The following is a 56900-nucleotide window of genomic DNA, read 5'->3' as shown; positions in this document are numbered from 1 at the left end:
CGTGGGCAGGCCGAGCGGCTTGAGGACGATCTCGGCGAGTGCCTTGCGGTCCAGGGCGTGCGCCACCGCGTGCCGGACGCGTTCGTCGGCGAGGGGGCCGCCGGCGCCGTTCAGGGCGAGCTGGGTGAAGGCGGGCTCCAGCGACTTGCGCACCTGGACGCCGCGCAGCGCCTCCTGCTGCTCCAGGTAGGTGGTGAGCGTGCCGCGCCCCTTCTTCAGGGCGCGGCGTTCGCGGTCGGCGGCCTTCTCGTCGGAGCCGTGCACGAGCGCCCAGGAGCGCAGTGCCTTGGCGGCGGTGCGCCCGCCGGCCGGGCCCTGGAAGGGGGAGCTGCCCTGGGCGCCGCCGGCGAGGGTGATGCGGTCGGCGTCGGCGGGGTCGACGTCGGCCACGTCCACGGTGCCGTCGGCGAGCGCGGCGGCCCGCTTGCCGGGCGCCACCTCGTGCAGCACGATCTGGTTCAGCTTGGCCGGGTGGCCCCACCAGCGCGGGCTGCGCGCGAGGACGACGTCCTTCTTCTTGGTGTCGATCTTCTGCACGGTGAACGGGCCGGCGCTGACCTTGAGCTTCTTGCGCGCCCCGTCGTTGAAGTCGTTCGCGGTGCCGGTGACGTCCTTGGGGTAGAGCGGGGAGAAGAGCGAGCGCCAGTCCGCGTAGGGGCGGGCGAAGGTGACGCGGACCTCCAGGTTGCCGGCGCCGCGCTCGACCTTCTCGATGCGGTCGTAGCCGGCGTTGCGCGCGGTCCAGTAGGCGGAGTCCTTGCCGGACAGGGCGTGCCACTGGGCGGCGAAGTCGGCGGCGCCGATCTCGCGGCCGTCGCTCCAGACGGCCTGCTGGTCGAGCCGGTAGACGACGACCTGCTTGGGCTCGGTCTCGACCACGCGGGCGGAGTCGAGGTAGTCGGCGTCGCGCTGGGGGCGGCCGTTCGCGTCGAGGCGGAACATGGCGGGCAGGACGGCCTGGGCGATCCGGGTGGTGCCGGCGTCGGCGTCCGCCTGGTAGGTGTTGAGCGTCTCCGGCATCGCGTCCACGGCCCAGCGCAGGGTGCCTCCGTCGGCGACCTGGGCGCGGGCGGCGGGCGCGATGTCCTGTCCGGCCAGGGGCTTGCTGCCTTCGTCGTCTGAGCCGCAGCCGGCCAGCAGGGGCACCGCGAGGGCGCCCGCGGTCAGGAAGGCGACCGAGCGCATGACCGCGCGGGGTCCGACACCGTCGTACGACATCTGTGCTACCTCCGGGGAGCCGCTCCCGCCGGGGGGCGATGGGGAGTCATGTACTGCTTGTTCACATTTGGCGGTATTTTGGAGCTGATCAGATCTATGGCCCACTGAAGAGGAAAGGGTTCGTCTGCCGGAGGCGACACGGCGGCGGGAGCCCGGAAGGTCACCCGTGCGGAGCAATGCGCCCCCGGCGCACACAGAGCGCGTGCGGGAGCGTGCGCCAGGGAGGCGCGATCCGCCGATCGCTGCACATCCCTTCCCACCGACAGGTGTGACGCGCGACACTCGCAGGCGCATGAACGTCGCCGTCCAGGGCCGCACGGCCCGTGGAAGTGAGGTCACGTCATGTCCGTGCCCGACGACCTGACGTCCGTACAGCACACCCTCGACGAACTGCTGCGCTCGGTGGCCCGGCTGGAACACCAGCTCGGCGGCGCACTGGAGATACGCCGCGTGCGCACCGACGCCGACCACCTGCGCGAGAGCGTCGCCCTGCTGCGCGAGGCCACGCAGAGTCCGGCCGCGCCCCAGCGCCCCGCCCTCGTCACCATCTCCGACACGCCCTACGACATCTCCCTGTGGACGGACTCGGACGACGAGGGACTCGGCGCCCGCGACCGCCACGCCCCCTGACCCGACCGGAGTCCTCACGTGGCCACTGGTACGGAACCCCCCGGCACGGCCCCCCTCCCCGCGCGCGGCGGCGTCCGCTCCCCGGGCCGTGCCGCGATCGCCGCCGGACACCTGCGCACCGACCGCTGGTGGCTGGCACCGGCGGTCACCGCCGCCGGGCTGCTCGCCTTCGTCGTCTACTCGACGTGGCGCGCCTTCGCGAACGCGGACTACTACGCCGCCCCGTACGTCTCGCCGTTCTACTCGCCGTGCCTGGCGCAGAACTGCCGGACGATGCACATGGGACCCAACGCCGACGTCTTCGGCAGCTGGTGGGCGGTCTCCCCGGCGATCATCATCCTGATCTTCCCGCTGGGCTTCCGCCTGACCTGCTACTACTACCGCAAGGCGTACTACCGCAGCTTCTGGGCCTCTCCGCCGGCCTGCGCGGTCGCCGAGCCGCACGGCCGCTACTCGGGCGAGACCCGCTTCCCGCTGGTCCTGCAGAACATCCACCGGTACTTCTTCTACGCCGCACTGCTCGTCGCGGGCGTGCTGACCTACGACACGGTGCTGTCCTTCCGCGACCCGCACCACCACTGGGGTCACATGGGCCTGGGCACCCTGGTCTTCCTGGCCAACATCGGGCTGATCTGGGCGTACACCCTCTCCTGCCACTCCTGCCGGCACATCGTCGGCGGCAAGCTCAGACACTTCTCGAAGCATCCGGTGCGCTACCGGATGTGGCAGTTCGTGGGACGGCTGAACGCCCGGCACATGCAACTGGCCTGGGCCTCCCTGGTGAGCGTGGCGCTCGCCGACTTCTACGTGTACCTGGTGGCGTCCGGCGTCTTCGACGATCCGCGCTTCTTCTAGCGGGACGCGGCTTCCCGTGGGCCGCGTCCGTCCTGGTGGGCTCTAGTGAGTGGGGAACTGGCTGATGTCCGTGGTCGACCGGCAGGAGTGGGACGTCGTCGTGGTCGGCGCCGGGGGCGCCGGGCTGCGCGCCGCCGTCGAGGCGCGCGAGCGCGGGGCGCGCACGGCGGTGATCTGCAAGTCGCTGTTCGGCAAGGCGCACACCGTGATGGCCGAGGGCGGCATCGCGGCGGCCATGGGCAACGCCAACCCGCACGACAGCTGGCAGGTCCACTTCCGCGACACGCTGCGCGGCGGGAAGTTCCTCAACCAGTGGCGGATGGCCGAGCTGCACGCCCGGGAGGCGCCCGAGCGGGTGTGGGAGCTGGAGACCTGGGGCGCGCTGTTCGACCGTACGAAGGACGGCCGTATCTCGCAGCGCAACTTCGGCGGCCACGAGTACCCGCGCCTCGCCCACGTCGGCGACCGCACCGGACTCGAACTGATCCGCACCCTCCAGCAGAAGATCGTCTCGCTCCAGCAGGAGGACCACCGGGAGACCGGGGACTACGAGTCCAGGCTGAAGGTCTTCCAGGAGTGCACGGTGACCCGGATCCTCAAGGACGGCGACCGGGTCTGCGGGGTCTTCGCCTACGACCGCGAGACCGGCCGCTTCTTCGTGCTCCAGGCCCCCGCCGTCGTCCTCGCCACCGGCGGCATCGGCAAGTCGTTCAAGGTCACCTCGAACTCGTGGGAGTACACCGGCGACGGGCACGCGCTGGCGCTGCTCGCCGGAGCGCCCCTGCTGAACATGGAGTTCGTGCAGTTCCACCCCACCGGAATGGTCTGGCCGCCGTCGGTGAAGGGCATCCTCGTGACCGAGTCGGTGCGCGGCGACGGCGGGGTGCTGCGCAACGCCGAGGGCAGGCGGTTCATGTTCGACTACGTCCCCGACGTCTTCAAGGACAGCTACGCCGAGGACGAGGCCGAGGCCGACCGCTGGTACGAGGACCCGGACAACAACCGGCGCCCGCCGGACCTGCTCCCCCGCGACGAGGTCGCCCGCGCCATCAACGCCGAGGTCAAGGCGGGCCGGGGCTCCCCGCACGGCGGCGTCTACCTGGACGTCTCCACGCGCATGCCCGCCGACGTCATCCGGCGCCGGCTGCCGTCGATGTACCACCAGTTCAAGGAACTGGCCGACGTGGACATCACGGCGGAGTCGATGGAGGTGGGGCCGACCTGCCACTACGTGATGGGAGGCATCGCCGTCGAATCCGACACGGCTGCGGCGCGCGGCGTGCCGGGCCTGTACGCGGCCGGGGAGGTGGCCGGCGGCATGCACGGCTCCAACCGGCTCGGCGGCAACTCCCTCTCCGACCTGCTGGTCTTCGGCCGCCGGGCGGGCTGGCACGCGGCCGAGTACGCGCAGGGCCTGGCGTACGCCCGGCCACCCGTGGACGACAGCCAGGTCGACGCGGCGGCGGCGGAGGCGCTGCGGCCGTTCTCCGCGCAGGCGCAGCGGCCGCCCGCGACGGAGAGCGGCCCGGCGGGGCAGGCCTCGCAGGAGGGGCAGGCCGGGCCGGAGGGGCAGGCCGGCCCACCGGAGAAGCAGGACGGGCCGCCGGAGAACCCGTACACCCTCCACCAGGAACTCCAGCAGACCATGAACGACCTGGTCGGCATCATCCGCCGCCAGGGCGAGATGGAGCAGGCCCTGGCCAAGCTCGCCGAGCTGCGGGTCCGGGCCCACCGGGCCGGGGTCGAGGGGCACCGGCAGTTCAATCCGGGCTGGCACCTCGCCCTCGACCTGCGGAACATGCTGCTGGTGAGCGAGTGCGTGGCCCGGGCCGCCCTGATCCGTACCGAGTCACGCGGCGGACACACCCGCGAGGACCATCCGCAGATGGACCGCGCCTGGCGCCGGATCAACCTGCTGTGCCGGCTCGCCGACCCGACGGGAGACCTCGCGGCCACGGACCCGGCCCGCGACCGGATCGTCCTCACCCGCGAGACCACCGACCCCGTCCGCCCCGACCTGCTCGCCCTCTTCCCCGAGGAGGAGCTGGGCAAGTACCTCGCCGAGGAGGAGCGATACGAATGAGCGGCTACCAGGCCCGCTTCAAGGTGTGGCGGGGCGACGCGGAGGGCGGCGGCCTGAAGGACTTCCAGGTCGAGGTCAACGACGGTGAGGTGGTCCTCGACATCATCCACCGCATCCAGGCCACCCAGGCACCCGACCTCGCCGTGCGCTGGAACTGCAAGGCGGGCAAGTGCGGTTCCTGCTCGGCGGAGATCAACGGGCGCCCGCGCCTGATGTGCATGACCCGCATGTCGGTCTTCACCCCCGAGGAGACCGTCACCGTCACTCCGCTGCGCGCCTTCCCCGTCGTGCGGGACCTGGTCACGGACGTCGGCTTCAACTACGCCAAGGCGCGCGAGATCCCCTCGTTCGTACCGCCGGCCGGCCTGCGTGCCGGCGAGTACCGGATGACGCAGGAGGACGTGGACCGCCCGCAGGAGTTCCGCAAGTGCATCGAGTGCTTCCTGTGCCAGGACGTGTGCCACGTCGTCCGTGACCACGAGGACAACAAGCCCGCGTACGCCGGGCCGCGCTTCCTGATGCGGATCGCCGAGCTGGACATGCACCCCCTGGACGCGGCGGCCGAGACGGGCGTGGACCGCGCGCGCACGGCCCAGGACGACCACGGCCTCGGCTACTGCAACATCACCAAGTGCTGCACGGAGGTGTGCCCGGAGAACATCCGCATCACCGACAACGCCCTGATCCCCCTGAAGGAGCGCGCGGTGGACCGCAAGTACGACCCGCTGGTGTGGCTGGGCTCGAAGATCAGGCGGCGCTCCCCGTGAGGACCCCGGCTCACACCCGGCCGTCCCCGCTCACGCCCAGCCGTCCCCGGTCGCACCCAGCCGTCCCCGGTCACGCCCAGCCGTCCCGGTACGCGCTCCAGTCCGCCTCGGTCGCGGCGAAGTCGACGTACAGCGCGACGCCGAAGCGCACCCGGTCCGCGTCCGTGCGGGACAGGCCCAGGCGGACGCCCCGGACGGCGGCGGGCACGGTCTCGGCGTGCGCCCAGTGGCCGAACCGGTTCTCGTGGTAGAAGGGCAGGCCCATCAGCAGGTCGGTGGTGGGCGGGGTGACCTCGAGGGCGAGTGAGGTCTGCTGGGCGACGTAGCCGCCGTACAGGCTCTGCGAGGGCTGCATGGTGTCGTACGACATCACGGCGATCTGGTCGACCCGGCGCGCGACCTCGCCGAAGTACGCCTGCGACCACCACTTGGGGTGGTTGGTGAGGGTGCCCCAGAGGGAGTGGAAGGCGGGGAGCGGGTCGATCTGGTGTGCGGCCACGGACAGGGCGGCGCCGTGCGCGCGGGTGACGGCGCGCAGATCGTCGAGGAGGCCGAGGTAGTTCCGGTCGCCCGAGTGCAGCGGCTCCAGGTCGAAGTGGGCCCCCTCGAAGCCCGCCGCCAGGACCGCGCGGGTGGACGCGACCACGGCCGCGCGCGTCCCCGCCCGCTCCAGCCGCAGCCCGTCGGGGCTCTCGGTGGCCAGCACGTCCCCCAGCCAGGCCTGCACCCGCACCCCGGGCAGTTCCCGGTGCACGGCCGCCACCAGCCATCCGGCGTTGCTGTACGCCGACGCCGGCAGCGTGCCGTCGTGCTCCAGCGGTCCCGCGTGCACGTACAGGTCCCGGATCCCGGTCCCGCGCAGCCGCACGGCGAGCGCCGCGACATCGCCGTCCTTCTTCCGGCCGTCCACCCAGGCGTGCCCGAGCCAGATCGCGTCCTGGCCCCGGGTCCGGGTGCCGTCGACCGGGTCACCGGTGTAGTTCACCCGCAGGGCGGTCTCGGCGGCGAGGAGGGGGAGGAGGAGCAGGAGGAGGAGGGCGGGGACGAGGCGGCGGGGGCGGAGGAAGCGGCGGGCGTGGAGGAAGCGGCGGGCGCGGCGCACGGCCTCTTCGCTGCCCTCAGCGGCCTCCCCGGCCGCCCCGCCCTCCTCGTCGCCTCTGCCCTCGGCACTTCCGTCCCCGTCGCGCCTGCCCTCGGCACTTGCGTCCCCGTCGCGCCTGTCCTCTTCACTTCCTCTGTTCCGCATGCTGCTGTCCCGACCCCTCACCTGTCGTGGCGTGGCAACCGCCCCACCGGTGCCGCAGTCCCGGTCGCGAGCCCGCTCAGCCGGTCATACGCTCCGAGACGTGACGTCGTCCCTGCCCCGCGCGGTCCGGCCGCGCCGCGCCGCCCCGCACTGGTGCGTGCGGGCGGCGCGGGCCGCGCTGGGCGGCACGGCGGGGATCGCCTGGCTGGCGCTTCCGGTGATGACGATCAACAGCGGCACGGCGGTTGCAGCCGGGGTGCTCCCCCGCGCGGGCCCGGCCGCCGCAGGCACCGCCGCACCCCAGCAGGACGAGACGTCGGGCGCCGACCTCGTCCTGCCGCTCGTGGCGGTGGGCGCGGCGGTGGTGGGTGCGGGGTACGGCTACGTACGGCGCACCCGGCGGGCGAGGACCCGGACGACGCCGGGCGGTGGCGGGCTCGACGACACAGGCGAAGTGGGCCGACTGGACGAACGGGCGCGGCAGGCGCTGACCCTGGTCGACGACTGCGTGCGCACCAGCCGGGAGGAACTGGGGTTCGTCGAGGCGCGCACAGGCGGCGGCGCGGCCGTGGCTCCGTACGCCGGAACCGTACGGCAGGCCGGGACCGAGCTGGCGACGGCCTTCGGGCAGCACCTGCGCTACGACGGAGGCGTTCCGGCGGGCCCTGCTGCCCGGCGGCAGGTGCTGGCCGACGTGATCGGCCGCTGCGAGGATGCGGGCCGGCTGCTGGACGCGGCGGCGGACGGTTTCGACGACGTGCGCGGCCTGGACCGGGGTGTCGGCGGGGCGGTGGAGGTGGCGGAGTCCCGTTTCCGCGCGCTGGCGGCCCGGACGCCGGCGACGGAGGCGGTCCTGCTGGGCCTCGTACGGCGCTTCGCCCCCTCGGCGTCGGACCAGGTGGCGGGTTACGCGGAACGGGCCAAGGACCGCCTGATGTTCGCCACGGTCCACCTCAACCAGGCACGCCAGCAGGCCGATCGGGGCGAGAACGGCCGCGCGGTGACTCATCTGCGTGCCGCCGAGGGCGCGGTCGCGCAGGCGGAGGTATTCCTCGACGGCATCGAACGCCTCGCCGCGGAACTGGACGAGGCCGCGTCGATGGTGCCGGCCGCGCTGAGCGGGGCGGAGGCGGAGCGAGCGGGAGCGCAGGCCCGTCTCACGGCCGTGCCGCCCGGTGAGATCCGTGCCCGCGTCCTGCACGCGGACGCCGTCCTGGCCTCCGTACGCCAGGAGTTGGCGTCGGGGCGTCCGCATGACCCGTTGGGCGTTCTGCGCCGGGTCGTCGCGGCGGCAGCTCCCCTGGGCGCGGGGCATACGGGAGTGCTGTCGGCCGCCATCCTGCTCACGGCCCGCAGCGCCACCACGGCGGCGGCCGACTTCGTCACGACGCACCGCGGTGCGGTGGGCGCCGGGGCCCGCGCCCTGCTGACCGAGGCGGAACGCCTCCTCGCCTCCAACGCCCCGGCCGACCACCTGCGCGCCGACGCCCTCGCCCGCGAGGCCCAAACCCACGCCGAACAGGACGTCCGCACGCACGGAAACCCGTACGCGGAAGCGGACCTCCACAACCCCGGCACGGCCGGTGCCGTCCTGGGCGGAATCCTCCTCTCCCCCTCCCCCTCCCCCACCGCTCCGGCTCCGGCTCCGGCTCCGGCTCCGAGCTTCGGCGGCCCCGGCACGCGGGCTCGCCGGGTCACATCTTGCTCCTGACACCCCGTAACCCCGTTTGTATGATGATGAGATCTTGACGCGAGCTGACCCGACTGAACGGGCCGGCGAACGGGGGGCAGTACATCGTGATCAAGCCGGAGGAGATTCCGCAGTTCACAGGTGATCTGGGGCTGTTGGAGAAGGCGTACGGGGATCTGAAGGCGGACGCGGGTCATGTCCGTGACGCGGGCCGGGATGTGCACAACCGGTTCCAGGGGCTGTCGGCGTATTACAGGGCTCCGGAGGCGGAGCAGTTGTTCGCGTCGACGAAGCCGGTGAGGGACCGTGCGGACACGTTCGCGTCGGGTCTGGAGTCGGTGTCGGGTGCCCTGTCGGGGTATGCGGCGGAGATCCGCCCGCTGGTGAAGAAGCTCGAGGATCTGAAGCGGGAAGCCACGACGTTCGTCGATTCCGTGAAGGACGATGACGACTGGCAGTACGACGGTGGCAAGGTCGGTCATCACAACCGGATCCGGGATGAGATCACGAAGACGGTGGCGGCGTTCTGGGCCGCGGAGCGGACCTGTCACAACAAGATCACCGCGTTGTTCCACGGTACGCAGATGGTGGCGGGGGACGGTTCGGACCGTAAGGACCAGTACGGGTTCGACGCGGCTGATCTGAAGAACGCGAAACTCCCCTGGGGTGACCCGGTCGAGGAGAAACACCACGCGTGGGAGGTCGGGCACTGGATCAAGTCGTTCGTGTGGGACGGCCTGATCGTCGACGGTGTGTGGGGCACGATCAAGGGCCTGGGCACGCTGGTGGGGTTCGGCGGCTGGGAGGCGATGGGCCAGGCCTGGAAGGGCCTCGCCCAGCTCGCGACCGGTCTGGTGATCTCCTCCCTTCCCGGGGTGGGGACGCTGTTCTGGGCGTTGCCGGACGACAAGCTGCCGTCCTGGTTCCGTGATTCGCGTACCGCGATGAAGGAGACGGGCAAGGCGCTGGTGGCGTGGGACGAGTGGGGCAAGAACCCGGCCCGCGCGGCGGGTGCGGTCACCTTCAACGTCCTGACCACGGTGTTCACGGGTGGTGCGGGCGGCGCGGCGTCGGGTGCGGGCAAGGCGGGCGCGGTCGCGAAGGCGTTGTCGGTGGCGGGCAAGGCGGGCAAGGTCATCGACCCGATGACGTATGTCGCCAAGGGCGCGGGCGCCGGCCTGTCGAAGATCGGGGACATCAGCAAGGCCCTGAAGGGCATGGGAAAGATCGACATCCCCAAGCTCCCGGAGAACGCGATCACCCTGCCCAAGGGCTCGGTGAAACTCCCCGACGGCTCCTTCCACCTCCCCGAGGGCGCGTCGGTCCCGCAGGGCGCGACGAAGCTGCCGGACGGCAACTTCAAACTCCCCGACGACGTCCCGGTCGTCCACGAGGGCGCACACCCCCTGCACACCCCCGAGGGCACCGGGCAGGTGTACGGGCACCCGGACGGCCACATCGTCGACGGCAACGGCAACATCCTCATCCACGCCGACGAACTCAACCCCCCGGGCGCCGGCACCGGGGCGGGCTCGGACCTCCCCCCCACCCCGGCCCCGGTCAAGGAACCCGCCCTGGTCGGCGCAGGCGCCCACACGGCCGCCGACACCGCAGGCCACGCCGGCGAACACATCCGCCTGGGCCACAGCCTCGACACCGACCTCGGCGACACCGGCCGCGTCGGAGACGACCTGTCTCCCGCGCACCACGGGGACAGCACCCCGGGCAACCCAGCGGACCACTCCCCCGGCGGCCACGCGGGCGACCACATGCCCCGGAACGACCTCAACAGCCCGCACCACAACGGCCACGAGCACACACCGTCCACGGGCGGCAGCCACCCGGAAAGCTCGACCGCCACCGAACACCATGGTGGCACCGGAGGCTCGGACGACCCCGGCACAGGCGGCAGCCACCACGAACCCCTGTCAGCCGGCGGACCCCACCCAGGTTCCTTCGACGACAGACTCAATGCGAGTGACAACACAGACGCTGCGGAGCGCGGGGCGAGTGAGGGCACTGCGCACGGCTCCCAAGACCACCAGCACGAGCCGACCATCGAGGAAAGAAAACGGCTACAGGACGAGCACGTTTGGAAGGCCAACAACGACCCAGAATGGCGCGAAGAAAACTACGACAAACGCGGCCACCGGCTCGACAAAGACAAAATCGTCGACGGCGTCGAGTTGCCCATTCTGAAACAAATGCCCGATGGGAGCTTCATCGCCAAGTACGACATGCCTCACGGCCCGTCTGAGACGAGGTTCGGACGGACGCCACTCGGTCGAGACACGGTCGACCCAACACACCTTCCGGACCTCGACAAGATAGCGAAGGATCGATTCAGCGGTATCGAGCTGTCAAGGGCGGAGAAGACTCACGCCGAGCACCTGTCCTTCGAGACGCAGAAGGCTCTTGATGACGCGCAGGACGCATTCGACAAACAGCTGAACGGCGAGCCGAACAACAGCAGGCTGGGAGAGAGACTCGGAGAAGCTGCGGCCCGGTTCCACGTAATGCCGAGACTGTTCCCGGACGCCGAGTGGATCGAACTACCCAAGACACCCAACGGTGCCAACATGTTCGACGATTTGTACAAAATCGACGACGACGGAAACTATGCGGTCGTCGAGGAGAAGGCACCGACTGCATCCCTGGAGTGGCGTGACGGCGTCGGGGACATGGCTCAGGGCATGAGAGTCAAACAGGGCACCAAGCCCTACCTCCACACGATTCTCACCTTGATGTGGAGACGGGGCGGCAAGGACAGGACAATCGCTGAAGCTCTCTTCGACGCACTCGACGAAGGGAAGCTGCAGTATGTACTGGTGCAGGCAACCGAAAACACCGGGGCCTACGCTGGTGCCGTACTGGAGCACCTCGACATATAAGGCAGGAGATCGTCAGTGGTACAGCGCGTGCCTCGCCATGACTTCCCGGTGGTTGACGTTCGGCAGGACATGGCATCGATGGTTGCCAGCACGAACCGCGTGATCGACCGCCTTGAGCGATCCGAGATGTCACGCGCTCGTGCCCTGGAGGTGACGTTGACCGTGGCCAAGTCGCTCTGCGCGGAGGACCCGGACGTCGGGAAGTTCGCGACCTGGGAGGCGTGGATCACGGCCATGCAGGTCGGCTCCGCGCTCTTCACGTCCGCGACCGCTTCCGCGGGTCCGGTGGCCTGCCGCATCGGCGTCGACGGCGAGGTCAGGAATCTTCCGGCCACCGGCCCGCAGTTCTACCTGAACGCGGGTTCATGGGTCACCTCCTGGTACCTGGCCACGATCTGTCGCGAAAACAGCCGTCTGGAGCAGCTGGCACGCGTTCCCGTGTCGTTCCTGCGGCAGTCCGGCGCGGAATTCGACGAGTACATGTACGACTGGGTGGAGGCTCTGCAGAACTTCTGGCAGGGTCGGGCAGAAGTCATGTGGGACAAGGTGGTAGCCGCAGTCAACAAGACCGACCCCGACGTTGCACATATCGCCGACAGGGACCTCCTCCTCAAGATCCTTTACCCACCGCTCGAACTTTTCCATCTTTACCAGCGCCGAGAAGTCGAGCGGTTCAATGAGACGTTGGCAAATTCCCTTACATGGCACAAGGAGTACTGGACCGCCTCCGAGGAACGAGCCCAGAGCACTGATGGTCTCGTAGCACTTGCCCCACTTGCGCTCGCGTGCATGGCTCGTGACGCCGACTTCCCCATCGACGTGGAATCCGAATACCTGCCCAAGGAACTCCTCCAGTTCGGCTGGGTGGGCGAAGTCGAGTCGTGAGCATCTGTCCGCGACCGGACGGCTTCAGGAGAAGGTGTTGGTCTTGAACGTCCCCCGCCACCCGTTGCCCACGGAGCACGCGGAAGAGGGCATCACCATGCTCCAGGAGGACACACAGGAGCTTGTCGACGGTCTGGAGGAGGACTCCACCGATCTGGGCGAAGCCCAGCAGACCGCACTCATCCTGGCCAGGTCGCGCTGTCTGCTGGATCCGCGGGCGTCGACTTTTCCCACATGGGACGCCTGGGTGACCGCGATGCAGCTCGGCTGTGCCGTGTTCGCCGCCGCGACCACGACCGAGAACGTTGTTCAGTACCGCATCGCACACAAGGAGCGCGCGCTCAAGGCCACCGGACCGCAGTGGTACGTGACCCCTGGCGCATGGATCAACGCCTTCTACCTGGCCGTGGTCTGCCGGGAGAAGGAGCGGATCACCGCACTGTGCCAGGTGCCCCTGTCCCTGCTCCGCGAGAACGGTGCCCGGTTCGAGGAACACCACTACGCCTGGATCGACACACTGCAGACCTACTGGCTCGGCGGCCAGGACCTCGACAAGAAACTGGTCACCGCGGTCGACAACACCGGCCCCCAAGTCGTCGCCGATCCGGAGACGGTGAACAAACTGCTGTACCCACCGATGGAAATGTTCCACCGCTTCATCCGCGGTGACCGCGATGGTTTCGACCGTGCCCTCACTCAAGCCCTTCAGTGGCACAAGGAATACTGGGGCGAGGAGAGTCGGGCTGCCCAGGCCTCGGGCTTCGTCGCCCTCGCCCCCCCTCGCCATCGCCTGTATCGCGCACGACGCGGGCATGCCCATCGAGGTCGAGTCCGAGTACCTGCCGATCGCCCTCCTGGGTCGGAACTGGTGCGGCGAGTTCCCCACCTGACAGTGGCCCCGCAGGATGGAGGAGTCCTCGGGCGATGAGGAATCCAGTGACCACTGCCCGGATCAATCGTCATGAGTACCCGACCAACGAAGTCCCGGACACTCTCGACGCCCTCGGTGAGACGGTGGACTGGCTCCTCGACGAGTTCGCCGACTCTCCTGTCCTGCGTCCCCAGGCACTGAGCACACCGCTCGCCCTGGCGCAGCAGCGCTGCGCGATCGATCCGCAGGCCGTGAAGTTCGAGACCTGGGAGGCGTGGGTCACGGCCATGCAGACCGGGTCCGCGCTCTTCGCCGCGGCGACCGCGCCGACGGGCGGCACTGTCACCTGCCGAATCAAGGAACGGGAACGCGTCCTCCCCGCAACCGGACCCGAGTCCCATCTGAACGCGGGGACGTGGGCCACCGCGTTCTACCTGGCGATGATCTGCCGCGACAACGACCGCCTGCGCCGGCTGGCCGAGGTGCACGTCGCCTTGCTGCGTGACTCCGGCGCGGTGTTCGACGAGTACGTCTACTCCTGGGTGGGTGCGCTGCAGAGCTTCTGGCTCGGCCGTCAGGATGTGGGTGACAAACTCGTCGCGGCTGTCGACGGCACCAGCCCGGAGACGCTGCGGTACACGGACGCGGACCTCATGTCGAAGATCCTCTACCCTCCGATGATCCTGCTCCACCGCGTCATCCGCCGCGACGCCGCCGAGTTCGGCAAGGCGTTGGCCGACGCGCTGCGCCAGCACAAGACGTACTGGACCGCTGACGAGGGCCGTGCGACCAGCGCCGACGGGCTCGTCGCCCTCGGCCCGCTGGCCATGGCCTGCCTCGCCCGTGACCAGGGCATCGCTGTGGAGGTCGAGCCCGAGTACCTGCCCAAGGCGCTCCTGGAATACGCCTGGATCGGTGAGATCGTGTACTGACATGTCACCGCGCCGCGAGCCCGTGGAAGCGAGGGCGTGCTTCCCCTGCAGGACCGGGCTGGCGGCAGGGTAGGGGTTGTCCCCTCCCGCTCACCATCGAGGTGTTCGTTCAAGGGAAGCAAGTGGTTACCCGTACACGCATTGATCGCCATGAGTTCCACCCGGACGACGACGCGGCAGAACTGATTACGCCGATCGCCAAGAGCGCGAACGACGTCCTCGTTCACCTGGAGACGTCCGAAGACGACCGCTACGACGCCCTGCCCACCACTCTCACCCTGGCGAAGTGGCATTGCCTGACGGATCCGACGGCCAGCTCCTTCCCGACCTGGGAGGCATGGGTCACGGCGATGCAGGTCGGTAGCGCGCTGTTCGCCTCGGGCACAGCGGCACAAGGAGGCCCCGTCCCGTGCTGTATCGGCAGCAGGGGCGAGGTGAAGCGACTCCCCGCGACCGGACCCCAGGACTACCTGCATGCCGGGAACTGGCTGACGTCCTTCTACCTTGCGGTGATCTGCCGGGAGAACGACCGGGTCGATCAACTGGCGCAGGTGCCCGTCTCCTTCCTGCGCGAGTCCGGCGCGGAGTTCGACGAGTACGTCTACGCCTGGGTGGAAACACTCCAGCACCTCTGGTTCGACCGGCAGGCGACCTGGGAGACCCTCGTCACCGCCGTCAACGGCACCACCCCACAGCACGCCCGGATCGCCGGCCCGGAACTCATGCTGAAGATCCTCTACCCGCCGCTCGAACTCTTCCAGCACTACCTGCGCCGCGAGTCGGAACAGTTCAACGCGACTCTGGTCGACGCCCTCACCTGGCACAAGGAGTACTGGACCGCGAACGAGGCCCGCTCCCTGAGCGGCGAGGGTCTCGTGGCTCTCGCTCCACTCGCCATCGCGTGCATGGCCTACGACGCCGACATGTCGATCGAGGTCGAATCCGGGTACATCCCGAGGGCCCTGCTGAAGCGCTCCTGGGTCGGTGAGTACGACACCTGAGCTACGCACTGGGCAGGCTCGGGTGAGTCCGAGCCTGCCCGCTGTCCTCGTCAAGCCCGGACAGATCCGGAGACGAGTGGAGGTTTTGTGCCACGGCGGGGAAGTCGGTGGCGCGCGATCAAAGTGGCAGGCTGGCGCAGATCCTCCACTCGACTACGACTCGCACCAACGACCGGGCCCTTCAGTCGCGCCTACCCCGCATCCAACTCGCACCAGACCACCTTCCCCCTGTTCCCCTCCCTGGACAGAGGCTGCCACCCCCACAGGTCGGCGCAGGCCTTCACCAGCGCCAGGCCTCGCCCTTCCTCCAGCTCGGTCACCTGCCCCCACGGCACAGGCGGCTCAGGCGGGGCGGGGTCGGCGTCCCACGCGCCGATCCGCAGCACGCCCGCCGACCACCGCACGCGCAACGCGGCCGGCCCCTTGGTGTGCCGTACGGCGTTGGACACCAGCTCGGCGGCGAGGAGTTCGGCGACGTCGACCAGTCGGATCAGGCCGTACATGGTGAGGATCAGCCGCAGGGTGCGGCGGCTGATCGTGACGGCGCGCAGATCGTTGGGGATGTAGAGGCAGTACTCCCACGAGGGAGCGGCGGGGGGCTCAGTGCCGGTCTCGGGCATGGGGCGACTCCAGTCGTCATGAAGGGTGAGTGCGGCCGACGGGCGGTGGCCTGCCGCAGCCGTCGTGGCAGGACGGAGCGGTGCGCTTCCGGCATCCCGGGTTCCGCAGCGTGTGCGTCGCGTCACTGAACGTAGAGAGCCTTGCGCATCAACGTCGGTGGTCGCGTCGCATCACGGGCGCAGCTCGCTCGCATCCGGGACCTCTCGGAAGCAGCCCGTGTCACGGCGCGAGTCATTCCGTTCGCCTTGGACGACTTCGCCGATGCAGCAGCAGCCATGGTCTACGCGGGCGGCGCGGTGCCACGGCTGGACACCGTGGTACGGGACGGCCCACACGGCACAGTCTTCATCGACTCCGAAGCGCAACTTGCCGTCTTCCGAACGCTCTTCCGTAGAGTGAAGGCCGTATCACTCGACCCCCAGCGATCGCGCGACCTCATCCACCGGCTGACGAAGGATCTGTGAGGCAACCCAATGGGCACACCTGAGAACTGGCGGAAGTCCTCCTACTCCGGCGGCGGCGACGGCAACGCCTGCGTAGAGATCTGCCACCGTCCCGCCCGCATCGCCGTCCGCGACTCCAAGACCCCGGCCGGCGCCGTCCTCGCCTTTCCCGCCGGGGCCTTCACCGCCTTCGTGGACGCCCTCAAGGTGGGAACCCGGTCCGCGGGCCCAGGGCCCTGCTGAACCGGTCCTGGGTGGGCGAGTACGACACCTGAGCGCGGGCGTCGGACCTGCGCCGGGGAAGCCGGCGCCCAGGGGTTCGCGGCAGGGGACGAAGGAGTGGCGTCACCGGATTCCCGGTCCGATGGTGGGGCCCAGCGCCACAAGTCTGTCGGTGTGGACCACGGAGTGGGAGAGGAGCGGTCCGAGGGATAGGCGAACGGCCCGGCATGCTCGTGCATGAGCAGGAGCACCCCTCCCGCCGACAGGAGAGAGATGACGATCAGCACCAGGCCGACGGGGTTGTTCGGGTTGTACTCGTAGCGATTCGTCCCCAACTTGCTCCGCTCGAACACGGGTTCGTCGTCGTCGAGGCGCATCCTCGGACCCTACCTCCGAGGCGACCTGCTCGCGGGCGCCGTCGGCTACGGCTCATCGCGTCACGTAGCGCTGTGGAGGGCGAAATCCTGCACCCAAGACGCCCGGCCACCCGAGGTCGTCCGAGGACGGCCGAGGCCGTCCGGGTCGGGGTCAGAACAGGCTCAGCAGCGCCTCCGCCGGGTCCGTGAGGGGGTTGTCGCCGCCGGGGAGGGGGAGTTCGAACCACACCGTCTTGCCGCGGGGAGTGCGGCGGGAACCCCAGGCGGCGCTGAGGAGGCCGACGAGCTGGAGGCCGCGGCCGCCCTCGTCGGTGTCGCGGGCGCGGCGGCGGCGGGGCTGGACCAGACCGGAGTCCCAGACCTCGCACACCAGGGTGCGGTCCAGGAGCAGGCGCAGCCTGATCTCGCCCTCGCCGTAGCGCAGGGCGTTGGTGACCAGTTCGCTGACCAGGAGTTCGGTGGTGTCCACCAGCGCCTCCAGGTCCCAGGCGAGGAGCTGCCCGCGGGCGTACTCACGGGCGCGGCCGACGCTGCGCGGCTCGCGGGGCAGGGTCCAGTCGCCGACCGACTCGGCGGGCAGGCCCTGGACGCGGGCCATCAGCAGGGCGATGTCGTCCTCGCCGTGGTGGCTGCCGAGGGTGTTGAGGACGTGGTCGCAGACGTCCTCCAGGGGGAGGTTCGGGTCGGTGAGCGCGCCGACGAAGGCCTGGAGCCCCTCGTCCAGCGGGTGGTCGCGGGACTCCACCAGGCCGTCGGTGTAGAGCGCCAGCAGGGCGCCCTCGGGGAGTTCGACCGTCACCTCCTCGAACGGCTCACCGCCCACCCCGAGCGGCAGGCCGGGCGGGACGTCCAGCATGAGCGCCTGTTCGCCCGGTTCGACGAGGACGGGCGGCAGGTGGCCCGCGTTGGCGAAGGTGCAGCGACGGGTCACGGAGTCGTAGACGGCGTAGACGCACGTGGCGAGGTAGACCTCCGACAGGTCCGCCTCCCGTGGCCTGCGGGCCGCGCGGGTGGCCTGCTGGACGCCTCCGGGCGCGCCGAGGCCGCGGGCGATCTCGTCGAGCTGGGAGAGGACTTCGGCCGGTTCGAGGTCGAGCAGGGCCAGCGTGCGTACGGCGGTGCGCAGTTCGCCCATCGCGACGGCGGCGCGCAGCCCGCGGCCCATCACGTCGCCGACGACCAGCGCGGTGCGGTGGCCGGGGAGTTCGATGACGTCGAACCAGTCGCCTCCGACCTCGCTGGGCCTGCCGGTGGCCGCGTTGCCGGGCAGGTAGCGGCAGGCGATGTCCAGGCCGGACGCCTCCGGATCGCCGGGCGGCAGGAGGGAGCGCTGGAGGATCAGCGCGCGCTCGTGTTCGCGGCGGTAGAGGCGGGCGTTGTCGATGCAGACGGCGGCTCGTGCGGCGAGTTCCACGGCGAGGTCGCGGTCACGGTCCCCGAACGGTTCGCTGCCCTTGGTCCGGGAGAACTGCGCCAGTCCTACGACGGTGTCGTGGGCGACCATCGGCACGGCCAGCGTGGAGTGCACCAGGCCGCCGTCCTCGCCGGGCACGATCTGCGGGCGGGCGGTGCGCAGGGCGTCCGCGCAGCGCGAGTTGAAGGCGTAGTGGTGGACCGCGCCCAGTTCGACGGGTGCGCCGGTGGCGGACAGGGGGGCGCCGGAGACCGCGCTGGCGAAGGCGACGCGGCGCAGTTCGGCGCTGCCGTCCGCGAGGCCGGGCGGGGTCTCGTCGCCGGCGAGCAGGCCCTGGTAGAGGTCGACGGTGGCGAGGTCGCAGAAGCCGGGGACGACGACGTCGAGGAGTTCGCGGGCGGTGGTCTCCAGGTCGAGGGAGTTGCCGATGCGGGCGCCGGCGTCGTTGAGGAGGGCGAGGTTGCGCCGTGCGGCGGCGGCTTCGCGGGCGGCGGCCCGGCGCGCGGTGATGTCGGTGCCGAGCCAGGCGATGCCGATGGGGCGTCCGCTGCCGCTGTGCACGCGGTAGAGGTTGACGGACCAGTGGCGGCGTTCGTCGGAGCCCGGTACGAAGCCGGTGACGTGCATGTCCGTGATGGACTCGCCGTCCTCCAGGACCCGGCGCAGGGTGGCCGAGAGCCGGTCGGCCTCGGCCCGGGGCAGGTAGTCGTGGACGCTCTTGCCGCGGTGGTCGTCGGGGGTGCCGCCGAAGATCGAGGCGAACCGCTGGTTGGCGCGGCGGATCCGCAGGTCGGGGTCGAGCAGCAGGAAACCGAACGGGGATTGGCCGAAAATCGCCTGCGAGGCGGCGAGGTCGGTCTCGATGCTGCGCAGGGTGCGGACGTCGACGACGATGCAGACGGCGGCCTTGTCGCCCTCGGCTGTGCGGGTGGGCATGACGTACACCTCGGCGAGGCCGCGGATGCCGCCTCCTGCGCGGCCCCGGCCGCCTGGGCCACGCGAACGGTCCGCCCCGCGCTGTCCCGTACGGCCGCCCTCGGCGCGGGTCCGTCCGTCGTCATCCTCCGGGTCGGGGAGGCGGAACGGTACGACGCCGGTCCACTCGCGTCCGTCGAGTATCTCGGCCATCTTGCGCTGGCCCTGCTCGCGCAGGTCGGAGTCGATGAACGCCTCGATGGGGTCCATGCCGACGGCACGCTCGGCCGGAATTCCGAACAACTGCTCGGCCCGCAGGCTCCACTGGTCGACGTGCCCGTCGGGGCCGATGGAGAAGGACGCGACCTTGATGTAGTCGTAGATGGAGCCGGGCGGACTGCTCTGCCACATCGCGTCCACGGGCGGCTGCCCCTCGACCCCTGCGGGCCCGCCGGCGGCCTCGCCACCCGCGGACCCCGTCCTCGCGCCGTCCGACGGGTCCTCGGACTCCGTGGCCTTCGCTGGTATCTCGCTCACGCGAACCGTCCCCTCCAGCTCACCGCGTCCGGTACCGGTCACCGGGGGCGGCTGCCCGCAGTATCCAGCACTACGGCGCCGCGCAACACGGTGTTCACGATCACAGGACCATCCCGATGCATTTTGGTCCGCCCCGGTTCGTCCTGTGACAACACAACCTGTCTTCTAACCAGGCAACACCCCGTCGAACCCCACTGCGGACAACCGCCGCGAACGAGTGCCGCCGACGGGGTGGCGGGTGACCTGCCCCGCACCCGTCGTCACACTTAGTCACTGGCGACCGGCACCGGTCCGTTCCGATCGCCCGGGGAGCCGTCGGACACCTGCGCCCCGCGGCCGTTGGCCGGCACCGCCAGTTCGAACCACACCGTCTTGCCGGTCTCGTCCGGCCGGGTGCCCCAGCGGCGCGAGGCGGCGGCGACCAGTTGCAGGCCGCGTCCGCTCTCGTCGTCGGGGCGGGCCGGCCGTTCGCGGGGCGGGTCGGGCAGCGGGTCGGAGACCTCCACCAGCAGCACGCGCGGCAGACCGACGGGGCGCACCAGCCTGAGACCGATGGGGCCGTGGGCGTGCCGCAGCGAGTTGGTGACCAGCTCACTCACCAGCAGGGCCGCGGTGTCGCCGACGCTGTCCAGCTCCCAGGTGCGCAACTGGCCGCGGACGGCGGACCGGGCGGTGCGCACCGCGCCGGGGTCCGCGGAGAAGGTCCACTCGGCGCAGTCGCCTTCGGTGTCGATCACGCCGATCACTTCCCGGGCCAGCGAGCCGCCCATGTCCGGTTTCATGGGTTTTGGGGTTATGGGGGACATACCCGGTATCCGGTAGCCCTTACCGCCCTTCCGGAAGCGGTACCCGGGCGGACGCCCGGCGGAAGGCCTACGCGCTTGCCGGACGCGGTTTCGCCGGGGCCGTCGGCGTATCCGGCGCTCCGCCGCCCGCTGTCGGCGTTGTCGAGCGCGCCCGCCGGGCTGCCCGTGGGGGCCGCGGGCGGGCTGCCCGCGGTGGCCGCGGGTGCGGCGGGTCCGGCGGGGGCCAGGTGAGCGAGGGCGGCGCGCACGGCGGGAACGTCCTGGTCCAGCCACGGTACGGTCCAGATCTCGGACGGGGTCAGCCAGCGGAGTTCGTCGTGGTCCTCGAGGGGCCGGGGGGCGGCGGAGCCGGGGCGCAGGCGGGCCGTCCACACCCGGAGTTCGTACGGCGGCCTCAGCGGCCAGGCGCCCGGCACCGGCGTCACGGTCTCGGCGTCCACGCCCAGTTCCTCACGCAGTTCACGGACGAGGGCCGCCTCCGGCAGCTCACCCGGCTCGACCTTTCCGCCGGGCAGTTCCCAGCGGCCGGCCAGTTCCGGGGGCGCACTACGGCGCGCGGCCAGCAGACGGCCGCCGTCGAGCAGGGCGGCACCCACCACCACGATCCGTTCGGTCATGCCCGGAGCCTACGGGAGTCAGCCGGCGGCGCCGTCCGGCCCGCCGCTGCCCGCCGGACCGCCGGGCTGCCCTACGCACTCGACCCAGTAGAGCTGTTTGTGGCCCCGTTCGCCGAGGCTGTCGGCGATCTTCTGCGCCTCGGCACGGGTGGCGTACCTGCCCACGCGGTAGCGGTTGCCGTTGTCGTCCTGTCGGACGACGAGCCAGGGAAGAGTGATCGTGCTGTCGTTCATCCCGCCCCATTGCTCCTTCCCGCCCCGCGCGTCACCCGCGCTCCCGCCCGCGTCCGGCTTCCCGCCCCCTGCCGCGGCCGGCTGCCGCGCCCGGCTGACACGGAAACCGCACCTCGCATATGCCCGAGCCTACGCCCTACCTTCACTCAGCGAATACAGGTTTTCACAAAGAGGTATGCAACCGGCCAATCCGCAGGGGGCGCACGGGGACGAACGCGCCGCTCGCGGACATGGGGGGCGCGCGGTCGCGGGCATGGCGCCGTCGACCGGGGCGAGCGGGGACGACCTGCGAGAACGGCCGGAATCGAACGCCTCGTCGGCCCGGCGGACCGGGCGGGCGGCCGGGGCCGGTCCGAGAGGGGGCGCGCACCACCCCCGGTGACCGCGAGACCCTGGCACACTCGGGCGCCGTGAGGACGACAGCGCAGACCCACCCCGTCGACCACGACCTCGTCCAGGCGGCGGCGCGCGTCGCGCGCACCCGCTGCCGGGGTGACGCCCACACCATGGCCGCGGCGGCCCGCGCCCGGGACGACCGCATCGTGACCGCCGTGAACGCCTACCACTTCACGGGAGGACCGTGCGCCGATTTGGTCCTCATCGGCGCGGCTGCCGCGCAGGGCGTCTACGAGCTGGAGACCGTCGTGGCCGTGGGCGACCGCGACCGGGGGGTCGTGCCCCCCGTGCGGCCGGTGCCCTCAGGTCCTCCTCGACTGCTTCCCCTACTTCCCCGCCCTCGAGGTCATCGTCGGGGAGGGCGGCCGCGTCCGTGCCGTCCCCATCACGGACCTGCTGCCCGAGAGTTACGTCTGGGCCGACCACCAGCTCGACGCCGGGTGAACCGCGACCGCGCCGCGGCTCCCCCTCCCCCCGGCACGACCGCATCCGCGCGGCGGTCTACTTCACGGGAAGGTGGTACGCCACGCGGTAGCGGTCCGCCGGGATGACCACGTCCGCCGTCTCGACGGCCCGGCCGGAGGCGTAGAAGGTCCGGCGGACGACCACGACGACATGGCCGGGGACGCCGCCGAGCAGGAGCAGTTCCTCGGCGAGGCCGGGGCGGGCGCCGACCTCCTCGGTGACGTTGTCCACGATGATGTCGATGGCGCGCATGCGCTCGACGACGCCCATGCCTCCGAGCGGTCCCTCCTCGGGGAGCATCACGGGGGTGCGGCCGGTCAGGGCGAGCGGTTCCCAGGAGGTGGAGAGCATCATCGCCTCGCCCGCGTCCCGGAAGACGTACTTGGTGCACATCACGCGGTCTCCGGGCTTGATGCCGAGCCGGTCGGCGATCGCGCGACTCGCCACGGCCTGCGCGCTGCTCGACTCCCAGGTGCCGCGCGCCTCGGCGGAGGCCTGCTCCTGCCGGAAGGGTGTGGCCCCGCCGGCCGGGCGGTAGCCGGAGCGGGCGACGCGACGCGGCTCGGGCCGCTCCCGCACATACGTCCCCGAGCCGGAGCGGCCCTCGACCAGGCCCTCGGCCATCAGCACCTTGCGCGCCTCCAGGGCGACCGTGTCCGAGACGCCGTACTCCTCGCGGATCCTCGCCTGGGAGGGAAGCCGGGTGTGCGGGGGCAGCAGCCCGTCGGCGATCTTCTGGCGGAGATCGCCCGCGACCCGCAGATACGCCGGCTGCTCACCGAAAGTCACTGGCCACTCCCATCAGGTTGCACAGACAGCAACAGCGTGGCAACCGTAGGTTGTGCCGTGCAAGTGAAGGCCAGAGAATCACTCGATGTGATGACTTGTGGGGTCGGGGGGCTTTACCCAGGCACTTTCTCCCCGCTATAGGCGTTCTCACACCTGCCGGGCCGCGCTGCCTGCCGCGCCCACGATCCCGGCACCGACTCGAAACGCGATGTGCCGCGGGCGGCCGGGCCCATAGCTTTGCGCGCGGTGACAGAGGGAACGGGGGCGGGGTGCTGTGCGCGTGACGGAAGCGACGGGGTGTTGTGCGCGTGACGGAAGCGACGGTCCGGGCCGTCAGCGGACCGACCGCGCGCCGGGGGGAGTCGGCGGAGCGGGCAGAGTCGGCAGTCGGGCAGAGTCGGCGGGTCGGGCAGAGCCGGCGGGTCGGGCGGAGCAGGCCCGTCGGGCGGAGCGGGCGGAGCAGGCCCGTCGGGCGGAGCGGGCGGAGCAGGCCCGTCGGGCGGAGCGGGCGGAGCAGGCCCGTCGGGCGGAGCGGGCGGCGTGCGGTCGAGCGGCCTTGCGCTCCGCGCCGTGTGGGTCGCCGCCGGGCGGGTCACCGAGCCGACGCCGTACCCGGATCGAGGCCCCTTCGGCCCGTAACCTGCGGTCATGACAAGTCTGCCGGACCGCTACTGCCCCACCGACGGCGTCCGTGTCCCCAGTGACTCGCTCGCATGGTGCTGCCCGTCCTGCCACGGCCCCCTGGACCTCGACTTCGCCCCCACCCCGGCGTCCCTGAAGTCCCTCGCCGGACGGGTGAACTCGCTGTGGCGGTACGCGGAGACGCTGCCGCTGGCGCCGCCCTCGGTGTCCCTGGGCGAGGGGCGCACCCCGCTGGTGACGCTGACGGACGAGGTGTCGGCGAAGCTGGACTACCTGATGCCGACGCTGTCGTTCAAGGACCGGGGCGCGGTGCTGCTGGCCCAGCTCGCGCAGCGCATCGGGCCGCGCCGGGTGGTCGCGGACAGCAGCGGCAACGCGGGCACGGCGATCGCCGCGTATTGTGCCCGTGCCCGGCTGCCCTGCAGCGTCTACGTCCCGCTGGGCACGTCCGCGAAGAAGCTGGAGCAGATCGAGGCGCACGGCGCCCGGCTGGAGATCGTGGACGGCGACCGCGCGGCGGCGGGGGCGGCGGCGCAGCGGGCGGCGGACGAGCCGGGCACGTTCTACGCCTCGCACGTCTACAACCCGTACTTCCTGCACGGCACCAAGACCTACGTGCACGAGTTGTGGGAGGACCTGGGCGGCCGCTTGCCCGACGTGCTCGTCCTGCCGGTGGGCAACGGCACGCTGCTGCTCGGCGCGGCACTGGCGATCGCCGAGCTGTACGGCGCCGGGCTGCTGGACCGGCGTCCGGCGCTGTGGGCGGTGCAGGCGGCGGCGGTCGCCCCGCTGGCCGACGCCTGGGCTCGGGGCGCGGAGGAACTCACCGGCACCACCACCGTCGCCCCCACCTACGCCGAGGGCATCGCCATCCCGCGTCCGCCCCGCGCCCGCCAGATCCTGCGCGCGGTACGGGGGTCGGGCGGGACGTTCCTGACGGTGACGGAGGACCAGATCCGGCACGCGCAACTGGACCTCGCCTCCCGGGGCCTGTACGTCGAGTCGACGGGCGTGGCCTGCTGGGCGGCCGTGCGGGAGGGCGCGCTCGCCGGCAAGTCGGCGGCGGTGCCGTTGTGCGGGGCGGGTCTGAAGTCGGGGCTGGCACGGCCGTAGCGCCCGCACGGCCGCGCAGGACCGCACCGCCGCGCAGGACCGCACCGCCGCGCAGGGCCTTGGCGCGGCACGGGCGGGGGCGCGCGGGCGGAGGGGGCGCGCGGGTGGGGTGCGCGGGCGGACGGGGCGCCGCCGGGGCTCAGTCGTCGAAGGTGGTGGCGCGCGTGCGCTTCTCCCAAGCGGTGACGTCGCCGCGGACCTGGTCGAGGTGGCCGAGGACGGCGGTGACCGCGTCGTCGCCCAGGGGCAGGCGCAGCGGGGTGTCGTCCGCCTCCAGGGCGGCGAGGATCAGCGCCGCCGCCTTCGCCGGGTCGCCGGGCTGGGTGCCGTCACCGCCGGCGACGGATCCGCGGGTCCGGCCCACCGTGGCGTACAGGCCGCTGTCGGCGCTGAGTCCGGCCCTGCCGGTGCCGAACAGTGACGTGCGGAAGGCTCCCGGCTCGACGATCAGCACCTTGACGCCGTACTCGGCGACCTCGTCCGCGAGCGCCTCGGACATGCCCTCCAGGGCGAACTTCGTCCCGCTGTACGCGCCGAAGCCCGCGAAGGACATCTGCCCGCCCATGCTGCTCATCTGCACGATCGCGCCCGAGCGCCGCTCGCGCATGTGCGGCAGCACGGCGCGGGTGAGCGCGGCGGGGCCGAAGACGTGCACGTCGAACAGGTCTCGCAGCTCCTGCTCGGTGGTCTCCTCCAAGGCTCCGACGTGGGTGCGGCCCGCGTTGTTGACCAGCACGTCGATCCGTCCGTACCGCGCCAGCACGTCCCGTACGACGGCCTCGGCGGCGGCGGTGTCGGCGACGTCCAGCGCCAGCGCCTCCACCTGGTCGGCGTGTGCGGCGACCAGGTCGGCCAGTGCCTCGGGGTGCCGGGCCGCGCCCACGACGACATCGCCCGCGGCGACGGCCGCCTCGGTGATCGCCCGTCCGAAACCGCTGCTCGCGCCGGTCACCAGCCACACCTTGTTCATGACCCCTCCTGGGCTCGTCGTCGTGTCACCAGGTTCGGCCCGGAAGGGGTGGCGCGTCCAAGATCTGTCGTGATAGCCGATGGTTATGACGACGGACGTGCACCTGAGGGACCTGAGGTACTTCGCGACGGCGGCCGAGGAACTGCACTTCACCCGCGCCGCCGAACGCCTGTACGTGTCCCAGCCCGCGCTGAGCAAGCAGATCAGGGCGCTGGAGGGGCAGTTGGGCTCCGCACTCTTCGAACGCGGGCCGCAGGGTGTGGCGCTCACGGACGCCGGTGAGGCGCTGCTGCCGCACGCCCTGCGGGTACTGGAGGCGTGGGAACAGGGCGCCCTCGCCGTGGAGTCGGCGCGGGCGGCGCTGCGCGGCACGCTGGTGGTGGGCATGAGCACCAGCCCGGGGCGCGGCGGGCTGCTGCCGGCGATCCGTTCCCGGTTCACGGCCGCGCGGCCCGAGGCGTCGCTGCGGCTGCGGCAGGTGAGCTGGGAGGACCCGACCGCGGGGTTGGCGGACAAGGAGACGGACGTCGCTTTCGTATGGCTGCCGCTGCCCGACCCGCAACGGTACGGGTGGACGGTGGTCGCACAGGAGCCGCGCCTGGTCGCGCTGCCCGAGGCGCATCCACTGGCCGAACACGCGGAGGTCGACTTCGCCGACCTGGCCCCGCTGCCGTTCCTGGCGCTGCCGCGGGTCGCCGGTCCGCTGCGGGACTACTGGCTCGCCCTGGACGCCCGGGGCGGGCGCCCGCCGCTGATCGGCGCCGAGGTGGCGAGCGCCGAGGAGACGTACGAGGCGTTGGTGGCGGGGCTCGGCGTCTGCCTGGTCGCGACCGGCAACGCCCCGCTCGTCACCCTGGGCGGGGTGACCACCCGCCCCGTACGCGGCATCGGCCCGAGCCGCTACGCGCTCGCCTGGCGCCGCGAGGACGCGGACCACCCGTTGGTCCGCGCCTGCGCCGACGCCTCCCGGCTGGCGTCGGGCGCCGCGTGAGGCACGTGGGACGCAAAGGCACGCCGGGTGTCCCTCTCCCCCGATCGAGCAGCAGCGAGGTTCCGGCGAGGAATTCCGGTCCCTCGCGGCATTCACCGACGCCCTGCGCGCCGTCGACAACCTCGGCAGGCGGCTGGCCCGTGCGCCGACCGACGCCCTCACGGCCGAACCGCGCGCCCACCACGGAGTGGAGATGCACTCGTGAGGCCGGTGAGTGAAGCAGCGCGGGGCACCGCCCTTTCACGCCGCGGACAATGGGGGATCACACCGCCACGAACCGGACGCGTTCGCCGCAGACCTTGGTCATGTCGTCGACATCGGAGGTCAACATGACCACAGGGTGGTGCTGTCGCAGCGCGACCTCAGCGACCGCCGCGCCGCACGCGTACTTGTGCCCGTGCAAGCCGGCATTCATCAGCAGCTTCGAGGCCGCCCTCGCCTCCTCGTCGCCCAGCGGAACTACGCGCAGCCCACAGAGCCCGGTTCAGGAGAGACTTGTCCGTACGCTCGTGGACAGCCTCGATGACGGTGAGCGCACTGATCGCGACTCCATGCCGCGCGAGCGCGCCTCAGCGACCAGAGCCACCACCTGCTCGTCGTCGGTGAGCAGCTTCGAGAGCCCTTCGCCAGCGAGGACCAGCGTTCCCTCGTGACTCAGCCTGCGGCAGGCCACTCGGCCTCCTCGGCGAACATCTCGTCGAAGACCTGCCGCGCCCGCTGCCGGGCCCGCTCGGAGACCGGCCCCTTGCGGCTCTCGTAGTCCGCCAGGTACTCGTCAAGGACCTGGCCGCGCAACCCGTGCTCGACCGCCTCGGCAATGAACGCGGAGAAGTCCCGCTTGCCCACCCGCGCCCGGATCGCCTCCGCAGTCCCCTCCGGCAGCGACAGGCTTGCTGGCGGCTTGGCAGCCGCGGGCAGCTGGGCCGTCCGCCGCTGGCGGCGCCGGAAGGCAGGAGCTGACGCAACCGATCAGGTCGTCACAGCGGTTCCATCCTCAGGGCCCAGCAGAGGTGACTAATCGTCAGGACGTCCAGCACCGAACCAGCACGGTATGGACGAAGGGGCCCAAGAGCCCGGCCCCTTCTGATGTGCTTGTTTGCCAGATCGGCGACGTGGCGTTACGTCACCCGCTAGACGTTGAACCGGAACTCGACGACGTCCCCGTCCTGCATCACATAGTCCTTGCCCTCCATGCGGGCCCGGCCCTTCGAGCGGGCCTCGGCGACCGAGCCGGCCTCGATGAGGTCGTGGAAGGAGATGACCTCGGCCTTGATGAAGCCCTTCTGGAAGTCGGTGTGGATGACACCGGCGGCCTCGGGGGCGGTGGCGCCCTTCTTGATGGTCCAGGCGCGGGACTCCTTGGGGCCGGCCGTCAGGTAGGTCTGCAGGCCGAGGGTGTCGAAGCCGACGCGGGCGAGGGTGGCCAGGCCCGGCTCGTGCTGGCCGACGGACTCCAGGAGCTCCAGGGCCTCCTCCTCGTCCAGCTCGGCGAGGTCCGCCTCCAGCTTGGCGTTGAGGAAGATCGCCTCGGCGGGGGCGACCAGGGCGCGCTGCTCGTTCTTGAAGTCCTCGTCGGTCAGTTCGTCCTCGTCGACGTTGAAGACGTAGAGGAAGGGCTTGGTGGTGAGCAGGTGGAGGTCGTGCAGCAGCTCCGCGCGCTCGGTGCCCTGGAGGATGCCCTGCGAGAAGAGCGTGTCGCCCTTCTCCAGAATCGCCTGAGCCTCCTCGACGGCCTTGACCTTGGGCTGGATGTCCTTCTTGATCCGCGACTCCTTCTGGAGGCGGGGCAGGACCTTCTCGATGGTCTGGAGGTCGGCCAGGATCAGCTCGGTGTTGATCGTCTCGATGTCGTCCTTGGGCGAGACCTTGCCGTCGACGTGCACGACGTTCTCGTCCTTGAACGCGCGGATGACCTGGCAGATCGCGTCCGACTCGCGGATGTTCGCGAGGAACTTGTTGCCCAGGCCCTCGCCCTCGCTGGCACCGCGCACGATGCCGGCGATGTCGACGAAGTCGACCGTGGCCGGGAGGATCCGCTCCGACTTGAAGATCGAGGCGAGCTGGGCGAGGCGACCGTCCGGTACGCCCACGACACCGACGTTGGGCTCGATCGTGGCGAACGGGTAGTTGGCCGCGAGCACGTCGTTCTTGGTCAGGGCGTTGAACAGGGTCGACTTGCCGACGTTCGGCAGACCGACGATTCCGATCGTGAGCGACACGTTGCGACTTCCCGTACGTGAGGAGACTGGGGGCCAGGGGGCCGATCCACCAGTCTACGGCGTGCGGCATCCCGTCTTCGCGACGCGTCGAACGCCTGGCCGACCTACCGGCCGCCACAGGACCGCCACACCACGCGGCGTGTCAAACGGCCTATTCAACACATAAACAGACCTAGGTTGGTCCGGTGGAGCAACACTGGACGCGACCTCAGCAGCACGGACAGCGACGCGGCAGGCCGCCGCTGCCCCCGCAGGGCGCGCAGGGGCACCCGCAGGCCCCGCGCCGGGAGAGAGGGCAGGGGGAGGGCGAGGGGTCGGCGCAGGGCGGGCGCGTGGATCGGCGGCCGGGCCGGGGGCCGGGCCCGGGCCCGGGTACGCGTGAGGGTGCGGGTGCGGGTGCGGGTGCGGTTCAGGATCCGGGGGCGGTTCGAGGGCCGGGGGCGGCTCCGGGTTCAGGGCAGGCGGCGTGGCGTTCGTCCGCCGTCTCGTCCGCCGTCGTTCGGGGTCCTGCCCCGGCCCTGGTCATACAGCGACTGCGCCAACTGCCCAACCCCCGGCTCACGGGCCTGGGCGGCGGGCTGTTCTGCGGCGCGGTGATGTTCGTGCTCGGCTGTCTGGACGCGCTGCTCCTGGACGCCTCGCCGACCGTGTACGGGGTGCTGTTCGTGCCGGTGTGCGCGCTGACCGCGGTGTGGACGCGCAAGGGGGACCTGCTGAGCGCGCCGGTGGTGGTGCCCATCGGCTTCGCGGTGGGCCTGCTGCCCGTGGCCGACGGCGGCGGGGGCGTCCTCGGCACCCTGATGGGCCTGGTGACCGCCCTCTCCACCCAGGCGGTGTGGCTGTACGGCGGGACGCTGATCGCTGGGGTCACGGCGCTGGTGCGACGCGCCGCGTCGGCACCCGCCCGGGCAGGGGAACGAGCCGGGCAAAGAGCAGGGGAACGAGCAGCGGCGCGGTCCGCCAGGCGTGCGGGGGCACGAGCGGGGGCCCGCGGTCGCCGTTGATCCTCCCGCTCCGGCCGGTGCCCCGCAGGCCCCGCGGCCCCGGCGGGCGGCTGCCTCACCTGCGGTCGGTCACGCGCGGCTCCCCGCCGCGCGCATCGCCGCGCCCACGATGCCCGCGTTGTTCTGGAGCCGGGCGGGGACGATCTCCGCCCGGACACCCTCCAGGTAGGGCAGGAACTTGTGGGCCTTGCGGCTGACGCCGCCGCCGATGATGAACAGCTCCGGGGAGAAGAGCATCTCGACGTGGGCCAAGTACGTGCGGACGCGGCGGCCCCACTGCTCCCAGGACAGGTCGTGGTCGTCCTTGGCCTTGCCAGAGGCCCGCTTCTCCGCCTCGTGGCCGTCCAGCTCCAGGTGGCCCAGTTCGGTGTTGGGGACGAGGACGCCGTCGACGAAGACCGCGCTGCCGATGCCGGTGCCGAAGGTGAGCAGCACGACGGTGCCCTTGCGGCCCTGGCCGGCACCGAAGTGCATCTCGGCGACGCCCGCCGCGTCCGCGTCGTTGACCACGGTCACCGGCAGCCCGCCCAGCCGCTCGCCGAACAACGCGCGCGCGTCGGTGTCGATCCAGCTCTTGTCGACGTTGGCCGCCGTACGGACCATGGCGCCGCCGGTGACGACGCCGGGGAAGGTCAGTCCGACCGGTCCGGTCCAGCCGAAGTGGGCGACGACCTCCCGGACGCCGTCGGCCACGCCGTCGGGTGTCGCCGGGTGCGGGGTGAGCACCTTGTGGCGCTCCCGGGCCAGGTCGCCCTTGTCCAGGTCCACCGGGGCGCCCTTGATCCCCGACCCGCCGATGTCCACACCGAAGATCTGCATGGCTCCACGTTACGACGTGCCACCGACAGTCACGCCTGCCGCGTCCCCCGCGCGGGAGGCGGGTCCGCTCACCCCTCCGACGTACCCGATCCGCCGCGCTCGGCGGACAGCGCGGCCGCCTCCTCGCGCAGGTCGCGGCGCAGCTCCTTGGGCAGCGAGAAGGTGATGGACTCCTCGGCCGCCTTGACGATCTCCACGTCCTCGAAGCCGCGCTGCGTCAGCCATTCGAGCACCTGCTCGACCAGGACCTCCGGTACGGAGGCGCCCGAGGTCACGCCGACCGTGCTCACGCCGTCCAGCCACGCCTCGTCGATCTCGTCGGCGAAGTCCACCAGGTACGCCTGGTCCGCGCCCGCGAGCTTGGCGACCTCCACCAGCCGCTTGGAGTTGGAGGAGTTGCGGGAGCCGACCACGATGACCAGGTCCGCCTCGGCGCCCATCTGCTTGACGGCGAGCTGGCGGTTCTGCGTGGCGTAGCAGATGTCGTCGCTGGGCGGCGAGATCAGCTGGGGGAACTTCTCCTTCAGCGCGTCGACCGTCTCCATGGTCTCGTCGACCGACAGGGTCGTCTGGGAGAGCCAGACCACCCGCGACGGGTCGCGCACCTCGACGTTCGCGGCGTCCCCGGGGCCGTCGACGAGCTGGATGTGGTCGGGGGCCTCGCCGGAGGTGCCGATGACCTCCTCGTGGCCCTCGTGCCCGATCAGGAGGATGTCGTAGTCCTCGTTGGCGAAGCGGACGGCTTCCTTGTGGACCTTGGTCACCAGGGGGCAGGTGGCGTCGATGGTGGCGAGGCGGCCGCGGGCGGCCTCCTCGTGGACGACGGGCGCCACGCCGTGCGCCGAGAACATCACGATGTTGCCCGGCGGCACCTCCTCCGTCCGCTCGACGAAGACGGCGCCCTTCTTCTCCAGGGTCTGCACGACGTACTTGTTGTGGACGATCTCGTGACGGACGTACACCGGAGCCCCGTACTGCTCCAGGGCTTTCTCGACGGCGATCACGGCGCGGTCCACACCCGCGCAGTAGCCCCGGGGGGCGGCGAGCAGGACACGGCGGCCAGACGTAGCAGTCATGCGCCCCATCGTAAGGCCGCCCGCCGCGCGCCGAAGATCCCGAGGGGTGGGCACGCAGGCCCGGCAGCCGGGAGGTGGGCGCGGGGCGCGCACGCCCCGCGGCCCGGGGCGCTCGCGGGTGCGCCCGCGTTGTCGGTGTCGACCGTTACGCTCGCGGGCATGGCTGTCTCCACGTCCCCCGAAGCCCCGCTGCCCGTCGGTGAGGTCTCCCGGCTCATCGGCGGCTGGATCGACCGGCTCGGCGCGGTGTGGGTCGAGGGGCAGATCACGCAGCTGTCGCGGCGGCCGGGCGCGGGCGTCGTGTTCCTGACGCTGCGCGACCCGTCGTACAACATCTCCGTCGGCGTGACCTGCTACCGCGAGGTGTTCGACGCCGTCGCGGACGTGGTCGGCGAGGGCGCCCGGGTCGTCGTTCGCGCCAAGCCCGAGTGGTATGCCCCGCGCGGGCAGCTGTCGCTGCGGGCCGCTGAGATAAGGCCGGTGGGCGTCGGTGAGCTGCTGGCCCGCCTGGAGCAGCTGAAGAAGAACCTCGCGGCGGAGGGGCTCTTCGCGCCGGGGCGCAAGAAGCCGCTGCCCTTCCTGCCGCAGCTGATCGGACTGGTGTGCGGTCGGGCCTCCGCCGCCGAGCGGGACGTCCTGGAGAACGCCCGGCACCGCTGGCCCGCCGTCCGCTTCGAGGTGCGCAACGTGCCCGTGCAGGGCGTGCACGCCGTCCCGCAGGTCGTGCAGGCCGTCAAGGAGCTGGACGCGCTCGACGACGTGGACGTGATCATCGTGGCGCGCGGCGGCGGCAGTGTGGAGGACCTGCTGCCGTTCTCCGACGAGCAGCTCGTGCGCGCGGTCGCCGCCTGCCGTACGCCGGTCGTGTCCGCGATCGGTCACGAGCCGGACACCCCGCTGCTGGACTACGTCGCGGACCTGCGCGCCTCCACGCCCACCGACGCCGCCAAGAAGGTCGTCCCGGACGTCGGCGAGGAGGCCGAGCGGGTACGACAGCTGCGCGACCGCGCGCGCAGGTGCGCCCAGGCGCACGTCGAACGGGAGGAGCGCGGACTCGCCCACGCGCTCTCCCGGCCGGTCATGGAGGATCCGCACCGCATGATCGACGAGCGGGCCGACCACGTGGCCGCGCTGCTGGACCGGAGCCGGCGCACGTTGCGGCACCTGCTGGACCGCGCCGACTCCGAGCTGGGGCACACCCACGCGCGCGTGGTGGCCCTCTCCCCCGCCGCGACCCTGCGGCGCGGGTACGCCGTGCTGCAACGGGCCGACGGTCACGTGGTCCGCGACCCCGGCGAGGTGACGGCGGACGAGACGCTGCGGGCACGGGTCGCCGAGGGCGAGTTCACGGTTCGGGTCGACACAGGGATGGGCGAATGACGAGCAGGACACCGGCGGCCGACGAGACGCCGGGCTACGAGCAGGCACGGGACGAGCTGATCGAGGTCGTCCGCCGCCTGGAGGCGGGCGGGACGAGCCTGGAGGAGTCTCTCGCCCTGTGGGAGCGGGGCGAGGAGCTGGCCAAGGTCTGCCGGCGGTGGCTGGAGGGCGCCCGCGCCCGGCTGGACGCGGCCCTGGCCGAGGAGGCCGCGCAGGACGGCGGCGAAGGCGCGGACGAGGAGTGAGAGGCGGACGCGGCAACTGAGCCGCAGCGGAGGGGCCGGTCGGCGCTCGGGCCCGCACCGGCCCTGCTCGAGGCCCGTACCGGCCCTGAGCGCCGGGTTCCGGACGGTCTGCGCCGGCCGGGCGCTCAGGACGTCCGCAGTGCCTGCGCCATCTTCGTCAGCTGCGCGAAGGAGGCCGTGCCCGCCACCACCGTCGTGTCGCCCTTGGCACCTTCCGACACGAGGGCGTCGTAACGGCCGCCGGTGTACCGGGTCCAGGTGCGACCGCCGATCTCCTGGCTGACCTTGGTGGCGCGGGAGCCCTGGCTGGCGTCGTCGATGAAGTCCTTGCGCTTCTGCGTGGACTGCTCGATGGCCACGTACTGGCCCTCGGGGTCCTGGAAGCCCAGGTGCCAGCTGTCGCCCTGGTCGGCCCGGTAGCGGACCGAGGTGGCCTTCCACGTCTCGGGCAGGCCCTCCGGTGCGGCCACCGGGTAGGAGGCGGCGCGGCGTGCCGTGAGCAGTTCGACGCGGTAGTCGACCCGTTTGATGTCCGGAGCGTGGTCGTCGTGCGGGACGAAGAGGTAGACGACCCCGGCCGTCGCCATGATCACGATCAGGGAGAGGATCGTGCCCCGCACTGTCTTCTGCTTGCCGTTCGAACCTGCCACGCCCCTATCGTCGCAGGTGTCCGATCCGCTCATCCGTGGGGTCCCCTGCTCATACTGCCCATCCGGCGATAGAGTCGTGGCCAGAACCCTCATCCGGCCGTCGTCGTATCAGAAAGGTGCGCTCCGATGACCGAGCATCATCACTTGCCGTCCGAGCTCGATGTCCCCTCCGAGGCTCCCGACCGCAACCTCGCTCTGGAACTGGTCCGCGTGACCGAAGCCGCCGCGATGGCCGCGGGCCGCTGGGTCGGGCGCGGCGACAAGAACGGCGCCGACGGCGCCGCGGTCCGCGCCATGCGGACCCTCGTCTCCACCGTCTCGATGAACGGCGTCGTCGTCATCGGGGAGGGCGAGAAGGACGAGGCCCCGATGCTCTTCAACGGGGAGCGCGTGGGTGACGGGACCGGGCCGGAGGTCGACATCGCCGTCGACCCGATCGACGGCACCACCCTGACCGCCAAGGGCATGCCCAACGCGATCGCGGTGCTGGCCGCCGCCGAGCGCGGCGCGATGTTCGACCCGTCCGCCGTGTTCTACATGGACAAGCTGGTCACGGGGCCGGAGGCCGCCGACTTCGTCGACATCGACGCGCCGGTGTCGGTGAACATCAAGCGGGTCGCCAAGGCCAAGCGGGCCACGCCCGAGGACGTCACCGTGGTCATCCTGGACCGGCCGCGGCACGCGGGCATCATCAAGGAGATCCGGGAGACCGGCGCCCGGATCAAGCTGATCTCCGACGGCGACGTGGCCGGCTCCATCCTGGCGCTGCGCGACGGCACCGGCATCGACCTGCTGCTCGGCATCGGCGGCACCCCCGAGGGCATCATCTCGGCCTGCGCGGTGAAGTGCCTGGGCGGCACGATCCAGGGCAAGCTGTGGCCCAAGGACGACGAGGAGCGGCAGCGGGCCATCGACGCCGGGCACGACCTCGACCGGGTGCTGACCACCGAGGACCTGGTCACCGGCGAGAACGTGTTCTTCGTCGCCACCGGCATCACCGACGGCGAGCTGCTGCGCGGAGTGCGCTACCGCTCGGAGTCGGCGACGACGGACTCGATCGTGATGCGCTCCAAGTCCGGCACGGTGCGCCGGATCGACTCCGAGCACCGGCTGAGCAAGCTGCGCGCGTACAGCGCGATCGACTTCGACCGCGCGAAGTAGCCGGGAGGGCCGGCGGCTGACGGCCGGTGGCCCAGCCCGGGCGGGCCCGGCATGACGTGGGGCGCCCCCTGTGCGGAGGGGCGCCCCCTCGTCGTACGCGCCCTCGTCGTACGGGCCCTCGTCGTACGGGCGCGGCCCTGGCCGCGAAACGACGGAGCCGCGCCGAACCCACGGCCTACGGGCCCCGGGTCCACGGCCTACGGGCCGACGGACCGCGGACCCGCTCCCGGCTAACCCGCCGCCGCTATGCGGCCCGTCGCGTGGGCCACCTTCTGCAGTTCCAGGTCGCGCCGCCGCCGGCGGGCCAGGACCACGCGGCGTTCGGCGGCGGTCAGGCCGCCCCAGACGCCGTACGGCTCGGGCTGGAGCAGCGCGTGCTCGCGGCACTCGACCATCACCGGGCAGCGCGCACAGACGCGCTTCGCCGCCTCCTCGCGCGACAGCCGCGCGGCCGTGGGTTCTTTCGAGGGTGCGAAGAACAGGCCGGCCTCGTCGCGCCTGCACACCGCCTCGGTGTGCCACGGTGCGTCTTGGTCCCTGTCTCGCACCGGCGCCCGCTGGGCCGGTACGGCAGCGACCTGCAGGGACGAATGCGGCGGTTGCAGCACGGTCTACTCCTGACGACGGCTTCGCGAGCGAGAGACGATGCAGCAAGGCCTACCCGCTGTACGCGGGCCTATGCACTCGGTGGTGAACCGGCCGTTTGCTCACAGGTGCTTGCGCACATGCTTGTCGACCTTGCGCTGCACCCGGTCGAGGATGTCCGCGACAAGCTTGCCGCGCTTGGGCCGCGCCTCCACGTTGCCGAGGACGGCCCAGCCGTCGACGTAGACGACGGGGGCGTCGGGGTCGGCCGCGTCCAGCGTGTCCACCTCGAAGTTACCGAGGATGCCGCCGCCGGTGCCGCGCAGCGTCACGTTCTCCGGGACGCGGATCTGGACGTCACCGAAGACCGAGACGGCCTTGATGACGACCTGCTGGTACTCGAAGGTCGCCTCGCTGAGGTCGATCTCGACGCTGCCGAAGATCGAGTACGCGTGCAGCCTGCGCCCGGCGCGCCAGCGGCCCCTGCGGGTGGCCGCGCTGAACACCGCCACCACGTTCTCGTCGGCCTGCCGGGGTATCTCCTCCTCGGACGGGCGCCTGGGGGCGTACGAAGGGGCGGTGCGGCCCTGGTGGGCGGCGGGCAGGTCCTGGATGAAGACCTCCAGCTCACCGACCGTCTTGGCGTTCAGCACCCCCTCGACGCGCTCGGCGTGCTCGTCGGCGGTGAGGCGGCCCTCGGCGAGGGCGTCGCGCAGCATGTCGGCGATGCGGTCACGGTCGGCGTCCGAGGCGCGCAGCTCCGTGGCAGGGGGCGCGGTCTGCTTCTGAAGGTCCACGGCAGCAGCGTACCCAAACACGATAGATCGCGACACCTCTGCGGCGGAAGCCGGCGGAGCGGAAGCGGAGGGGGCGGAGGGGGCGGAGGGAACTGAGCGGGACCTCACAGACCCGCTGTCGGCGGCAGGTTCTACGCTGGTCGGTGCCCGCCAGCGTCGGCGGGCAGCCGTCCGTAGAGTGAGGAATGGGCTGAGATGCCTGAGTTCGCGTACACCGATCTGCTCCCCCAGGGTGAGGACACCACTCCGTACCGGCTGGTGACGTCCGAGGGCGTCTCCACCGTCGAGGGACCCGACGGGCGTACGTTCCTCAAGGTCGAGCCCGAGGCGTTGCGCAAGCTGGCCGAGGAGGCGATCCACGACATCCAGCACTACCTGCGCCCGGCCCACCTCGCCCAGCTCCGCCGCATCGTCGACGACCCGGAGGCCAGCGCGAACGACAAGTTCGTCGCCCTGGACCTGCTGAAGAACGCGAACATCGCCGCCGCCGGTGTGCTGCCCATGTGCCAGGACACGGGCACCGCGATCGTGATGGGCAAGCGCGGGCAGAACGTGCTGACCGCGGGCGGCGACGAGGAGGCCCTCTCGCACGGCATCTACGACGCGTACACCAAGCTCAACCTGCGCTACTCGCAGATGGCGCCGCTGACCATGTGGGAGGAGAAGAACACCGGTTCCAACCTCCCCGCCCAGATCGAGCTGTACGCCACCGACGGCGGCGCCTACAAGTTCCTGTTCATGGCCAAGGGCGGCGGCAGCGCCAACAAGTCCTTCCTCTACCAGGAGACGAAGGCCGTCCTGAACGAGTCCTCCATGATGAAGTTCCTGGAGGAGAAGATCCGTTCGCTGGGCACGGCCGCCTGCCCGCCGTACCACCTGGCGATCGTCGTCGGCGGTACGTCGGCCGAGTACGCGCTGAAGACCGCGAAGTACGCCTCCGCGCACTACCTGGACAACCTGCCCGCCGAGGGCTCCGCGCTCGGCCACGGCTTCCGGGACGAGGAGCTGGAGGAGAAGGTCTTCGAGCTGACGCAGAAGATCGGCATCGGCGCGCAGTTCGGCGGCAAGTACTTCTGCCACGACGTGCGCGTGGTGCGCCTGCCGCGGCACGGCGCGTCCTGCCCGGTCGCCATCGCCGTCTCCTGCTCGGCCGACCGCCAGGCCGTCGCCAAGATCACCGCGGAGGGTGTGTTCCTGGAGCAGCTGGAGACGGACCCGGCGCGGTTCCTGCCGGAGACGACCGACGAGCACCTGGAGTCGGACGGTGACGTCGTCGAGATCGACCTGAACCAGCCGATGGAGTCGATCCTCGCCGAGCTGACCAAGTACCCGGTCAAGACCCGTCTCTCCCTCACCGGCCCGCTGGTCGTCGCCCGCGACATCGCCCACGCGAAGATCAAGGAGCGGCTGGACGCGGGCGAGGGCATGCCGCAGTACCTCAAGGACCACCCGGTCTACTACGCCGGCCCGGCCAAGACCCCCGAGGGCTACGCCTCGGGCTCCTTCGGTCCGACCACGGCGGGCCGCATGGACTCCTACGTGGAGCAGTTCCAGGCGGCGGGCGGCTCCAAGGTGATGCTCGCCAAGGGCAACCGCAGCAAGCAGGTCACGGACGCGTGCGACACGCACGGCGGCTTCTACCTGGGCTCCATCGGCGGGCCCGCGGCGCGCCTCGCCCAGGACTGCATCAAGAAGGTCGAGGTCCTGGAGTACGAGGAGCTGGGCATGGAGGCCGTCTGGAAGATCGAGGTCGAGGACTTCCCGGCGTTCGTCGTCGTCGACGACAAGGGCAACGACTTCTTCCAGGACCCGGCCCCGCAGCCGACGTTCACGAGCATTCCGGTGCGGGGGCCCGGCCTGGGCTGACCCCGCAGCGCACGCCAGGAGCCCTCGGCGAACGCCGGGGGCTCCTCCCGTCGCGCGGACGCGCGGCGCGGGTTCAGTACGGGTGGTGGTCCGGCTTGGCCTCCCAGGCCTCGTACGCCTTCGCGCCCAGCTCCGGGTGGATCTGCTCGATGTGGATGCGGCGCTGGTCCAGGGGCTTTCGGAAGTCCTCGTACTGGAAGGCGTCGTCGAAACCGATCTTCCGCGTGGCGTCCAGGTCGCAGCCGAAGTAGACGTTGTCGATGCGCGCCCAGTAGATGGCGCTCATGCACATGGGGCAGGGTGCGCCGCTGATGTAGATCGAACAGCCCTGGAGCATCCGGGCCCGCTCCGGGACCGGGTCGGGGGAGCCCTCGGGGCGCGGCACGTATTCCAGGATGCCCTCGTTCTGGTGGTCCTCCGAGATGGTGGGGGCCTCCGGGTTGAGGAGCTGGGACGCCTTGTGGATGGTCTCTATCTCGGCATGCGCGGTCGGGTCGCCGGTCAGGAGGACACGGTTCTGGCCGCGGGCGAGAATCTCGCCGTCCCGGGTTATCACGGCGCCGAACGGGCCGCCCCAGCCGTGCTCCACCGACTCCGTGGCCAGCCGCACCGCTTCCGCCATGAACTCCTTGTGACCCATCACGACCTCCGCTCCGCGCCCGCCCCGGCATTCGGGTGTGGATTCCCCTACCCCTGATCCCGTTTTCCGCCCCCGATCCCCATTCCCGATTTCCCCCTCTTGTCTGATAAGTTCCTTTAGGATTAGGCTACTCCGCATGAGCGTCAGCGCAAACCGCGGACGTGGTGGAGCCGGAGCCACCGTCATGACCTCCCAGAAGGTCGTCCCCGGCCGCGAGGACGACTACGAACGCTGGCAGGAACGAGTGAACGGGGCCGTGCGCGACTTCGACGGCTTCGAGGGAACGGAGCTGTACCCGCCCGGTGCCGAGGACAACCAGTGGGTCGTGTTGTTCCGCTTCTCGGACGTCGGCCGGCTGAGCTCCTGGCTCGGGTCGGCGACGCGCCGCGAACTCCTGGACGAGGGCCGTGACTTGTTCGAGGAGGAGCCCGTTCAGGAAGTCCTCAGCGGAGGGCAGCCCGCTCAGGAAGCCGTGACGGCCGTGATCTCGCACAAGGTACGCCCGGGCCACGAACAGGACTTCGTGCGGTGGCAGGACAAGGTCCTCAGGACCCAGCAGAGGTTCCGGGGCTTCATGGGATCAGAACTCTTCGCGCCGGTGGAGGGAATCCAGGACCGGTGGGTCGTCGTGTTCCGGTTCGACAGCCGCGAACATCTGGAGCTGTGGCTGGAGTCGGACGTCCGCGGGAAACTCCTGGAGGAGGGGCGGGACTCCTTCGCCGACTTCGACGTACGCGAGATCGCGTCGGCCTTCAGCGGGTGGTTCCGTTTCGGCGGAGGGGAAGAGGCGGGTGTCCCCCCCAACTGGAAGCAGGCCATGTCCGTTCTCCTCGCGCTCTATCCCACCGTCATGGTGCTGAACCTCACCGTGACCGCCGCCCTCACGCATGCCAGCGTCGCGGGATTCCTCGGCCTTTTCGTCGGAAACGTACTGAGCGTGGGAATTCTGACCTGGTTTCTGATGCCCTTGGTGGTCAACCGCGGCCTGGCCTTCTGGCTGGCCCCCGACCGGCCGCGGTCGCGCCGCACCGACCTGGCGGGCGCGGCCGTCGTGCTCGCCTGCTACGCGGCACTCCTCGCGATTTTCAGCGTCACCGCATAGCGGCGCACGCGACCGGCACGAAAGCGATCGAGCATGTCCTCACGCCGAAGGATTCCGACGACCTCATGGCGTCTCCCGGCGTCTCCTTCAGAGTCGTCCACGGTATCGGCCGCCGCAACCTCGCTGCCCGAGGGCGTGGGCGGGCGCCGGGGCCCGGGGCGAGGAGTCACATGATGAGCCGCCACACGCAGGGGCGCGCCCCCGGGGGCCTGTCGGTCCGCAGGGGCGACGACGGTTACGAGGACATCCGCAGGACCATGGCGTGGAACGCCCTCACACCGGCTCGGTTCCCGGACGTCATCGTGCGCGCGACGTCGGCCGGCGATGTCGTGGAAGCGGTGCGCCTGGCCCGGTCCGAGGGACTCCGGGTCGCCGTACGGTCGGGAGGGCACAGCTGGTGCGCATCGCCCCTGCGTGACGGGGGCATGCTCATCGACGTGTCCGGGCTGCGCGCCTGCGCCGTCGACCCCGCCTCGGGGACGGCGACGGTGCAGCCCGGTGTCACGGGCCGGCAGCTCATCTCGCGGCTCGGCGGTCACGGACTCGCCTTCCCCGCCGGCCACTGCGGCTCCGTCGCCGTCGGCGGATACCTCCTCAGCGGCGGGCTCGGCTGGGACTCCGGCACCCACGGGCCGGCGTGCGCCGGTGTCGAGCGCATAGCAGCCGTGACCGCGGACGGGGAGGCGGTCACCTGCGGCGAGAGCGAGCACGCGGACCTGTTCTGGGCGGCCCGGGGAGCGGGTCCCGGCTTCTTCGCCGCGGTCACCGCCTTCCACCTCAAGCCGTACCCCCGTCCCGGCGCGATCGCCCACACCCAGTGGACCTTCCCCCTGGCAGCCGTCACGGAGGCGACGCACTGGGCCGCCGAGCTGGCCCCCGGCCTCTCCCCGAGCGTCGAGCTGGGTTTCGCCCTCGCCGCGGCGGCCCCCGGCACCGAGCCGGGCCCGCGAGTGGTGACCGTCACCGGCACCGCCTTCGCCTCGTCACGGCGGGAAGCCGAGGAGTTCCTCCGCCCGCTGCACCGCTGCCCCCTGGGCGGACGCTCCCTCTCCCGGCAACTGGACGAGCCGACGACGTACGAGGCCCTGTACGCCTCCTCCGACGCCCTGTGGCCGCCACGGCTGCGCTACGCGGCGGACACCCTGTGGTCGGACGCCGGCTTCCCCGCGCTGCTCAGCCGGCTGGCCAAGGCCCTCGACTCGGCTCCTTCGGGCAGGTCGCTGGTCATCGCACCGGTCTCGCCGGTGGGCCGGACGACGCAGGACATGGCCTTCTCGGTACTCGGCGAGAGCTACGCCGTCCCCTACGCCGTCTGGGAGGACCCCGGCCAGGACACCGCCAACACCGGCTGGCTGCGGGAAGCGATGCACCGGGTCGAACCCCTCGGAACAGGGCACTACATCGCCGAGACGGACCTCACCGCGGCACCGTCCCGCGCCCGCCGCTCCTTCACCCCGGACGCCTGGCAGCGCCTGCGGGCCGTGAGAGCGCGATACGACCCCGAAGGACTCTTCCACTCGTACCTGTCGCCGGACGACGACACGCCGTAGCCGGCGCCGCGCCCACCGTCCGAGCGCCCACGGAACCGGCCCGCGCCGCCCCGCCCCACCGCCCGCCCCCGTCCGGCTCAACGGACGGAACAACCGCATCCCCTGACGCGCTGTACCCGGTATGAGCGAATACCGCATCGAGCACGACTCCATGGGCGAGGTCCAGGTCCCCGCGCACGCCAAGTGGCGGGCCCAGACGCAGCGGGCCGTGGAGAACTTCCCCGTCTCCGGGCAGCGGATCGAGCGGGCGCACATCGAGGCGCTCGCGCGGATCAAGGGCGCCGCCGCCAAGGTCAACGCGGAACTCGGGGTGCTCGACAAAGAGGTCGCCGAGGCGATCCGGGAGGCGGCCGCGGAGGTCGCCGAGGGCAAGTGGGACGAGCACTTCCCCGTGGACGTGTTCCAGACCGGGTCGGGAACCTCGTCGAACATGAACACCAACGAGGTGCTCGCCACCCTCGCGAGCGAGCGCCTGGGCCGGGACGTGCACCCCAACGACCACGTCAACGCCTCCCAGTCCTCCAACGACGTCTTCCCCTCCTCCATCCACATCGCCGCCACCGCCGCCGTCACCCGGGACCTGATCCCGGCCCTCGAACACCTGGCGGACGCGCTCGGCCGCAAGGCCGCGGAGTTCGCGGACGTGGTGAAGTCGGGGCGGACCCACCTGATGGACGCCACGCCCGTCACCCTGGGCCAGGAGTTCGGCGGGTACGCGGCCCAGGTGCGGTACGGCGTCGAGCGGCTGCGGGCCTCCCTGCCCCGGCTGGCCGAGCTGCCGCTGGGCGGCACCGCCGTCGGCACCGGCATCAACACCCCGCCCGGCTTCCCCGCCGCCGTCATCGAGGAGGTCGCCCGCGTCACGGGGCTGCCGCTCACCGAGGCCCGCGACCACTTCGAGGCGCAGGGCGCGCGGGACGGCGTCGTGGAGACCAGCGGGCAGCTGCGGACCATCGCCGTCGGCCTGACGAAGATCGCCAACGATCTGCGGTGGATGTCCTCCGGGCCGCGCACCGGGCTCGCCGAGATCTCCCTGCCCGACCTCCAGCCCGGATCCTCGATCATGCCCGGCAAGGTCAACCCGGTCGTGCCCGAGGCCGTCCTGATGGTCGCCGCGCAGGTCGTCGGCAACGACGCCACGGTCGCCACCGCGGGCGCCGCCGGCAACTTCGAGCTGAACGTCATGCTGCCGGTCATCGCCAAGAACGTCCTGGAGTCGATCCGGCTGCTCGCCAACGTCTCCCGGCTGCTCGCCGACCGCACCGTGGACGGCATCACCGCACACCGGGAACGGGCTCGCGAGTACGCCGAGTCCTCGCCCTCCGTCGTCACGCCGCTCAACAAGTACATCGGCTACGAGGAGGCCGCGAAGGTCGCCAAGAAGGCGCTCGCCGAAAAGAAGACGATCCGTCAGGTCGTACTGGAGAGCGGGTACGTGGAGCGCGGCGACCTGACCGCCGCGCAGCTCGACGAGGCGCTGGACGTACTGCGGATGACGCGCCCCTGAAGAGGTCGGGCGCACGGGCACCGTCCGTCACGCCGACCGCAGCGGCCGATGGCCATGACACCTAATATCTGTGCATGGCAGACGACGGAGCGGTGAGAGATGTGACGGCACGCGGTGCGACGGCCCGTTGGGCGCCCGGGAGTCACGTCCTGTGGCGCTACCGGGAGAACGGCGGGCCGGGGCTCCACATCGCGCGGCCCGTGACCGTCGTGCGCGACGACGCCGACCTGCTGGCGGTGTGGCTGGCGCCCGGCACCGAGTGCGTCAGGCCCGTCCTCGCCGACGGCACGCCCGTGCACCTGGAACCGCTGGCCACCCGCTACACCAAGCCCCGTGCGGTGCAGCGGGACCGCTGGTTCGGCACGGGCGTGCTGAAGCTGGCCCGGCCCGGTGAGCCCTGGTCGGTGTGGCTGTTCTGGGAGCCGGGCTGGCGGTTCAAGAACTGGTACGTGAACCTGGAGGAGCCGCTGGCCCGTTGGGCGGGCGGCGTCGACTCCGAGGACCATTTCCTGGACATCACCGTGCAGCCGGACCGCAGCTGGGACTGGCGCGACGAGGACGAGTTCGCGCAGGCGCAGCGGGACGGTCTGGTGGACGACGCGCTGGCCGGGCGCGTGCGGGCCGCGGGCCGCCTGGCGGTGGAGGTGATCCGCGCCTGGGGGTCTCCGTTCCGTGACGACTGGCAGGACTGGCGCCCGGATCCCTCCTGGGCTGTACCGTCACTGCCACAGGACTGGGACCGTACGCCCGCGCATGTGTCCTCATGAGACCCTTGATGCGCCCCCGGACAGGAAACGTAGGATCGTCCTCCGCAAGGGCGCAGGGGGGCACGTGGCCGGCGCAACTCCCGCGGCCGGCGGAGAGTCTGACCGTATGTCACCGAGGGGCGGCAGGACGTGAGCGAGGGGTACGAGGGCACGACCCGAGCGGGGCGCATACGGCCCGCCGGTGGCACAGGAACAGCCTCTGACCACGCCGGAAATCCGTTCCTGGGGCATGTATTCCGGGTATCGGCTCTTCGGCGGGACGAACCGCGCGCCCGTCGCGCGGCCCCGGACGGATGGATGCGACACGCGTGACGGAGCAGCCGACCTCCTTCGAACGCCCCCAGCCGGGCGCCGACCGAACGGAACCCCCTGGGGCGCTTCTGCGCGCCCCCGAACCGCCTCAGGCGGCGTTACCGCTGCAGTCGCGCGCGGAGGGCGCGATCCCGCGCCCCGGTGTGCCCGGCGTGGCGGGCGAGCCCCCGGAGGCTTCCGCGCGCCCCGGCACGGCGACCGCCGCCGCCGGCCCGACCGGGCCCGCCTCCGAGCATTCCCAGCCCGCGTCGGCCGAGCCCGACGCGCACCGGCCGCGTCCCGTTCCGGAGGGCATCCCCGCCCAGCCGGACGCGGCGGCGCGGACCGCCGACGGCACGGAACCCCCGGCTTGCGGGGACCCCGCGCAGTCTCCGCAAGCCGTTCCCGCAGCGGCGGGCGGGGGTGGCGGCCGGGAGCGGCGCGCCCCGGACGGTCAGGACCGACGGACCGGGCAGGGCCTGCCGCCGGGGCGGCCACTGCCGATGCGCCGCGACGGCGACCGGCTCCGGTTCGTGGGCGCGGCGACGCGGCGCATCGCGCGCGGCATGGACCTGGACGAGATCGTCATGGGGCTGTGCCGGGCGACCGTGCCGACGTTCTCCGACGCGATCCTGGTCTATCTGCGCGAGCCGCTGCCGGTGGGCGACGAGCGGCCGGTGGGCCCGCTCGTGCTGCGGCTGCGCCGCACCGACCGGATCCCGGCCGAGCGGGACCTGGAGGCCGGGATCATGCCCGTGCCGGCGCCCGAGCAGCCGGCCGAGCTGTCCGTGGTCACCAACGAGCTGTGCGAGGTACGGCCCGGCAGCGCGCTCGGCGAGGTGCTGCGCGGGGTGCGGCCGGTGTTCACGGACACCCCGTCCGCGGGGGCCGCGCTGGCCGAACTCCTCGGCCCGGACTCGGAGCTGGCGGTGCCCGGCGGGCAGCGCACGATCCTCGCCCCGCTGCGCGGGCGGCGCCGCGTCATCGGCGCCGCGCTCTTCCTGCGCCGCCCCGACCGTCCGGCCTTCGAGGCCGACGACCTGCTGGTCGCCGCCCAGTTGGCCACGCACAGCGCGCTCGGCGTCGACAAGGCGGTGCTGTACGGGCGTGAGGCGTACATCGCCGACGAGTTGCAGCGCACCATGCTGCCGGAGACGCTGCCGCGTCCGACGGGTGTCCGGCTGGCGTCCCGCTATCTGCCCGCCGCCGAGACGGCGCGGGTGGGCGGCGACTGGTACGACGCGATCCCGCTGCCCGGCAGCCGGGTCGCCCTGGTCGTCGGCGACGTGATGGGGCACTCCATGACGTCGGCGGCGATCATGGGGCAGCTGCGGACGACCGCGCAGACGCTCGCGGGCCTGGACCTGCCGCCGCAGGAGGTGCTGCACCACCTGGACGAGCAGGCGCAGCGCCTGGGCACCGACCGCATGGCGACCTGCCTGTACGCGGTCTACGACCCGGTCTCGCACCGCATCACCATCGCCAACGCCGGTCACCCGCCGCCCGTGCTGCTGCACCTGGGCGGCCGGGCCGAGGTGCTGCGGGTGCCGCCGGGCGCGCCGATCGGCGTCGGCGGCGTCGACTTCGAGGCGGTGGAGCTGGACGCGCCGGCCGGCGGCACGCTGCTGCTGTACACCGACGGCCTGGTGGAGTCGCGGCTGCGGGACGTGTGGACCGGCATAGAGCAGTTGCGGGAGAAGCTGGCGGCGACCGCGCAGCTCACCGGCCCGGACCATCCGCCGCCGCTGGAAGCCCTGTGCGACGAGGTGCTGGACATGCTCGGCCCGGGCGACCGGGACGACGACATCGCGCTGCTCGCCGCCCGCTTCGACGGGATCGCGCCGAGCGACGTGGCGTACTGGTTCCTGGAGCCGGAGGACTCCGCGCCGTCGCGGGCCCGTCGGCTGGCCCGCCGGGCGCTGTCCCGCTGGGGCCTGGAGGAGCTGACGGACTCGGTGGAGCTGCTGGTCAGCGAGGTCGTCACCAACGCGGTGCGGTACGCCTCCCGTCCGGTGACGCTGCGGCTGCTGCGCACGGACGTGCTGCGCTGCGAGGTCGGCGACGACGTGCCGCAGCTGCCCCGGCTGCGGCAGGCGCGGGCCACGGACGAGGGTGGCCGGGGCCTGTACCTGGTGAACAAACTGGCCCGGCGCTGGGGCGCGACCCGGCTGAGCACCGGCAAGGTGGTCTGGTTCGAGCTGCACCGCGGCTGACCGTACGGCGAGGCCGGAGGCGGCGCGAGAAGGCCGGGAGGACGAGGGCGTCGCCCCGGTCCTCCCGGCCTTCTCCCGTCGTCCTCCCGGCCTTCCCCGTCGGCTACTGCCCGGGCAACCCGTCATGCGTGTGGTGCTGGTCGTTCGGGTTCAGCGGGTTCTCCACCGAGCCGCTGCTCGACGGGTCGGGCGGGGACGCCGAGTGGCTGGGCGGCGTCGACGGCGAGTGGCTCGGCGGCGGCGGGCTCGCCGAGTGGGACGGCGGCGGCGGGCTCGCGGAGTGGGACGGCGGCGTCGGCGAGTGGCTGGGCGACATCGACGGCGAGTGGCTCGGCGACTGGGTCATCGAGGGTGTCTGGCTCGGCGACTGCTTGGCCGCGCCCTGCGTAGTGTCCAGGTCGAACTTGCTGGTGTCGCCCATGACGCCGAAGGTGTACCCGGCCCAGATCTGCGCCGGGTAGCCGCCGCCGTTGATGCGGCCACTGCCAGGGATGAGTCCGGTGGCGCCGCTCATGGTGGTGTGCTTGCTGGTCTTGGGGTTCTCACCGAACAGACCGACCGAGGTGACCAGGTCCGGCGTGTAGCCGCTGAACCAGGCCGACCAGTTGTTGTCGGACGTACCGGTCTTGCCCGCCACCTGCTGGCCCTCGCGCAGCGGGTTGTCGGCCACCGACGTCTTCGCCGTCCCGTCGTCGACCACGCCGGTCAGGACCGAGGTGACCGTGTCGGCGGCCTCGCGGCTGATGACCTGGCCGCCGACGGGGTCGGCGATGGAGACCTTGCGGGTCCGGTTCTCCGCGGAGGCCACGATGCTCGGGGTGACCTTCTTGCCGTGGTTGTCGAGGGTGGCGTAGATCCCGGCCATCTCCAGCGGGCTGGCGCCCATGGAGCCGAGGGTCTGGGCGGGCACGGCCTGCATGCCCTTGGTGTCCATGCCGAGCTTGTCCGCGGTCGCCATCACCTTCTCCATGCCCACGTCGACGCCCATCTGCGCGAAGACGGAGTTGACGGACTTGTTCATGGCGGACTGGACGGTGATGTTGCCGTAGCTGACGTCGTCCTCGTTGGGCGGGGCGAAGCCGACCTTGCTGCCGTGGTCGACGACCGGGCGCTCGCTGGTGCCGTCGTAGACGGTGTTGGCGTCGATGGGCAGGCCGTCCTGCGTCTTGGCGCCCTCGTCCATGGCGGCGGCCAGGATGACCGGCTTGAACGTGGAGGCCGGCTGGAAGTCCCGCCGGGTCGCGTTGCTGATGTAGTGCTTGAAGTAGTCCTGCCCGCCGTACAGGGCGACGATCTTCCCGGTCTTCGGGTCGACGGAGACCGCGCCGGCCTGGACGTTGGCGTCGACCTTGCGCTTCTTCGGGTCGAGCTTGCCGGTGAGCTGCTTCTTGACCGACCCCTCCAGCGCGGACTGCTTCTTGCGGTCGATGTTCAGGGTGATGGTCCACCCCCGGTCGACGACCGCGGCCTCCGCCTGGGACTGCGTGATGCCCTGCTCCTGCATCAGCTGCTGTTCCAGCTGCTTGTTGGCGAGGTCGATCAGGTAGCCCTTCTGGCCCTCGCGGCCGGGCGCGCCCTTGGGGTCCTTGGGTACCGGGAACTTCATGGCCTGGCGCTTGCCGGCGTCGAGCCAGTGCTGCTTGACCATGTTGTCGAGCACGTAGTTCCAGCGGGCCTGCACCAGCCGCTTGCCGTTGGGTCCGGCCACCGCCCAGTCGTACTGGCTCGGCGCCTGGAGCAGCGCGGCGAGGTAGGCGCCCTGTTCGACGCTCAGGTGCTGCGCGTCGACGCGGTAGTAGGCCTGGGCGGCGGCCTGGATGCCGTAGGCGCCGCGGCCGTAGTAGCTGGTGTTGATGTAACCGGCGAGGATCTCGTCCTTGGTCTCGCTGCGGTCCACCTTCAGGGAGATGACCAGTTCCTTCAGCTTGCGCGTGACGGTCTGGTCCTGGGTGAGGTAGTAGTTCTTGACGTACTGCTGGGTGATCGTCGAGCCGCCCTGGGTGCCCTTGCCGGTCAGGGTGTTGAGCAGGCCGCGGGCCGTGCCCCTCAGGTCGACGCCGGAGTCGTGGTAGAAGGACTTGTTCTCGGCGGCGACGAAGGTGTGCTGGACGTCCTTGGGCACCTTGTCCAGGGACACGCTCTCGCGGTTGACCTCGCCGTCGCGGGCCAGGATGGTGCCGTCGCTGTACTTGTAGACGTTGCTCTGCCGTTCGGCGGCGGCGTTGCCCTTGGGTATGTCCACCATCATGTAGAGCACGACGAAGGCGCCGATGCCGAGCAGGCAGACGCCGAGGACGGTGCCGAGGATCTTCTTCCAGGTGAACAGGCGGCGTATGCCGCTCTTCTTCGCCTTGGCGGGCCGGGCCGCGCGCCGGGCGGCGGCCCGGCCGCCCGTGGCGCCGCCGCTCCCCGCCCCGTCCCCGATGCCGGTCGTCGGCGTCCCGGACGAGCGCCTGGGCGCCGCGCGGCGGCCACCGCGCTGTCGCGCACGTCTGTCTTCCGCTCGTCCCATGCGTCCGTTCGCTCCGCTTCCGTCTCGGATGTCTCGGCTGTCACTGGCGTACGTCGTTCAGGTCAGCTCAGAAAACTAACACCGCTCTCTGTGACAAACGGCCCGCGATCCGGGCTTTTGGGGACGTGAGAATCAGCACCCGCCCTCAAGTGAACCGACGTCCGGGAGGGTTCGGGGGTTGCTGCGAGCCGTTAAAGTGATATCACTTAGATAGGCAGAAGCTACTACGGCTGCTGCTCGCACCGACCACGAGGAACGGGGGACCTCCCATGTCCGCATCCACTCCGTCCGCGGCGGCCACGGCCGACGCACCCGAGATGCCCGCACCGCAGGTGCGGGAGTTCGCGGCGCACAGCATCAAGGGCGGGCTGGCGCTGCTGCTCGGCCTGCTCGGGCTGCTGGTCGCCGCGGCGCTGGTCGCCGCCGGCGGGGGCCTGACATCCGGCGGCGCCAAGGCCGCGCTGATCGTCGTCGGCGTCCTGGTCGGCATAGCGGCGCTGCTCGCCATGGCGGGGCTGAACATGGTGGCGCCGGGCGAGGCACGGGTCGTGCAGCTCTTCGGGCGCTACCGGGGCACCATCCGCGAGGACGGCCTGCGCTGGGTGAACCCGCTCACCTCCCGGGAGAAGATCTCCACCCGGGTCCGCAACCACGAGACCGCCGTCCTGAAGGTCAACGACGCCTACGGCAACCCGATCGAGCTGGCCGCGGTCGTGGTGTGGAAGGTCCAGGACACCGCGCAGGCCTCCTTCGAGGTGGACAACTACCTGGAGTTCGTCTCCACGCAGACCGAGGCGGCCGTGCGGCACATCGCCATCGAGTACCCCTACGACGCCCACGACGAGGGCGGCCTGTCGCTGCGCGGCAACGCCGAGGAGATCACCGAGAAGCTCGCCGTCGAACTGCACGCGCGCGTGGCGGCGGCCGGGGTGCGGATCATCGAGTCGCGCTTCACCCACCTCGCGTACGCTCCCGAGATCGCCTCCGCGATGCTCCAGCGCCAGCAGGCCGGAGCGGTCGTCGCGGCCCGGCGGGAGATCGTGGACGGCGCGGTCGGCATGGTCGAGGCGGCACTCGCCCGGATCGCCGAGCAGGACATCGTGGAACTCGACGAGGAACGGAAGGCCGCGATGGTGTCGAACCTGATGGTGGTGCTGTGCGGGGACCGGGCACCGCAGCCGGTCCTCAACACGGGAACGCTCTACCAGTGACGTCCACGACGGATCCGTCCGAGGAGGGCGAGGGGGCCGAGGGGGCCGAGGGCGTCGAGGGAGCCGGCGGGGCCGCTCCCCGGCGCCGGCCGCAGCAGCGCAAGCAGGTGCTGCTGCGGCTGGACCCGTCGGTCTACGACGCGCTCGCGCGCTGGGCGTCGGACGAACTGCGCTCGGCCAACGCCCAGATCGAGTTCCTGCTGCGCCGCGCCCTCGCCGAAGCGGGCCGCCTGCCCGGCGAGACGGGCCCCCTCCCGCGCCGCGGCCGGCCCCCGCGGGGCACTCCGCCGAGGCCGCGGTAGCCACCATCGCCACCCCCCGACGCCCCCGCCGCCACCTCCGGCCGACGCGGTCGCACTGCCGGCCGAAGCGGCGGCGGAGGCGGGGGCGAAAGGCCGCCCCCGCCCGTAGCGGAACCGTGACAATCCCCTCCCACCTGCGAAGTCACCCTCACTGCTGACACCGGGCCAGCCACTGCACACCGGGCGTATACATCGTGCGTATACACGGTGTGTAGAGTGCTCCGCATGTCCATCGGTCACACCCTCCTGGGGCTCCTGGAGTCCGGGCCGCGCCACGGCTACGACCTCAAGCGCGCCTTCGACGAGACGTTCGGTCACGACCGGCCGCTGCACTACGGCCAGGTCTACTCGACGATGTCGCGGCTGCTGAAGAACGGTCTCGTCGAAGTCGACGGCATCGAGGCCGGCGGCGGCCCCGAACGCAAGCGCTACGCCATCACCGAAGCCGGCATCACGGATGTCGAGCAGTGGCTGGCCACGCCCGAGAAGCCCGAGCCGTACCTCCAGTCGACCCTCTACACCAAGGTCGTCCTGGCCCTGCTCACCCGGCGCGACGCCGCCGACGTCCTGGACACGCAGCGCGCCGAGCACCTGCGCAGCATGCGGATCCTGACCGACCGCAAGCGCAAGGGCGACCTGGCCGACCAGCTGATCTGCGACCACGCCCTGTTCCACCTTGAGGCCGACCTGCGGTGGCTCGAACTCACCGCCGCGCGCCTCGACAAACTCCGTGAGGCGGTGACCCGGTGACTCCTCCCCCCGGCTCCCTGTTGTCGGCCGAGAACCTGCGCAAGGACTACGGCCCCACCACCGCGCTGGACGGCGCCGAGTTCTCCATCCACCCCGGCGAGGTCGTCGCCGTGATGGGCCCCTCCGGCTCCGGCAAGTCCACGCTGCTGCACTGCCTCGCCGGGATCGTCACCCCGGACTCCGGCTCGATCCTCTACGACGGCCGTGAACTGTCCACCATGTCCGACGGCCAGCGCAGCGCGCTGCGGCGCTCCGAGTTCGGGTTCGTCTTCCAGTTCGGCCAGCTCGTGCCCGAGCTGACCTGCGTGGAGAACGTCGCCCTGCCGCTGCGGCTGAACGGCACCCCGCGCAAGGAGGCCGAGCGCACCGCGCTGACCTGGATGAGCCGGCTGGAGGTCGACGACCTCGGCAAGAAGCGGCCCGGCGAGGTCTCCGGCGGTCAGGGGCAGCGCGTCGCGGTCGCCCGCTCGCTGGTCACCAGCCCTCGGGTGCTCTTCGCCGACGAGCCGACCGGCGCGCTCGACTCGCTCAACGGCGAACGCGTGATGGAACTGCTCACCGAGGCCGCCCGCTCCACCAACGCCGCCGTGGTGCTGGTCACGCACGAGGCGCGGGTGGCCGCGTACTCCGACCGCGAGATCGTCGTCCGCGACGGCAAGTCCCGGGACATGGAGCGCATCGTATGAGTGTCCACCCGCCGCCCGCCGTCGCCCGGCCCGAGGCGCCGCCCGCCGCATCCTTCCTCCACAGGTGGACGAGCGACCTGCGCATGGGCGCCAAGTTCGCCTTCACCGGCGGGCGCGAGGGCTGGACCCGGGTCCTGCTGACGGCCGTCGGCGTCGGGCTCGGCGTGGCGCTGCTGCTGCTGACGACCGCGATCCCGAGCGCGCTGTCGGTACGGCACGAACGCGAGAAGGCCCGCTCCGACTACACGTACAGCCAGAAGACCAAGCCCAAGGCCGACAACACGTTCGTGATCTCCGACATCAACTCGGAGTACGGCGAGAAGGAGATCCGCGGGCGGCTGGTGGAACCCGAGGGGCCGCGCGCGCCGGCCCCGCCCGGCCTGAGCAGCTACCCGGCGCCGGGTGACATGGTGGTCTCCCCCGCGCTGAAGAAGCTGCTCGCCTCCGACGACGGCAAGCTGCTGCGCGAGCGGCTGCCCTACCGGATCACCGGGACGATCGGCGAGAGCGGGCTCATCGGCTCGCAGGAACTCGCCTACTACGCCGGCGCCGAGGGCCTGGCTCCCCACATCAACGGCTGGCAGACGGCCCGGATCAGTGAGTACGGCTCCCCGAACCCGGTGCCCGAGCGCCAGGACCCGGTCCTGATCCTGCTGGTGCTGGTCGTCTTCGTGGTGCTGCTGATGCCGGTGGCCGTGTTCATCACGGCGGCCGTGCGCTTCGGCGGCGAGCGGCGCGACCGCAGGCTTGCCGCACTGCGGCTGGTCGGCTCGGACAGCCGGATGACCCGGCGGATCGCGGCGGGCGAGGCCCTGGCGGGCTCGTTGCTCGGGCTGGTCTTCGGCGCGGTCTTCTTCCTGCTCGGCCGCGAGCTCGCGGGGTCGCTGGAGGTCGTCGGCATCAGCGTGTTCCCCAGCTACCTCAACCCCTCGCCCGTGCTGGCCGCGCTGGTCGCGATCGCCGTCCCGACGGCGGCGGTGCTGGTGACCCTGCTCGCGCTGCGCGGGGTGGTCATCGAGCCGCTGGGCGTGGTCCGCACGGCCAAGCCCAGCCGGCGCCGCCTGTGGTGGCGGCTGCTGCTGCCGGTGGCCGGTCTGGCGCTGCTCGCCCCGATGATCGGCAAGGGACGCAACGACGGCGACTTCAACCAGTACATGGTCTCCGGCGGTGTCATCCTGCTGCTGATCGGCGTGACCGCGCTGCTGCCGTGGATCGTGGAGGCGGTCGTCGCCCGGCTGGGCCGCGGCTCGGTCTCCTGGCAGCTGGCCGTACGACGGCTCCAGTTGAGCAGCGGCACCGCCGCCCGCACGGTGAACGGCATCTCGGTCGCGGTGGCCGGTGCGATCGCCCTGCAGATGCTCTTCGCGGGGGTCGAGAGCGACTACACCAAGGCGTCGAAGAACGACCTCGGCCGGGCGCAGGTCCAGGTGCAGCTCTCGCACGGGGTCGCGATCGACCCGGCCCTCGCGAAGTTCAGGAAGACGCAAGGGGTGCGCAAGGCCGTCGGGCTGGCCAACGCCAACGTCGGCAGCACGACGCACAACTCGCCCGACGGCCCCAAGCAGAGTTCCGAGGTGACCATCGGCGACTGCGCGGCGCTGCGCGAGGTGGCGGCCCTGCCCTCCTGCCGTGACGGCGACGCCTTCGCAGTCCAGGGCGCCGACTACGACTCGGACACCCCGGCCCTGGCCAAGCCCGGCAAGAAGCTGTACCTGGACACCTCCCAGGGGATGGAACCCGCCCACGAGGTGCGGTGGACGGTGCCGCGCGACCTGAGGAAGGTCCGCGCCATCACGGACCCCACCGGTATGGAGCACGGCGGCTTCCTGCTGACGCGGGGCGCGATGCCGGCCGCGGCCGGACAGCCCGCCGCCCAGGTCTACCTCTCGATCGACGAATCCGTGGCGGACGTGCACGAGTACGTGCGCAACACCGCCGCGGCCGTGGACCCGTTCGCGGACGTGACGGTCTGGACACGCAGTGAGCAGTCCAAGAAGTTCTCGTCCATCCGCACCGGACTGCTGGTCGGCGCGGTCTGCGTGCTGGCGCTGATCGGCGCGAGCCTGCTCGTCTCCCAGCTGGAGCAGTTGCGCGAACGCCGCAAGCTGCTGTCGGCGCTGGTCGCCTTCGGCACCCGGCGGCGCACGCTGAGCCTGTCGGTGCTGTGGCAGACGGCGGTTCCGATCACCCTCGGGCTGCTGCTGTCGCTGGCCGTGGGCCTGACGCTGGGCGCGGTACTGCTGAGGATGACGGGCACGGCGGTGGGCATCGACTGGCCGAGCGTGCTGACCATGACCGGCATGGGCGCGGGCATCGCCCTCGCGGTCGCCGTGCTCAGCCTGCCTCCGCTGCTGCGCATGATGCGCCCGGAGGGCCTGCGCACGGAGTGACGTCCGGCCGGTCCCCGATCGCTCCGGGCCCCTTCCTCTCCCGTGCGGGAGGGGAAGGGGCCCGGACGCGTCCCGCGAGCGTTGCCGCGCCGCGGGGACCGGCCCCTCGGGTGCCCCGGCCGGCGCCGCCGGTTCAGGCGTCGGCGGCGAGGACGCGCACGGGCAGGGCCCGCAGGTCGGTGCGCAGGGCGGCTGCCAGTTGGCGGTACTCCGCGCCGCGGGCCGCGCCGGTGCGCATGGCGAGGGCGATGCGGCGGGCCGGGGCCGGATCGGCGAAGTAGCCGGTGAGGAGCTGGTTGCTGCGGGAGATCTCCACCTTGAGGGCCGTGCGCGGCAGCAGTGTGCAGCCGAGGCCGCCCGCGACGAGCTGGATGAGGGTGGACAGTCCGGCGGCGGTGGTGGTCACCGGGGCGTCCTCGCGCCCGGCCTCGCGGCAGATGTCCAGGGCCTGGTCCCGCAGGCAGTGTCCCTCGTCGAGGAGCAGCAGGTTCAGCTCCTTCAGCGCCTCGCGCGGTATGCCCTCCCGGCCGCCGAGCCGGTGGTCGAGCGGCGTGACGAGCACGAAGTCCTCGTCGAAGAGCGGGAGTTCGGTGACGCCGGGCACACCGAGCGGCACAGCGAGCAGCAGCAGGTCGAGCCGCCCGCCGGACAGCCCCTCCAGCAGGCTCGCGGTCTGCTCCTCGTGGACCTGGAGGTCGAGGTCGGGGTAGCGCTCGTGGACGAGGCGCAGGACCGTGGGCAGCAGGTACGGCGCGACGGTGGGGATGACGCCGAGCCGCAGGACGCCGGTGAAGGGCGCCCGGACCGCCTCGGCGTCCTCGATCAGGGCGCCGACCTCGTCGAGCACCGCCTTGGCCCGTACGGCCAGACGCTCGCCCGCGGGCGAGAGCAGCACCTTGCGCGTCGTACGCTCGACGAGCGTGACGCCGAGGGTCTCCTCCAGGGCGGAGACGGCGCCGGAGAGCGCGGGCTGGCTCATGCCGATCGCGGCGGCGGCGTCCCGGAAGTGCAGGTGCTCGGCGACGGCCGCGAAGGCGCGGAGCTGGGAGAGGCTGGGCAGGGTCCGGCGCCTCGCGGCATTACCGACGGTCACTGATAACTACCTCCGATCAACACGACCGAGTGTAGCTATTTCCGTAATCAATTGACTCTGTGCCAACATCATCAAGGTCCAACCCATGGGAAACACGGGCAAAGCCGGTGTTTCTTCGCTGCAAGGAGAGCGTGTGCTCACTGTCGGTGACAAGTTCCCCGAGTTCGAACTGACCGCCTGCGTCTCGCTGGAGAAGGGCAAGGAGTTCGAGAAGATCGACCACAAGACCTACGAGGGCAAGTGGAAGGTGATCTTCGCTTGGCCCAAGGACTTCACCTTCGTGTGCCCGACCGAGATCGCGGCCTTCGGCAAGCTGAACGACGAGTTCGCCGACCGCGACGCCCAGGTCCTGGGCTTCTCCGGTGACTCGGAGTTCGTCCACCACGCCTGGCGCAAGGACCACCCGGACCTGCTCGAGCTGCCCTTCCCGATGATGGCCGACTCCAAGCACGAGCTGATGCGCGAGCTGGGCATCGAGGACGAGGACGGCTTCGCCAAGCGCGCGGTCTTCGTCGTCGACCAGAACAACGAGATCCAGTTCTCCATGGTGACGGCGGGCTCGGTCGGCCGTAACCCCAAGGAGGTCCTGCGGGTCCTGGACGCGCTCCAGACGGACGAGCTGTGCCCGTGCAACTGGAGCAAGGGCGACGAGACCCTCGACCCGGTCGCGCTGCTGGCTGGTGAGTGAGGCATGTCCCTCGACTCCCTGAAGGCCGCCGTCCCGGACTACGCCAAGGACCTCAAGCTCAACCTGGGCTCGGTCATCGGCAACAGCGACCTGCCGGCGCAGCAGCTGTGGGGCACGGTGCTGGCCACGGCCATCGCCTCCCGTTCGCCGATCGTCCTGCGTGAGCTGGAGCCGGAGGCCAAGGCGAACCTCTCGCCGGAGGCGTACACCGCGGCCAAGTCCGCGGCCGCGATCATGGCGATGAACAACGTCTTCTACCGCACCCGGCACCTGCTGTCGGACCACGAGTACGGCACCCTGCGCGCCGGCCTGCGGATGAACGTCATCGGCAACCCCGGCGTCGACAAGACCGACTTCGAGCTGTGGTCCTTCGCGGTCTCGGCCATCAACGGCTGCGGCATGTGCCTGGACTCGCACGAGCAGGTCCTGCGCAAGGCGGGCGTCGAGCGCGAGGTCGTCCAGGAAGCCTTCAAGATCGCCTCGGTGATCCAGGCCGTCGGCGTGACGCTGGAGGCGGAGGCCGTCCTCGCGGAGTGACTCCGCGGCGACAACTCGCCGAAAGGGCTCCACCCTCTGTCCGGGTGGAGCCTTCGACGTTCCGGCGCCGCCGTCGCCGGGGGGCGGCGGGAGCTGGGCGCGCAGCCGCGGGACGCAGGGCCGCGAGGCGCGGGGCCGCGGGGCGGCCGGCGCTTCGACACGCGCACGCGGCGCCCTCCGCGCCCGGCTACTGCTCCTCGGCGAGGGCCGGCGTCTGCTGGGCCGGGCCGTCCGGCGG

General features: G+C 71.5%; 48 protein-coding genes and 5 pseudogenes (1 of these 53 running past the window's edge). 33 read left to right on the top strand and 20 right to left on the bottom strand.

Annotated features, from left to right (window positions below; all coding sequences use genetic code 11):
- A protein-coding gene (locus ACFC02_RS15505; protein ID WP_376356737.1) for an ABC transporter family substrate-binding protein crosses the window boundary here: on the bottom strand, positions 1-1218 show its 5' portion. 1038 nt of this gene lie to the left of the window's left edge; only the first 1218 of its 2256 coding nucleotides appear in the window; it begins with the start codon at positions 1216-1218; the stop codon falls past the left edge of the window.
- 342 nt (positions 1219-1560) lie between these two features.
- On the opposite strand from ACFC02_RS15505, the gene ACFC02_RS15500 reads away from it, so the two are divergent.
- From ACFC02_RS15500 to ACFC02_RS15485, 4 genes are all read left to right on the top strand, one after another.
- Positions 1561-1848 (top strand): hypothetical protein, encoded by a 288-nt coding sequence (locus ACFC02_RS15500; RefSeq protein WP_376356735.1) that lies wholly within the window; start codon positions 1561-1563, stop codon positions 1846-1848.
- A gap of 18 nt (positions 1849-1866) precedes the next feature.
- Entirely contained in the window at positions 1867-2703 is an 837-nt protein-coding gene (locus ACFC02_RS15495; protein ID WP_376356733.1) for a hypothetical protein, read from the top strand.
- A 64-nt stretch (positions 2704-2767) separates the two neighbouring features.
- Complete coding sequence (locus ACFC02_RS15490; protein WP_376356731.1) at positions 2768-4786, top strand: fumarate reductase/succinate dehydrogenase flavoprotein subunit; 2019 nt, start codon at positions 2768-2770, stop codon at positions 4784-4786.
- On the top strand, positions 4783-5553 hold the full coding sequence (locus tag ACFC02_RS15485) for a succinate dehydrogenase/fumarate reductase iron-sulfur subunit (RefSeq protein WP_376356729.1): 771 nt from the start codon (positions 4783-4785) through the stop codon (positions 5551-5553). The genes ACFC02_RS15490 and ACFC02_RS15485 overlap by 4 nt, the downstream gene beginning before the upstream one ends.
- A 70-nt stretch (positions 5554-5623) precedes the next feature.
- On the opposite strand, the gene ACFC02_RS15480 is transcribed toward ACFC02_RS15485, so the two are convergent.
- Positions 5624-6799 (bottom strand): hypothetical protein, encoded by a 1176-nt coding sequence (locus ACFC02_RS15480; protein ID WP_376356727.1) that lies wholly within the window; start codon positions 6797-6799, stop codon positions 5624-5626.
- 100 nt (positions 6800-6899) lie between these two features.
- Here ACFC02_RS15480 and ACFC02_RS15475 point away from each other — a divergent pair, with 100 nt between their 5' ends.
- From ACFC02_RS15475 to ACFC02_RS15445, 7 genes and pseudogenes are all read left to right on the top strand, one after another.
- Positions 6900-8510, top strand: coding sequence for a hypothetical protein (locus ACFC02_RS15475; protein ID WP_376356725.1), 1611 nt, complete (start codon positions 6900-6902; stop codon positions 8508-8510).
- Between the two features lie 86 nt (positions 8511-8596).
- On the top strand, positions 8597-11380 hold the full coding sequence (locus ACFC02_RS15470) for a hypothetical protein (protein WP_376356723.1): 2784 nt from the start codon (positions 8597-8599) through the stop codon (positions 11378-11380).
- A gap of 15 nt (positions 11381-11395) precedes the next feature.
- A complete protein-coding gene (locus ACFC02_RS15465) occupies positions 11396-12265 on the top strand; it encodes an immunity 49 family protein (protein WP_376356721.1) in 870 nt (289 codons plus the stop codon).
- Between the two features lie 97 nt (positions 12266-12362).
- Positions 12363-12980 (top strand): annotated as a pseudogene (locus ACFC02_RS15460) (immunity 49 family protein); the annotation flags it as partial.
- Positions 12940-13155, top strand: coding sequence for an Imm49 family immunity protein (locus ACFC02_RS15455; protein WP_376356766.1), 216 nt, complete (start codon positions 12940-12942; stop codon positions 13153-13155). The pseudogene ACFC02_RS15460 and the gene ACFC02_RS15455, both read left to right, overlap by 41 nt.
- A 34-nt stretch (positions 13156-13189) precedes the next feature.
- Positions 13190-14068, top strand: a complete 879-nt coding sequence (locus ACFC02_RS15450) for an Imm49 family immunity protein (RefSeq protein WP_376356719.1) — start codon at positions 13190-13192, stop codon at positions 14066-14068.
- A gap of 122 nt (positions 14069-14190) precedes the next feature.
- Positions 14191-15069 carry an immunity 49 family protein gene (locus ACFC02_RS15445; RefSeq protein ID WP_376356717.1) on the top strand — a complete coding sequence of 293 codons (879 nt, stop codon included), beginning with the start codon at positions 14191-14193 and terminating at the stop codon, positions 15067-15069.
- Positions 15070-15260: 191 nt separating this feature from the next.
- On the opposite strand, the gene ACFC02_RS15440 is transcribed toward ACFC02_RS15445, so the two are convergent.
- Positions 15261-15689, bottom strand: a complete 429-nt coding sequence (locus tag ACFC02_RS15440; RefSeq protein ID WP_376356715.1) for an ATP-binding protein — start codon at positions 15687-15689, stop codon at positions 15261-15263.
- 138 nt (positions 15690-15827) lie between these two features.
- Here ACFC02_RS15440 and ACFC02_RS15435 point away from each other — a divergent pair.
- Together ACFC02_RS15435 and ACFC02_RS15430 are read left to right on the top strand one after the other, a co-directional pair.
- Positions 15828-16154, top strand: a pseudogene (locus ACFC02_RS15435) (Scr1 family TA system antitoxin-like transcriptional regulator); the annotation flags it as partial.
- A 9-nt stretch (positions 16155-16163) separates the two neighbouring features.
- Entirely contained in the window at positions 16164-16376 is a 213-nt protein-coding gene (locus tag ACFC02_RS15430; RefSeq protein WP_376356713.1) for a DUF397 domain-containing protein, read from the top strand.
- A 507-nt stretch (positions 16377-16883) separates the two neighbouring features.
- On the opposite strand, the gene ACFC02_RS15425 is transcribed toward ACFC02_RS15430, so the two are convergent.
- From ACFC02_RS15425 to ACFC02_RS15410, 4 genes and pseudogenes are all read right to left on the bottom strand, one after another.
- On the bottom strand, positions 16884-19598 hold the full coding sequence (locus ACFC02_RS15425; protein WP_376356711.1) for a SpoIIE family protein phosphatase: 2715 nt from the start codon (positions 19596-19598) through the stop codon (positions 16884-16886).
- A gap of 266 nt (positions 19599-19864) precedes the next feature.
- On the bottom strand, positions 19865-20380 hold the full coding sequence (locus tag ACFC02_RS15420) for an ATP-binding protein (protein ID WP_376356709.1): 516 nt from the start codon (positions 20378-20380) through the stop codon (positions 19865-19867).
- A gap of 248 nt (positions 20381-20628) precedes the next feature.
- Positions 20629-21021, bottom strand: a pseudogene (locus ACFC02_RS15415) ((deoxy)nucleoside triphosphate pyrophosphohydrolase); the annotation flags it as partial.
- Between the two features lie 18 nt (positions 21022-21039).
- Positions 21040-21255: an SPOR domain-containing protein gene (locus ACFC02_RS15410; RefSeq protein WP_376356707.1), complete on the bottom strand. Its 216-nt coding sequence runs from the start codon at positions 21253-21255 to the stop codon at positions 21040-21042.
- Positions 21256-21665: 410 nt separating this feature from the next.
- Here ACFC02_RS15410 and ACFC02_RS15405 point away from each other — a divergent pair.
- A pseudogene (locus ACFC02_RS15405) lies at positions 21666-22095 on the top strand (cytidine deaminase).
- 57 nt (positions 22096-22152) lie between these two features.
- Here the strand turns inward: ACFC02_RS15405 and ACFC02_RS15400 are convergent.
- The gene (locus tag ACFC02_RS15400) at positions 22153-22905 is read right to left on the bottom strand and encodes a GntR family transcriptional regulator (protein ID WP_376356705.1); all 753 of its coding nucleotides are present in this window, start codon (positions 22903-22905) and stop codon (positions 22153-22155) included.
- Between the two features lie 648 nt (positions 22906-23553).
- On the opposite strand from ACFC02_RS15400, the gene ACFC02_RS15395 reads away from it, so the two are divergent.
- Positions 23554-24660 carry a pyridoxal-phosphate dependent enzyme gene (locus tag ACFC02_RS15395; RefSeq protein WP_376356703.1) on the top strand — a complete coding sequence of 369 codons (1107 nt, stop codon included), beginning with the start codon at positions 23554-23556 and terminating at the stop codon, positions 24658-24660.
- A 139-nt stretch (positions 24661-24799) separates the two neighbouring features.
- Here the strand turns inward: ACFC02_RS15395 and ACFC02_RS15390 are convergent, their stop codons facing one another.
- Positions 24800-25630, bottom strand: coding sequence for an oxidoreductase (locus ACFC02_RS15390; RefSeq protein ID WP_376356701.1), 831 nt, complete (start codon positions 25628-25630; stop codon positions 24800-24802).
- A gap of 85 nt (positions 25631-25715) precedes the next feature.
- Between ACFC02_RS15390 and ACFC02_RS15385 the strand changes: the two genes are divergently transcribed.
- Positions 25716-26621: a LysR family transcriptional regulator gene (locus ACFC02_RS15385; RefSeq protein WP_376356699.1), complete on the top strand. Its 906-nt coding sequence runs from the start codon at positions 25716-25718 to the stop codon at positions 26619-26621.
- 262 nt (positions 26622-26883) lie between these two features.
- Here ACFC02_RS15385 and ACFC02_RS15380 read toward each other — a convergent pair.
- The 3 genes and pseudogenes from ACFC02_RS15380 to ychF all read right to left on the bottom strand — a co-directional run bounded on the left by ACFC02_RS15380 (position 26884) and on the right by ychF (position 28840).
- A pseudogene (locus ACFC02_RS15380) lies at positions 26884-27294 on the bottom strand (DNA-binding protein).
- Positions 27276-27539, bottom strand: a complete 264-nt coding sequence (locus ACFC02_RS15375; RefSeq protein ID WP_376356764.1) for a hypothetical protein — start codon at positions 27537-27539, stop codon at positions 27276-27278. The pseudogene ACFC02_RS15380 and the gene ACFC02_RS15375 overlap by 19 nt, the downstream one beginning before the upstream one ends.
- A 212-nt stretch (positions 27540-27751) precedes the next feature.
- Positions 27752-28840: a redox-regulated ATPase YchF gene (gene ychF / locus ACFC02_RS15370; protein WP_376356696.1), complete on the bottom strand. Its 1089-nt coding sequence runs from the start codon at positions 28838-28840 to the stop codon at positions 27752-27754.
- 596 nt (positions 28841-29436) lie between these two features.
- On the opposite strand from ychF, the gene ACFC02_RS15365 reads away from it, so the two are divergent.
- Complete coding sequence (locus tag ACFC02_RS15365) at positions 29437-29844, top strand: DUF6542 domain-containing protein (protein ID WP_376356762.1); 408 nt, start codon at positions 29437-29439, stop codon at positions 29842-29844.
- Between the two features lie 69 nt (positions 29845-29913).
- Here ACFC02_RS15365 and ppgK read toward each other — a convergent pair whose 3' ends face one another.
- Together ppgK and ACFC02_RS15355 are read right to left on the bottom strand one after the other, a co-directional pair.
- Positions 29914-30663, bottom strand: coding sequence for a polyphosphate--glucose phosphotransferase (gene ppgK, locus ACFC02_RS15360; RefSeq protein ID WP_376356694.1), 750 nt, complete (start codon positions 30661-30663; stop codon positions 29914-29916).
- A 68-nt stretch (positions 30664-30731) separates the two neighbouring features.
- Complete coding sequence (locus ACFC02_RS15355; RefSeq protein WP_376356692.1) at positions 30732-31748, bottom strand: 4-hydroxy-3-methylbut-2-enyl diphosphate reductase; 1017 nt, start codon at positions 31746-31748, stop codon at positions 30732-30734.
- A gap of 150 nt (positions 31749-31898) precedes the next feature.
- Here ACFC02_RS15355 and xseA point away from each other — a divergent pair, with 150 nt between their 5' ends.
- The gene (xseA, locus tag ACFC02_RS15350; protein ID WP_360975974.1) at positions 31899-33119 is read left to right on the top strand and encodes an exodeoxyribonuclease VII large subunit; all 1221 of its coding nucleotides are present in this window, start codon (positions 31899-31901) and stop codon (positions 33117-33119) included.
- Positions 33116-33364: an exodeoxyribonuclease VII small subunit gene (locus ACFC02_RS15345; RefSeq protein ID WP_376356689.1), complete on the top strand. Its 249-nt coding sequence runs from the start codon at positions 33116-33118 to the stop codon at positions 33362-33364. The genes xseA and ACFC02_RS15345 overlap by 4 nt, the downstream gene beginning before the upstream one ends.
- Positions 33365-33489: 125 nt before the next feature.
- Here ACFC02_RS15345 and ACFC02_RS15340 read toward each other — a convergent pair whose 3' ends face one another.
- Positions 33490-34014, bottom strand: a complete 525-nt coding sequence (locus ACFC02_RS15340; RefSeq protein WP_360975980.1) for a DUF4245 domain-containing protein — start codon at positions 34012-34014, stop codon at positions 33490-33492.
- 126 nt (positions 34015-34140) lie between these two features.
- Between ACFC02_RS15340 and glpX the strand changes: the two genes are divergently transcribed.
- Positions 34141-35175 carry a class II fructose-bisphosphatase gene (glpX, locus tag ACFC02_RS15335; RefSeq protein ID WP_376356687.1) on the top strand — a complete coding sequence of 345 codons (1035 nt, stop codon included), beginning with the start codon at positions 34141-34143 and terminating at the stop codon, positions 35173-35175.
- A gap of 230 nt (positions 35176-35405) precedes the next feature.
- On the opposite strand, the gene ACFC02_RS15330 is transcribed toward glpX, so the two are convergent.
- Together ACFC02_RS15330 and ACFC02_RS15325 are read right to left on the bottom strand one after the other, a co-directional pair.
- Positions 35406-35783, bottom strand: coding sequence for a WhiB family transcriptional regulator (locus tag ACFC02_RS15330; protein ID WP_360975986.1), 378 nt, complete (start codon positions 35781-35783; stop codon positions 35406-35408).
- Positions 35784-35882: 99 nt separating this feature from the next.
- Positions 35883-36557: a DUF1707 domain-containing protein gene (locus ACFC02_RS15325; RefSeq protein WP_376356684.1), complete on the bottom strand. Its 675-nt coding sequence runs from the start codon at positions 36555-36557 to the stop codon at positions 35883-35885.
- A gap of 195 nt (positions 36558-36752) precedes the next feature.
- On the opposite strand from ACFC02_RS15325, the gene ACFC02_RS15320 reads away from it, so the two are divergent.
- Entirely contained in the window at positions 36753-38423 is a 1671-nt protein-coding gene (locus ACFC02_RS15320; RefSeq protein ID WP_376356682.1) for a fumarate hydratase, read from the top strand.
- Positions 38424-38496: 73 nt separating this feature from the next.
- Here the strand turns inward: ACFC02_RS15320 and ACFC02_RS15315 are convergent, their stop codons facing one another.
- Positions 38497-39063 (bottom strand): nucleoside deaminase, encoded by a 567-nt coding sequence (locus tag ACFC02_RS15315; RefSeq protein WP_376356680.1) that lies wholly within the window; start codon positions 39061-39063, stop codon positions 38497-38499.
- Between the two features lie 136 nt (positions 39064-39199).
- Between ACFC02_RS15315 and ACFC02_RS15310 the strand changes: the two genes are divergently transcribed.
- The 5 genes from ACFC02_RS15310 to ACFC02_RS15290 all read left to right on the top strand — a co-directional run bounded on the left by ACFC02_RS15310 (position 39200) and on the right by ACFC02_RS15290 (position 46493).
- On the top strand, positions 39200-40165 hold the full coding sequence (locus ACFC02_RS15310) for an antibiotic biosynthesis monooxygenase (protein WP_376356678.1): 966 nt from the start codon (positions 39200-39202) through the stop codon (positions 40163-40165).
- 173 nt (positions 40166-40338) lie between these two features.
- Positions 40339-41715 (top strand): FAD-binding oxidoreductase, encoded by a 1377-nt coding sequence (locus tag ACFC02_RS15305; RefSeq protein WP_376356676.1) that lies wholly within the window; start codon positions 40339-40341, stop codon positions 41713-41715.
- Between the two features lie 121 nt (positions 41716-41836).
- Positions 41837-43222, top strand: a complete 1386-nt coding sequence (locus tag ACFC02_RS15300; protein WP_376356674.1) for a class II fumarate hydratase — start codon at positions 41837-41839, stop codon at positions 43220-43222.
- A 74-nt stretch (positions 43223-43296) separates the two neighbouring features.
- A complete protein-coding gene (locus tag ACFC02_RS15295) occupies positions 43297-43989 on the top strand; it encodes a DUF402 domain-containing protein (protein WP_376356672.1) in 693 nt (230 codons plus the stop codon).
- Between the two features lie 293 nt (positions 43990-44282).
- Positions 44283-46493, top strand: coding sequence for a SpoIIE family protein phosphatase (locus ACFC02_RS15290; protein ID WP_376356671.1), 2211 nt, complete (start codon positions 44283-44285; stop codon positions 46491-46493).
- A 103-nt stretch (positions 46494-46596) separates the two neighbouring features.
- On the opposite strand, the gene ACFC02_RS15285 is transcribed toward ACFC02_RS15290, so the two are convergent.
- Complete coding sequence (locus tag ACFC02_RS15285) at positions 46597-49005, bottom strand: transglycosylase domain-containing protein (protein WP_376356669.1); 2409 nt, start codon at positions 49003-49005, stop codon at positions 46597-46599.
- 269 nt (positions 49006-49274) lie between these two features.
- Between ACFC02_RS15285 and ACFC02_RS15280 the strand changes: the two genes are divergently transcribed.
- From ACFC02_RS15280 to ACFC02_RS15260, 5 genes are all read left to right on the top strand, one after another.
- Entirely contained in the window at positions 49275-50216 is a 942-nt protein-coding gene (locus ACFC02_RS15280; protein WP_376356667.1) for an SPFH domain-containing protein, read from the top strand.
- Entirely contained in the window at positions 50213-50518 is a 306-nt protein-coding gene (locus tag ACFC02_RS15275; protein ID WP_376356665.1) for a hypothetical protein, read from the top strand. The genes ACFC02_RS15280 and ACFC02_RS15275 overlap by 4 nt, the downstream gene beginning before the upstream one ends.
- Positions 50519-50743: 225 nt before the next feature.
- A complete protein-coding gene (locus ACFC02_RS15270; protein ID WP_360976022.1) occupies positions 50744-51268 on the top strand; it encodes a PadR family transcriptional regulator in 525 nt (174 codons plus the stop codon).
- Entirely contained in the window at positions 51265-51954 is a 690-nt protein-coding gene (locus tag ACFC02_RS15265; RefSeq protein ID WP_376356663.1) for an ABC transporter ATP-binding protein, read from the top strand. The genes ACFC02_RS15270 and ACFC02_RS15265 overlap by 4 nt, the downstream gene beginning before the upstream one ends.
- An 83-nt stretch (positions 51955-52037) precedes the next feature.
- A complete protein-coding gene (locus ACFC02_RS15260) occupies positions 52038-54344 on the top strand; it encodes an FtsX-like permease family protein (protein WP_376356760.1) in 2307 nt (768 codons plus the stop codon).
- Between the two features lie 133 nt (positions 54345-54477).
- Here the strand turns inward: ACFC02_RS15260 and ACFC02_RS15255 are convergent, their stop codons facing one another.
- Complete coding sequence (locus tag ACFC02_RS15255; RefSeq protein ID WP_376356661.1) at positions 54478-55437, bottom strand: LysR substrate-binding domain-containing protein; 960 nt, start codon at positions 55435-55437, stop codon at positions 54478-54480.
- A gap of 133 nt (positions 55438-55570) precedes the next feature.
- On the opposite strand from ACFC02_RS15255, the gene ACFC02_RS15250 reads away from it, so the two are divergent.
- Entirely contained in the window at positions 55571-56125 is a 555-nt protein-coding gene (locus ACFC02_RS15250; protein ID WP_376356659.1) for a peroxiredoxin, read from the top strand.
- A gap of 3 nt (positions 56126-56128) precedes the next feature.
- Positions 56129-56662 carry an alkyl hydroperoxide reductase gene (locus tag ACFC02_RS15245; protein WP_376356657.1) on the top strand — a complete coding sequence of 178 codons (534 nt, stop codon included), beginning with the start codon at positions 56129-56131 and terminating at the stop codon, positions 56660-56662.
- Positions 56663-56900 lie beyond the last annotated feature (238 nt).

Origin of the sequence: Streptomyces sp. NPDC056160 (assembly GCF_042268205.1) — a bacterium.
GTDB lineage: Bacteria > Actinomycetota > Actinomycetes > Streptomycetales > Streptomycetaceae > Streptomyces.
This window is presented reverse-complemented; position numbering and strand designations above follow the sequence as displayed.

Excerpts from the sequence above, each read along its gene's own strand:
- ACFC02_RS15315 (WP_376356680.1), bottom strand. The coding sequence starts at position 39,063 with ATGGGTCACAAGGAGTTCATGGCGGAAGCGGTGCGGCTGGCCACGGAG.
- ACFC02_RS15300 (WP_376356674.1), top strand. The coding sequence starts at position 41,837 with ATGAGCGAATACCGCATCGAGCACGACTCCATGGGCGAGGTCCAGGTC.
- ACFC02_RS15285 (WP_376356669.1), bottom strand. The coding sequence starts at position 49,005 with ATGGGACGAGCGGAAGACAGACGTGCGCGACAGCGCGGTGGCCGCCGC.
- ACFC02_RS15305 (WP_376356676.1), top strand. The coding sequence starts at position 40,339 with ATGAGCCGCCACACGCAGGGGCGCGCCCCCGGGGGCCTGTCGGTCCGC.
- ACFC02_RS15500 (WP_376356735.1), top strand. The coding sequence starts at position 1,561 with ATGTCCGTGCCCGACGACCTGACGTCCGTACAGCACACCCTCGACGAA.
- ACFC02_RS15490 (WP_376356731.1), top strand. The coding sequence starts at position 2,768 with ATGTCCGTGGTCGACCGGCAGGAGTGGGACGTCGTCGTGGTCGGCGCC.
- ACFC02_RS15410 (WP_376356707.1), bottom strand. The coding sequence starts at position 21,255 with ATGAACGACAGCACGATCACTCTTCCCTGGCTCGTCGTCCGACAGGAC.
- ACFC02_RS15480 (WP_376356727.1), bottom strand. The coding sequence starts at position 6,799 with ATGCGGAACAGAGGAAGTGAAGAGGACAGGCGCGACGGGGACGCAAGT.
- ACFC02_RS15280 (WP_376356667.1), top strand. The coding sequence starts at position 49,275 with ATGTCCGCATCCACTCCGTCCGCGGCGGCCACGGCCGACGCACCCGAG.
- ACFC02_RS15450 (WP_376356719.1), top strand. The coding sequence starts at position 13,190 with ATGAGGAATCCAGTGACCACTGCCCGGATCAATCGTCATGAGTACCCG.
- ACFC02_RS15355 (WP_376356692.1), bottom strand. The coding sequence starts at position 31,748 with ATGGGGCGCATGACTGCTACGTCTGGCCGCCGTGTCCTGCTCGCCGCC.
- ACFC02_RS15395 (WP_376356703.1), top strand. The coding sequence starts at position 23,554 with ATGACAAGTCTGCCGGACCGCTACTGCCCCACCGACGGCGTCCGTGTC.
- ACFC02_RS15295 (WP_376356672.1), top strand. The coding sequence starts at position 43,297 with ATGGCAGACGACGGAGCGGTGAGAGATGTGACGGCACGCGGTGCGACG.
- ACFC02_RS15270 (WP_360976022.1), top strand. The coding sequence starts at position 50,744 with ATGTCCATCGGTCACACCCTCCTGGGGCTCCTGGAGTCCGGGCCGCGC.
- ACFC02_RS15310 (WP_376356678.1), top strand. The coding sequence starts at position 39,200 with ATGAGCGTCAGCGCAAACCGCGGACGTGGTGGAGCCGGAGCCACCGTC.
- ppgK (WP_376356694.1), bottom strand. The coding sequence starts at position 30,663 with ATGCAGATCTTCGGTGTGGACATCGGCGGGTCGGGGATCAAGGGCGCC.
- ACFC02_RS15430 (WP_376356713.1), top strand. The coding sequence starts at position 16,164 with ATGGGCACACCTGAGAACTGGCGGAAGTCCTCCTACTCCGGCGGCGGC.
- ACFC02_RS15320 (WP_376356682.1), top strand. The coding sequence starts at position 36,753 with ATGCCTGAGTTCGCGTACACCGATCTGCTCCCCCAGGGTGAGGACACC.
- ACFC02_RS15440 (WP_376356715.1), bottom strand. The coding sequence starts at position 15,689 with ATGCCCGAGACCGGCACTGAGCCCCCCGCCGCTCCCTCGTGGGAGTAC.
- ACFC02_RS15365 (WP_376356762.1), top strand. The coding sequence starts at position 29,437 with ATGTTCGTGCTCGGCTGTCTGGACGCGCTGCTCCTGGACGCCTCGCCG.
- ACFC02_RS15260 (WP_376356760.1), top strand. The coding sequence starts at position 52,038 with ATGGGCGCCAAGTTCGCCTTCACCGGCGGGCGCGAGGGCTGGACCCGG.
- ACFC02_RS15485 (WP_376356729.1), top strand. The coding sequence starts at position 4,783 with ATGAGCGGCTACCAGGCCCGCTTCAAGGTGTGGCGGGGCGACGCGGAG.
- glpX (WP_376356687.1), top strand. The coding sequence starts at position 34,141 with ATGACCGAGCATCATCACTTGCCGTCCGAGCTCGATGTCCCCTCCGAG.
- ACFC02_RS15385 (WP_376356699.1), top strand. The coding sequence starts at position 25,716 with ATGACGACGGACGTGCACCTGAGGGACCTGAGGTACTTCGCGACGGCG.
- xseA (WP_360975974.1), top strand. The coding sequence starts at position 31,899 with ATGGCTGTCTCCACGTCCCCCGAAGCCCCGCTGCCCGTCGGTGAGGTC.
- ACFC02_RS15290 (WP_376356671.1), top strand. The coding sequence starts at position 44,283 with ATGGATGCGACACGCGTGACGGAGCAGCCGACCTCCTTCGAACGCCCC.
- ACFC02_RS15245 (WP_376356657.1), top strand. The coding sequence starts at position 56,129 with ATGTCCCTCGACTCCCTGAAGGCCGCCGTCCCGGACTACGCCAAGGAC.
- ACFC02_RS15455 (WP_376356766.1), top strand. The coding sequence starts at position 12,940 with ATGGTTTCGACCGTGCCCTCACTCAAGCCCTTCAGTGGCACAAGGAAT.
- ACFC02_RS15420 (WP_376356709.1), bottom strand. The coding sequence starts at position 20,380 with ATGAAACCGGACATGGGCGGCTCGCTGGCCCGGGAAGTGATCGGCGTG.
- ACFC02_RS15345 (WP_376356689.1), top strand. The coding sequence starts at position 33,116 with ATGACGAGCAGGACACCGGCGGCCGACGAGACGCCGGGCTACGAGCAG.
- ACFC02_RS15390 (WP_376356701.1), bottom strand. The coding sequence starts at position 25,630 with ATGAACAAGGTGTGGCTGGTGACCGGCGCGAGCAGCGGTTTCGGACGG.